At 72.8% G+C, this 48,830-nt stretch carries 42 protein-coding genes and 1 tRNA gene; 30 read left to right on the forward strand and 13 right to left on the reverse strand.

The annotated features are described in order from the left end of the window. A partial coding sequence (locus tag IE321_RS24245) for a helix-turn-helix domain-containing protein (RefSeq protein ID WP_190224507.1) occupies positions 1-313 on the forward strand: 313 nt, incomplete at its 5' end. Positions 314-322: 9 nt separating this feature from the next. On the opposite strand, the gene IE321_RS24250 is transcribed toward IE321_RS24245, so the two are convergent. Then, entirely contained in the window at positions 323-928 is a 606-nt protein-coding gene (locus IE321_RS24250; RefSeq protein ID WP_190224508.1) for a hypothetical protein, read from the reverse strand. 165 nt (positions 929-1,093) lie between these two features. Here IE321_RS24250 and IE321_RS24255 point away from each other — a divergent pair, with 165 nt between their 5' ends. The 4 genes from IE321_RS24255 (at position 1,094) to IE321_RS24270 (ending at position 5,218) form a co-directional block, all read left to right on the forward strand. Further along, complete coding sequence (locus IE321_RS24255) at positions 1,094-2,182, forward strand: helix-turn-helix domain-containing protein (protein WP_190224509.1); 1,089 nt, start codon at positions 1,094-1,096, stop codon at positions 2,180-2,182. Between the two features lie 71 nt (positions 2,183-2,253). Next, entirely contained in the window at positions 2,254-3,411 is a 1,158-nt protein-coding gene (locus IE321_RS24260; RefSeq protein WP_043224217.1) for an acyl-CoA dehydrogenase family protein, read from the forward strand. Then, complete coding sequence (locus IE321_RS24265; protein ID WP_190224510.1) at positions 3,412-4,281, forward strand: acyl-CoA thioesterase; 870 nt, start codon at positions 3,412-3,414, stop codon at positions 4,279-4,281. It begins immediately after the preceding gene. Positions 4,282-4,303: 22 nt separating this feature from the next. After that, a complete protein-coding gene (locus IE321_RS24270) occupies positions 4,304-5,218 on the forward strand; it encodes a cation diffusion facilitator family transporter (RefSeq protein ID WP_043224261.1) in 915 nt (304 codons plus the stop codon). Positions 5,219-5,222: 4 nt separating this feature from the next. On the opposite strand, the gene IE321_RS24275 is transcribed toward IE321_RS24270, so the two are convergent. Continuing rightward, positions 5,223-6,005 (reverse strand): phosphatase, encoded by a 783-nt coding sequence (locus IE321_RS24275; protein WP_190224511.1) that lies wholly within the window; start codon positions 6,003-6,005, stop codon positions 5,223-5,225. A 51-nt stretch (positions 6,006-6,056) separates the two neighbouring features. Beyond that, positions 6,057-6,647, reverse strand: a complete 591-nt coding sequence (locus IE321_RS24280; protein WP_043224262.1) for an SACE_7040 family transcriptional regulator — start codon at positions 6,645-6,647, stop codon at positions 6,057-6,059. An 87-nt stretch (positions 6,648-6,734) separates the two neighbouring features. Here IE321_RS24280 and IE321_RS24285 point away from each other — a divergent pair, with 87 nt between their 5' ends. The 12 genes from IE321_RS24285 (at position 6,735) to glmS (ending at position 22,127) form a co-directional block, all read left to right on the forward strand. Further along, positions 6,735-8,342 carry a carboxyl transferase domain-containing protein gene (locus IE321_RS24285; RefSeq protein ID WP_190224512.1) on the forward strand — a complete coding sequence of 536 codons (1,608 nt, stop codon included), beginning with the start codon at positions 6,735-6,737 and terminating at the stop codon, positions 8,340-8,342. A 20-nt stretch (positions 8,343-8,362) separates the two neighbouring features. Next, complete coding sequence (locus tag IE321_RS24290) at positions 8,363-10,288, forward strand: acetyl/propionyl/methylcrotonyl-CoA carboxylase subunit alpha (RefSeq protein ID WP_190224528.1); 1,926 nt, start codon at positions 8,363-8,365, stop codon at positions 10,286-10,288. Then, a complete protein-coding gene (locus IE321_RS24295) occupies positions 10,285-11,217 on the forward strand; it encodes a hydroxymethylglutaryl-CoA lyase (RefSeq protein ID WP_043224221.1) in 933 nt (310 codons plus the stop codon). The genes IE321_RS24290 and IE321_RS24295 overlap by 4 nt, the downstream gene beginning before the upstream one ends. 8 nt (positions 11,218-11,225) lie before the next feature. Beyond that, complete coding sequence (locus tag IE321_RS24300) at positions 11,226-12,386, forward strand: acyl-CoA dehydrogenase family protein (protein WP_043224222.1); 1,161 nt, start codon at positions 11,226-11,228, stop codon at positions 12,384-12,386. A 184-nt stretch (positions 12,387-12,570) separates the two neighbouring features. Beyond that, positions 12,571-13,620, forward strand: a complete 1,050-nt coding sequence (locus IE321_RS24305; RefSeq protein WP_043224223.1) for an ABC transporter substrate-binding protein — start codon at positions 12,571-12,573, stop codon at positions 13,618-13,620. A 4-nt stretch (positions 13,621-13,624) separates the two neighbouring features. After that, a complete protein-coding gene (locus IE321_RS24310) occupies positions 13,625-14,494 on the forward strand; it encodes a siderophore-interacting protein (RefSeq protein ID WP_043224224.1) in 870 nt (289 codons plus the stop codon). Positions 14,495-14,639: 145 nt separating this feature from the next. Further along, a complete protein-coding gene (locus IE321_RS24315; RefSeq protein ID WP_043224225.1) occupies positions 14,640-16,079 on the forward strand; it encodes a pyridoxal phosphate-dependent decarboxylase family protein in 1,440 nt (479 codons plus the stop codon). Continuing rightward, complete coding sequence (locus tag IE321_RS24320; protein WP_190224513.1) at positions 16,066-17,349, forward strand: lysine N(6)-hydroxylase/L-ornithine N(5)-oxygenase family protein; 1,284 nt, start codon at positions 16,066-16,068, stop codon at positions 17,347-17,349. The genes IE321_RS24315 and IE321_RS24320 overlap by 14 nt, the downstream gene beginning before the upstream one ends. Next, positions 17,346-17,894, forward strand: a complete 549-nt coding sequence (locus IE321_RS24325) for a GNAT family N-acetyltransferase (protein WP_190224514.1) — start codon at positions 17,346-17,348, stop codon at positions 17,892-17,894. Before IE321_RS24320 ends, IE321_RS24325 begins: the two co-directional genes overlap by 4 nt. After that, entirely contained in the window at positions 17,891-19,678 is a 1,788-nt protein-coding gene (locus IE321_RS24330) for an IucA/IucC family protein (RefSeq protein WP_308076630.1), read from the forward strand. Before IE321_RS24325 ends, IE321_RS24330 begins: the two co-directional genes overlap by 4 nt. A 299-nt stretch (positions 19,679-19,977) precedes the next feature. After that, entirely contained in the window at positions 19,978-20,253 is a 276-nt protein-coding gene (locus tag IE321_RS24335; RefSeq protein WP_043224229.1) for a hypothetical protein, read from the forward strand. A gap of 56 nt (positions 20,254-20,309) precedes the next feature. Next, positions 20,310-22,127 (forward strand): glutamine--fructose-6-phosphate transaminase (isomerizing), encoded by a 1,818-nt coding sequence (gene glmS, locus IE321_RS24340; protein ID WP_043224230.1) that lies wholly within the window; start codon positions 20,310-20,312, stop codon positions 22,125-22,127. Positions 22,128-22,318: 191 nt separating this feature from the next. On the opposite strand, the gene IE321_RS24345 is transcribed toward glmS, so the two are convergent. Beyond that, positions 22,319-22,885 (reverse strand): GPR1/FUN34/YaaH family transporter, encoded by a 567-nt coding sequence (locus IE321_RS24345; protein WP_190224515.1) that lies wholly within the window; start codon positions 22,883-22,885, stop codon positions 22,319-22,321. A gap of 187 nt (positions 22,886-23,072) precedes the next feature. Further along, positions 23,073-23,594 (reverse strand): universal stress protein, encoded by a 522-nt coding sequence (locus IE321_RS24350; protein WP_043224232.1) that lies wholly within the window; start codon positions 23,592-23,594, stop codon positions 23,073-23,075. Between the two features lie 367 nt (positions 23,595-23,961). Here IE321_RS24350 and IE321_RS43225 point away from each other — a divergent pair, with 367 nt between their 5' ends. The 4 genes from IE321_RS43225 (at position 23,962) to IE321_RS24370 (ending at position 26,867) form a co-directional block, all read left to right on the forward strand. After that, the gene (locus IE321_RS43225; RefSeq protein ID WP_373316639.1) at positions 23,962-24,348 is read left to right on the forward strand and encodes a hypothetical protein; all 387 of its coding nucleotides are present in this window, start codon (positions 23,962-23,964) and stop codon (positions 24,346-24,348) included. Positions 24,349-24,755: 407 nt separating this feature from the next. After that, positions 24,756-25,925 carry a helix-turn-helix domain-containing protein gene (locus IE321_RS24360; protein WP_043224233.1) on the forward strand — a complete coding sequence of 390 codons (1,170 nt, stop codon included), beginning with the start codon at positions 24,756-24,758 and terminating at the stop codon, positions 25,923-25,925. Positions 25,926-26,069: 144 nt separating this feature from the next. Next, positions 26,070-26,672: an oligoribonuclease gene (gene orn / locus IE321_RS24365; protein ID WP_043224235.1), complete on the forward strand. Its 603-nt coding sequence runs from the start codon at positions 26,070-26,072 to the stop codon at positions 26,670-26,672. Positions 26,673-26,791: 119 nt separating this feature from the next. Continuing rightward, positions 26,792-26,867: transfer RNA gene (locus IE321_RS24370), tRNA-His, on the forward strand. A 55-nt stretch (positions 26,868-26,922) separates the two neighbouring features. On the opposite strand, the gene IE321_RS24375 is transcribed toward IE321_RS24370, so the two are convergent. Both IE321_RS24375 and IE321_RS24380 read right to left on the reverse strand, forming a co-directional pair. After that, positions 26,923-28,260: a glycoside hydrolase family 10 protein gene (locus IE321_RS24375; protein WP_190224516.1), complete on the reverse strand. Its 1,338-nt coding sequence runs from the start codon at positions 28,258-28,260 to the stop codon at positions 26,923-26,925. Then, entirely contained in the window at positions 28,245-30,917 is a 2,673-nt protein-coding gene (locus IE321_RS24380) for a cellulose binding domain-containing protein (RefSeq protein ID WP_190224517.1), read from the reverse strand. The genes IE321_RS24375 and IE321_RS24380 overlap by 16 nt, the downstream gene beginning before the upstream one ends. A 192-nt stretch (positions 30,918-31,109) precedes the next feature. Between IE321_RS24380 and IE321_RS24385 the strand changes: the two genes are divergently transcribed. The 6 genes from IE321_RS24385 to IE321_RS24410 all read left to right on the forward strand — a co-directional run bounded on the left by IE321_RS24385 (position 31,110) and on the right by IE321_RS24410 (position 39,484). Beyond that, a complete protein-coding gene (locus tag IE321_RS24385) occupies positions 31,110-32,471 on the forward strand; it encodes an ABC transporter substrate-binding protein (RefSeq protein WP_190224518.1) in 1,362 nt (453 codons plus the stop codon). 15 nt (positions 32,472-32,486) lie between these two features. Then, positions 32,487-33,446, forward strand: coding sequence for a carbohydrate ABC transporter permease (locus IE321_RS24390; protein ID WP_190224519.1), 960 nt, complete (start codon positions 32,487-32,489; stop codon positions 33,444-33,446). After that, entirely contained in the window at positions 33,371-34,288 is a 918-nt protein-coding gene (locus IE321_RS24395) for a carbohydrate ABC transporter permease (RefSeq protein ID WP_370531553.1), read from the forward strand. The genes IE321_RS24390 and IE321_RS24395 overlap by 76 nt, the downstream gene beginning before the upstream one ends. 124 nt (positions 34,289-34,412) lie before the next feature. Further along, positions 34,413-36,095: an aspartate-alanine antiporter gene (gene aspT / locus IE321_RS24400; RefSeq protein WP_190224520.1), complete on the forward strand. Its 1,683-nt coding sequence runs from the start codon at positions 34,413-34,415 to the stop codon at positions 36,093-36,095. Positions 36,096-36,112: 17 nt separating this feature from the next. Beyond that, a complete protein-coding gene (gene aspT, locus IE321_RS24405) occupies positions 36,113-37,816 on the forward strand; it encodes an aspartate-alanine antiporter (protein WP_190224521.1) in 1,704 nt (567 codons plus the stop codon). 18 nt (positions 37,817-37,834) lie between these two features. Next, positions 37,835-39,484, forward strand: coding sequence for a bifunctional aspartate transaminase/aspartate 4-decarboxylase (locus IE321_RS24410; RefSeq protein WP_190224522.1), 1,650 nt, complete (start codon positions 37,835-37,837; stop codon positions 39,482-39,484). A gap of 95 nt (positions 39,485-39,579) precedes the next feature. Here IE321_RS24410 and IE321_RS24415 read toward each other — a convergent pair whose 3' ends face one another. From IE321_RS24415 to IE321_RS24425, 3 genes are all read right to left on the reverse strand, one after another. Further along, a complete protein-coding gene (locus IE321_RS24415; RefSeq protein WP_190224523.1) occupies positions 39,580-41,109 on the reverse strand; it encodes a cellulose binding domain-containing protein in 1,530 nt (509 codons plus the stop codon). 138 nt (positions 41,110-41,247) lie between these two features. Next, on the reverse strand, positions 41,248-42,639 hold the full coding sequence (locus IE321_RS24420; RefSeq protein ID WP_190224524.1) for a HAMP domain-containing sensor histidine kinase: 1,392 nt from the start codon (positions 42,637-42,639) through the stop codon (positions 41,248-41,250). Then, on the reverse strand, positions 42,636-43,337 hold the full coding sequence (locus IE321_RS24425; protein ID WP_043229869.1) for a response regulator transcription factor: 702 nt from the start codon (positions 43,335-43,337) through the stop codon (positions 42,636-42,638). Before IE321_RS24425 ends, IE321_RS24420 begins: the two co-directional genes overlap by 4 nt. Before the next feature lie 108 nt (positions 43,338-43,445). Between IE321_RS24425 and IE321_RS24430 the strand changes: the two genes are divergently transcribed. Continuing rightward, positions 43,446-44,018 (forward strand): hypothetical protein, encoded by a 573-nt coding sequence (locus tag IE321_RS24430; protein ID WP_190224525.1) that lies wholly within the window; start codon positions 43,446-43,448, stop codon positions 44,016-44,018. Positions 44,019-44,027: 9 nt separating this feature from the next. Here IE321_RS24430 and IE321_RS24435 read toward each other — a convergent pair whose 3' ends face one another. After that, entirely contained in the window at positions 44,028-44,888 is an 861-nt protein-coding gene (locus tag IE321_RS24435) for a spermidine synthase (protein ID WP_043229873.1), read from the reverse strand. Positions 44,889-44,921: 33 nt separating this feature from the next. Beyond that, the gene (locus tag IE321_RS24440; protein WP_190224526.1) at positions 44,922-45,407 is read right to left on the reverse strand and encodes a hypothetical protein; all 486 of its coding nucleotides are present in this window, start codon (positions 45,405-45,407) and stop codon (positions 44,922-44,924) included. Between the two features lie 225 nt (positions 45,408-45,632). Between IE321_RS24440 and IE321_RS24445 the strand changes: the two genes are divergently transcribed. Next, positions 45,633-46,919: an NsdA family TPR-like regulatory protein gene (locus tag IE321_RS24445; protein ID WP_190224527.1), complete on the forward strand. Its 1,287-nt coding sequence runs from the start codon at positions 45,633-45,635 to the stop codon at positions 46,917-46,919. A 13-nt stretch (positions 46,920-46,932) separates the two neighbouring features. Here IE321_RS24445 and IE321_RS24450 read toward each other — a convergent pair whose 3' ends face one another. After that, complete coding sequence (locus tag IE321_RS24450) at positions 46,933-47,529, reverse strand: histidine phosphatase family protein (RefSeq protein ID WP_043229877.1); 597 nt, start codon at positions 47,527-47,529, stop codon at positions 46,933-46,935. A 187-nt stretch (positions 47,530-47,716) separates the two neighbouring features. Between IE321_RS24450 and IE321_RS24455 the strand changes: the two genes are divergently transcribed. Next, positions 47,717-48,830: hypothetical protein (locus tag IE321_RS24455; RefSeq protein WP_373316640.1), on the forward strand; the 1,114-nt coding region annotated here is incomplete at its 3' end.

Genomic DNA, 48,830 nt, shown 5'->3' on the forward strand with positions numbered 1-48,830 from the left:
GGCGCGGGCCCTGCGGCGGGCGGAGGCGACCCGGACGCCGCTGGTGCGCCACCGGGCGAACGGCCTCGCCGGGCTCGTCGACCCGGCCGAGGCCGCCGCCCACGCGCGCGTGCTGCTCGCCCCCCTCAGCGAGCCGCAGGCCGAGACCCTGCGCACGTGGCTCTCCCTGCACGGCAGCTGGGACCGCACCGCCGCCGCGCTGGGCGTCCACCGCAACACGGTCCGCCAGCGGATCGCCCGCTGCGCGCTCCTCCTGGACCGCGACCTGGACGACGCGGACGTGCGGATGGAGCTGTGGTTCGCGCTGCGGTAGCGCCCGGGCTCAGTAGAGCTTGTTCACCGCCGTCTTCGTGGTCGTCTTGAAGCCGGTGAGCGGGGCGTCCGCGAGGTCGCCCATCTGGCCCCAGCGGACGAGGGTGACGGTGCGGCCGTCGCGGCCGACGGAGAAGAGGTGGATGTCGGTGTTCCCGACCTGCGGGTCGGCGGTGTCGAGGCTGTAGACCCAGGCGCCCTCCTCGACGGCGAGCTTGCCGTGGTAGGCGCTGACGGCGTGCAGGCCCGGGTTCTGCCGCTCCAGGAGGGGGCCGCAGCCGGCGAGGGACTTGCGGAGGGTGTCGACCAGCTTCACGGCGTCGGCCTCGGTGCGGGCGACGGTGGTGACCTGGACGCCGTTGGTGTCGAGCTCGGTGCTGAACTCGCGGTAGCGGGTGTTCTGCGCCGGGATCTTGTACGGGGCGCAGAGGACGCCGCCGTTCTCGGGCACGCCGGGGAAGACCTGGGTGGCGGTCCAGGGCGTCGAGGACGGCGGCATCTGGGAGGCGGCGAGGAAGGCGGGCTGGGCGGCGGCCTGCGCCGGGGCGGCGGCGAGGGCGGCGAGGCCCAGGGCGGCAGCGGCGGCGGTGGCGAGTGCGGTACGGAGCCTGTTCATGGCGGTGGATCCCCCGTGGGTCGTTCGGTCAGGTGCTGACACCAGATTCGGCCCGCCGGCGGGCGTCGGCAACGGTGACGCGCCCACCACCCGTCCCGGAACCATTCCACCCCCCGTGACGTGGGAGAACGTGAAGGTGTGGGACGCCGAGGGCAGGGGGACGGAATGCCGAAGGACGCCGCCGTCGAGGAGTTCGCGCGGCTCGTGCGGGAGGTGAAGGCGCGGGACGGGCGGAGTTACGAGGCGCTCGGCCGCCGTCTGAACGTCAGCGCGTCCACGCTCCACCGCTACTGCTCGGGCGCGACCGTCCCGGAGGACTTCGGCGTCGTCGACCGCCTGGCGGTGCTGTGCGGCGCGGACGGGGAGCGGCGACGGGCCCTGGAGGAGTCCTGGACCCGCGCGGACCGCGCCCGGCGCCCCCCGGTGCCGGAGCCGGAGCCCGCGCCGGAGCCTGAGCCGACCCCGGTCCCGGAGCAGGGCCTCCCGTCCGGGAGGGGGCGGCGGCGGTGGGGGCGGGTGGGCCTGATCGGCGGGGCGATGGCGGTCGTCGGGGCGGTGACGCTCGGAGTCGTACTCCTTCCCGGGAAGGCGCGGGAGCCGGCCGCCCCGCCGCCTCCGCCGCTGACCTGGACCGTCGCCTCGCACCTCTGGGCGAACGGGTGCGGGCACACCTACCTCGCGGAGCGGACGCCCGCTCCCCCGCCGGAGCCGGCCGACGCGCGGCGGTGGGCGGCGGCCGCGGGGGCGGTGCACGGCGGGGAGACGCTGGTGCGGGTGTCGGTGCAGGGCAGGGGGGCGGCGGCGGTGGTGCTCCAGGGGCTGCACGTGCGGGTGGTGGAGCGGGGCACGCCGCCGGCGTGGTCGGCGTACCGGATGGACGACGGGTGCGGCGGGGCGGTGACGCCGCGCCGCTTCGAGGTGGACCTGGACCGGCCGAGGCCGGTGGCGCGGGCGCTGGACGGGTACGACGCCTCCGGGGAGGAGGGCAGGACACTGCCGGCGGTCTCCTTCCCGTACGCGGTGACGGCGGCCGATCCGGAGGAGCTGCTGGTCTCGGCCCGCACGGCGCGCTGCGACTGCCGCTGGTTCCTGGAGCTGGAGTGGAGCGCGGAGGGGCGGAGCGGGACGGTGCGGATCGGGGACGAGGACGGATCACCCTTCCGGACGAGCGGGACGGAGGGCCGGCCCGCTTACGGGTACGACTCCCCGGGACGGGCCTGGATCACATCCTCGGAGTCTGGACAGAGCGGTTGACCGCTGGGTAACTTCGACCATGACAGGCTGAGCAAGCGCTTAGACAACTGGCAGCGATGAGGAGGCGGCTCGTGCGCCGTACCGTATTCAACGAGGACCACGAGGCGTTCCGGGAGACCATCCGGGCCTTCATCGAGGCCGAGGTCGTGCCCGTCTACGACGAGTGGTTCGCGGCCGGCCAGGCGCCCCGCGACTTCTACTACAAGCTCGGCGAGCTGGGCATCTTCGGCATCAACGTGCCGGAGGAGTTCGGCGGCGCCGGTCTCGACACCCACAAGTTCGAGGCCGTCCTCTACGAGGAGACCTCCCGCGCCGGCGTGCAGTTCGGCGGCTCCGGCGTGCACGTGCTGCTCGCCCTGCCGTACATCAAGATGCTCGCCACCGACGACCAGAAGAAGCGCTACCTGCCGAAGTTCGTCTCCGGCGAGGAGATGTGGGCCCTCGCGATGACCGAGCCGGGCACCGGCTCCGACGTCGCGGGCATGAAGACCACCGCCAAGCTCTCCGAGGACGGCACCCACTACGTCCTCAACGGCGCCAAGACCTTCATCACCGGCGGCGTCCACGCCGACCGCGTGATCGTCTGCGCCCGCACCTCCGCGCCGTCCGAGGACGACCGCCGCTTCGGCATCTCGCTCTTCGCCGTCGACACCAAGTCCGAGGGCTACTCCATCGGCCGCAAGCTCGACAAGCTCGGCCTGAAGACCTCCGACACCGCCGAGCTGGCCTTCGTCGACGTCAAGGTCCCGGTCGAGGACCTGCTCGGCGAGGAGGGCAAGGGCTTCTCCTACCTCGGCCACAACCTCGCCTCCGAGCGCTGGGGCATCGCCTTCGGCGCCTACGCCCAGGCCAAGGCCGCCGTCCGCTTCGCCCAGCAGTACGTGCAGGAGCGCACCGTCTTCGGCAAGCCGGTCGCCCACTTCCAGAACACCAAGTTCGAGCTGGCCGCCTGCCAGGCCGAGGTCGACGCCGCCGAGGCCGTCGCCGACCGCGCCCTGGAGGCCCTGGACGCCCACGAGCTGACCCCGGCCGAGGCCGCCTCCGCCAAGCTCTTCTGCACCGAGGTCGCCCACCGCGTCATCGACCGCTGCCTCCAGCTGCACGGCGGCTACGGCTACATGAACGAGTACCCGATCGCCCGCCTGTACGCGGACAACCGCGTCAACCGCATCTACGGCGGCACCAGCGAGATCATGAAGTCGATCATCGCGAAGAGCATGGGCCTGTAAGTGCCCGAAGCACCTTCCGCACTGGATGACCTGCTCGCCCTGCTCGACCTGGAGCGGATCGAGCAGGACATCTTCCGGGGACAGTCCCGGTCCGCGATCGTCCCCCGCGTCTTCGGCGGCCAGGTGGCCGCCCAGGCGCTGGTGGCGGCGGGCCGGACCGTCCCCGCGGACCGTCTCGCCCACTCCCTGCACGCGTACTTTCTGGTGCCGGGCGACCCGGGCGCGCCGATCGTCTACGAGGTCGACCGGATCCGGGACGGCCGCTCCTTCACCACCCGCCGGGTCGTCGCGATCCAGCACGGGCAGCCGATCTTCCACCTCTCCGCGTCCTTCCAGACGCACGAGGAGGGGCTCGACCACCAGGACCCGATGCCGGCGGCGCCCGACCCGGAATCGCTGCCGACCGCCGAGGAGATGCTCCCCCGGCACCTGCCGGAGAATGTCGCCCGCCGGCTCGTCGAGGCCCGCGCGGCCGTCGACCTGCGGTACGCCGAGACCCCGCCCTGGGGCTCCGTCGGGCAGCCGCGCCCGGCGCGCTCCCAGGTGTGGTTCCGCACCAACGGCAAGCTCTCCGACGACCCCCTGCTGCACGTCGTGCTCGCCACCTACGTCTCCGACATGACGCTGCTCGACTCGGTGCTGCTCGCCCACGGGCGGGGCGGCTGGGCCGTCGGCGACGTGGTCGGCGCCTCGCTCGACCACGCCATGTGGTTCCACCGGCCCTTCCGGGCCGACGAGTGGCTGCTCTACGACCAGGAGTCGCCGTCCTCCTCCGGCGGACGCGGTCTCGGCCGGGCCGGGATCTGGACGCGGGACGGCCGGCTGGCGATCTCCGTCATCCAGGAGGGTGTCGTTCGCGTCCCGCGCTGACGACCGGACATACCGTCCGATCATGTCTGAAAACGCGGAGAGCACCGTCACCGTGATCGTGGCGGCGGGCGCGAACCTCGGGATCGCGGTCGCCAAGGCCGTCGCGGGTGTCATCAGCGGGTCGAGCGCGATGCTGTCGGAGGCCGCCCACTCGGTCGCCGACACGGTCACCGAGGTCATGCTGCTCACCGCGCTCAAGCGGAGCGAGAAGCCCGCCGACGAGGACCACCCGGTCGGGTACGCGGGCGAGCGGTACGTGTGGGCGATGCTCGCCGCCGTCGCCACCTTCGTCGGCGGCGCCGTCTTCTCGATCTACGACGGCATCCACACCCTCACCCACGGCGAGGAGCTCGGCGACCCGCTCGTCTCCTACATCGTGCTCGGGATCTCCTTCGTCCTGGAGGCGTTCTCCCTGCGGACCGGCGTCAAGCAGGTCCAGGCGGAGGCCGAGCGGATGCGGGCGCCGTTCGCCCAGTACCTGCGGCTCACCCCCGACACCACCGTCAAGGCGGTCGTCATGGAGGACTCCGCCGCCCTCGCCGGCCTGATGCTCGCCGCCGGCGGCCTCCTCGGCGCCCAGATCACCGGTTCCGGCGTCTGGGACGGCGTCGCCTCGATCCTCATCGGCTGCCTGCTCGTGTACGTGGCCTGGGTCCTCGGCCGGGCCAACGCCCAGCTCCTCATCGGCCGCCCGCTGCCGCGCCCGATGCGCGCGGAGGTGCGGGAGGAGCTGCTCGGCGTCGCGCACGTGGTGGACGTCCTGGACCTGATCACCCTGATCCAGGGCCCCGGCGAGGTCCTGATCGCCGCGAAGGTCGACTTCCGGGACGTGGTGACGGCCGCCGAGGTGGAGCGGGCCTGCGAGCAGGCGGAGGCGCGGCTGCGGGCCCGCTTCCCCTCGGTGCGGCGGGTCTACCTGGACCCGACGCCGGGCTGAGGTGTCAGCCGAGCAGCCCGGCGGCGTTCAGCAGGTACGCGGTCATCGGCTCGTAGAAGCGCGGGTCCACGACGTGGTCGTCGAGCGGCACGGTCACCTTCATCGTGCCCTCCGCCTCGGCGCAGAAGAGCGCGGGGTCGTTGCAGTCCGCGTAGCCGACGGAGTCGATGCCGCGCTGGGCGGCGCGGCCGGCCCAGCCGTGGTCGGCGACGACGAGGTCCGGCGCGGCCTCGCCGAGGAGGGCGAGGCCGTCGAGGATCGCGTTCATCGGCTCCGGGGAGTGGGTGTGCCAGAGGCTGGCGCCCCGCTCGAAGACGGCGACGTCCGCGAACTGCACGACGTACCCCTCGTCGGCGACCAGCCCGCCGGGGATCCGCACGATGTCGCAGCCCTGCGCGCGCAGCGCGGCGGCGACCCGGCTGTGCGCGTCGATCAGCGCGCCCGGGTGCCCGGTCGCGAAGAGCACCCGCTGGCGGCCCGCGGCGGCCTCCTTGAGGCGGGCCGCCATCCGGTCCAGGGCGTCGACGGTCAGCTCGGGGTCGATGGTGTCCTGGCCGGCTCGGTGGGCGGGGTCGTCGACGACCCCGCAGCGCTCGGCCATGACGGCCAGCACGTCCTGCTCGTCCGTCCACCGGTCGCCGAGCTCCAGACCGAGCCAGTAGTGCCGGTCGCCGTTGGCGAGCTTCCGGTAGTGGTCGAGGTTGTTCTCGCGGGGCGTGGCCACGTCCCCCGCAATGCGGCTGCGGAGGAGGTGCTCGACGAGGGCGTCACGGCTGAGTATCGGCATGCGCCTCATTCTGCCGCCCCGGGGCGGCCGCCGGGGCGGCGTCCCGCCGGGTCAGCGGGCCAGCGAGGCCAGCGCCCCGTGGGCCAGGTTCCGCAGCAGGTGTTCGAGCGCGGGGCGGGCCAGCGGGGTGCGCAGGTGGGGGGTGGAGTTGAGGAGGCCGAAGACGGCGTGGACGGCGGCCCGCGCCTCGGGTTCGTCCGCCGCGGGGTGCAGGGCGCGGACGGCCTCCACCCACAGTTCGACGTACTGCCGCTGGAGCTGGCGGACCCGCTTGCGGTCCTCGTCCTTGAGCCGGTCGAGCTCGCGGTCGTGGAGGGTGATCAGCGGGCGGTCGTCGAGGGCGAAGTCGATGTGGCCGTCGACGAGGGCGCCGAGCAGGGCCGCCGGGTCGCCGTCCGACTCGGCGACGCGCAGCCGGCCGCCCGCGAGCAGCCGCTCGCTGATGCCGACGAGCAGTTCCGCGAGCATCGCGTCCTTGCCGGGGAAGTGGCGGTAGAGGCCGGGACCGCTGATGCCGACGGCGGCCCCTATCTCGTCGACGCCCACGCCGTGGAACCCGCGCTCGGCGAAGAGGCGGGCGGCCTCCTTGAGGATCTGCTCGCGGCGGGTCGGCGCGTCCATCCGCGTCGGGCTCGTGGTCATGCCCTCCATCCTAGACAACGCGGTTAGCGCTCGTTAACCTGAGCGCCGTACGTTAACGCTCATTAACCGGACAAGGGAGATCGGTCGATGCAGCAGGCACCTGTGCTGTCGAGTGCGGCGGATCCCGCATCGGCGGCCTGGCGGGCCAACGAGGCGGCGCACCAGGAGCTCTCCGAGGCCCTGCGCGCCAAGCTGGCCGCGACCGCGCTCGGGGGCGGTGAGAAGTCCCGCGCCCGGCACACCGCGCGCGGGAAGCTGCTGCCGCGCGACCGGGTGGACACCCTCCTCGACCCCGGCTCGCCGTTCCTGGAGCTGGCGCCGCTGGCGGCGAACGGGATGTACGGCGACCAGGCGCCGGCCGCCGGCGTGATCGCGGGCATCGGCCGGGTCAGCGGCCGCGAGTGCGTGATCGTCGCCAACGACGCCACGGTCAAGGGCGGCACCTACTACCCGATGACCGTGAAGAAGCACCTGCGGGCGCAGGAGGTGGCGCTCGACAACCGGCTGCCCTGCCTCTACCTCGTCGACTCCGGCGGCGCCTTCCTGCCGATGCAGGACGAGGTCTTCCCGGACCGCGAGCACTTCGGCCGCATCTTCTACAACCAGGCCCGCATGTCCGGCGCCGGCATCCCGCAGATCGCCGCCGTCATGGGCTCCTGCACGGCCGGCGGCGCGTACGTCCCGGCGATGAGCGACGAGGCCGTGATCGTCCGGAACCAGGGCACCATCTTCCTCGGCGGCCCGCCGCTGGTGAAGGCCGCCACCGGCGAGGTCGTCACGGCGGAGGAGCTGGGCGGCGGCGAGGTCCACTCCCGGATCTCCGGCGTCACCGACCACCTCGCGGAGGACGACGCGCACGCCCTGCGGATCGTCCGGAACATCGTGGCGACCCTCCCCGAGCGGGGCCCGCTGCCGTGGAAGGTCGAGCCCGCCGAGGAGCCGAAGGTCGACCCGTACGGCCTGTACGGCGCCGTCCCGGTCGACTCCCGCACCCCGTACGACGTGCGCGAGGTGATCGCCCGGGTCGTGGACGGCTCCCGCTTCCAGGAGTTCAAGTCCGAGTACGGCCAGACCCTGGTCACCGGCTTCGCCCGGATCCACGGCCACCCGGTCGGCATCGTCGCCAACAACGGCATCCTGTTCGCCGAGTCCGCCCAGAAGGGCGCGCACTTCATCGAGCTGTGCGACCAGCGCGGCATCCCGCTGGTCTTCCTCCAGAACATCACCGGCTTCATGGTCGGCAAGGCGTACGAGCACGGCGGCATCGCCAAGCACGGCGCCAAGATGGTGACGGCGGTCGCCACCACGCGGGTGCCGAAGCTGACGGTGGTCGTCGGCGGCTCCTTCGGCGCGGGCAACTACTCGATGTGCGGCCGGGCCTACTCCCCCCGCTTCCTGTGGATGTGGCCGAACGCCAAGATCTCCGTCATGGGCGGCGAGCAGGCCGCGTCGGTCCTCGCCACGGTCAAGCGCGACCAGCTCGGGGACGTCTGGAGCGCCGAGGAGGAGGAGTCCTTCAAGGCGCCGATCCGCGAGCAGTACGAGAGCCAGGGCAGCGCCTACTACGCGACCGCCCGCCTCTGGGACGACGGCGTGATCGACCCGCTGGAGACCCGCCAGGTGCTGGGTCTCGCGCTGACCGCCTGTGCCAACGCGCCCCTGGGTGACCCCCAGTTCGGCGTCTTCCGGATGTGAGGACCCTGACGATGCAGCAGATGTTCGACACCGTCCTCGTCGCCAACCGGGGCGAGATCGCGGTCCGCGTCATCCGCACCCTGCGGGCGCTCGGCGTCCGCTCGGTCGCGGTGTACAGCGACGCCGACGCCGACGCCCGGCACGTGCGGGAGGCGGACACGGCGGTACGGATCGGGCCCGCGCCGGCCTCCGAGTCGTACCTCTCCGTCCCGGCCCTCCTGGAGGCGGCCCGCCGCACCGGCGCGCAGGCCGTCCACCCCGGCTACGGCTTCCTCGCGGAGAACGCGGCCTTCGCCCGCGCCTGCGCCGAGGCCGGACTCGTCTTCATCGGCCCGTCCGCCGAGGCCATCGCGCTGATGGGCGACAAGATCCGGGCCAAGGACACGGTGAGGGCGGCCGGCGTGCCGGTCGTGCCCGGCGCCGCCGACCCGGAGATCGCCGAGGCCGCCCGCGAGCTGGGCGCGCCCGTCCTGCTGAAGCCCAGCGCGGGCGGCGGCGGCAAGGGCATGCGCCTGGTGCGGGACCTGACGGTCCTGGAGGAGGAGATCGCGGCGGCCCGCCGCGAGGCGCGGGCGTCCTTCGGGGACGACACGCTGCTGGTGGAGCGGTGGATCGACCGGCCCCGGCACATCGAGATCCAGGTCCTGGCCGACAGCCACGGGAACGTGGTGCACCTCGGCGAGCGCGAGTGCTCGCTCCAGCGCCGCCACCAGAAGATCATCGAGGAGGCGCCCAGCGTGCTCCTCGACGAGGCGACCCGCGCCGCGATGGGCGCGGCGGCCGTCGAGGCCGCCCGGTCCTGCGGCTACGTGGGCGCGGGCACGGTCGAGTTCATCGTGCCGGGCGGCGACCCGTCCCAGTACTACTTCATGGAGATGAACACCCGCCTCCAGGTCGAGCACCCGGTGACCGAGCTGATCACGGGCCTGGACCTGGTGGAGTGGCAGCTGCGGGTCGCGGCCGGAGAGCCGCTCTCCTTCGGCCAGGACGACGTCCGCCTCGACGGCTGGGCGGTCGAGGCCCGGATCTGCGCCGAGGACCCCTCCCGCGGCTTCCTGCCGTCCGGCGGCACGGTCCTGGCGCTGCGCGAGCCCTCGGGCGACGGCGTGCGCACCGACTCCGGCCTCCTGGAGGGCACCGAGGTCTCCTCGCTGTACGACCCGATGCTGTCGAAGGTCATCGTCCACGCGAAGGACCGCCCCACCGCGCTGCGCAAGCTCCGGGCCGCCCTCGCGGACCTGGTCACCCTCGGCGTCCCCACCAACGCGGGCTTCCTGCGCCGCCTCCTCGCCCACCCGGACGTGGTGTCGGGCGCGATGGACACCGGCCTGGTGGAGCGGGACGCGGAGAGCCTGGTCCCCCAGGGCGTGCCGGACGAGGTGTACGCGGCGGCCGCGGCCGTACGGAGGGCGGAGCTGGCGCCGGAGCCGCGCGGCGGCTGGACGGACCCCTTCGACGTGCCGAGCGGCTGGCGCCTCGGCGGCACCCCGAAGCCCCTCGCCCTCCCGCTGCGCGTCGCGGGGCTCGAACCCGTCACCGTCGAGGCCCCGGGCGGCGCCCGGGTCACCGGCACCGGGGTCACCGTCACCGTCGACGGCGTCACCCACGCCTTCCACCGGGCCGGCGCCTGGCTCGGCCGGGACGGCGACTCCTGGCACGTCATGGACCACGACCCGGTGGCCGCCGCCCTGTCCGGCGCCCGGCACGGCGGGGCGGACACGCTCGCCGCGCCGATGCCCGGCACCGTCACCGTGGTGAAGGTCGCGGTCGGGGACGAGGTGGAGGCCGGGCAGAGCCTGCTCGTGGTGGAGGCGATGAAGATGGAGCACGTCATCTCCGCCCCGCACGCCGGCACCGTCACCGAACTGGACGTCACGCCCGGCACGACCGTCGCCATGGACCAGGTCCTGGCGGTCGTCACCCCCCGCGAGGAGGCCCCGGAATGACCGGCCTGCCCATGACCGTCCCCGACCCCGCGCTCCCCGCCCGGGTCCGGATCCACGAGGTGGGGCCCCGGGACGGGCTGCAGAACGAGAAGACGGCCGTCCCGACCGCGGTGAAGGCGGAGTTCATCCGCCGGCTCGCCGCCGCCGGGCTCTCCACCGTCGAGGCCACCAGCTTCGTGCACCCGAAGTGGGTGCCCCAGCTGGCCGACGCGGAGGAGCTGTTCCCGCTCCTCCACGGCCTCCCCGTCCGCCTCCCCGTCCTCGTGCCCAACGAGCGGGGGCTGGACCGGGCGCTCGCGCTCGGCGCCCGCGAGGTCGCCGTCTTCGCCTCCGCCACCGAGTCCTTCGCCAGGGCCAACCTCAACCGGACGGTCGACGAGGCGCTCGCCATGTTCGAGCCGGTCGTCATCCGGGCCATAGAGGCGGGCCTCAAGGTCCGCGGCTATCTGTCGATGTGCTTCGGCGACCCGTGGGAGGGCGCCGTCCCCGTCGGGCAGGTCGTCCGCGTCACCAAGGCGCTCGCCGACATGGGCTGCGACGAGCTGAGCCTCGGCGACACCATCGGCGTCGCCACCCCGGGGCACGTCCAGCGGCTCCTGACAGAGCTGGACGGGGCCGGCGTGCCCGTCTCCCGGCTCGCCGTGCACTTCCACGACACCTACGGGCAGGCGCTCTCCAACACGCTGGCCGCGCTGCGGCACGGCGTGACCACCGTGGACGCCTCCGCGGGCGGCCTCGGCGGCTGCCCCTACGCCAAGTCCGCCACCGGCAACCTCGCCACCGAGGACCTGGTGTGGATGCTCGACGGCCTCGGCATCGAGACCGGGGTCGACCTGGCCGCCCTCACCGCCACGAGCGTGTGGATGGCCGAACAGCTGGGCCGCCCGAGCCCGTCCCGTACCGTCCGCGCCCTCTCCCACAAGGAGTGACGAAAGACATGTCCCTCGACCACCGGCTCTCCGCAGAGCACGAGGAACTCCGCCGCACCGTCGAGGCGTTCGCGCACGACGTCGTCGCGCCGAAGATCGGCGACTACTACGAGCGGCACGAGTTCCCGTACGAGATCGTCGCCGAGATGGGCCGCATGGGCCTCTTCGGCCTGCCGTTCCCCGAGGAGTACGGCGGCATGGGCGGCGACTACCTCGCCCTCGGCATCGCCCTGGAGGAGCTGGCCCGCGTCGACTCCTCCGTCGCCATCACCCTGGAGGCGGGCGTCTCCCTCGGCGCCATGCCGCTCCACCTCTTCGGCACCGAGGAGCAGAAGCGCCAGTGGCTGCCGAAGCTCTGCGCGGGCGAGATGCTCGGCGCCTTCGGCCTGACCGAGCCGGGCGCCGGCTCGGACGCCGGCGGCACCCGCACGACGGCGGTCCGCGACGGCGACCAGTGGGTCATCAACGGCTCGAAGTGCTTCATCACCAACTCCGGCACGGACATCACCGGCCTGGTGACGGTCACCGCGGTCACCGGCCGCAAGCCCGACGGACGCCCGCTGATCTCCTCGATCATCGTCCCCTCCGGCACCCCCGGCTTCACCGTCGCCGCCCCCTACTCCAAGGTCGGCTGGAACGCCTCGGACACCCGGGAGCTCTCCTTCGACGACGTCCGCGTCCCGGTGGAGAACCTCCTCGGCGAGGAGGGCCGCGGCTACGCCCAGTTCCTCCGCATCCTCGACGAGGGCCGCGTCGCCATCGCCGCCCTGGCCACGGGCCTCGCCCAGGGCTGTGTCGACGAGTCGGTGAAGTACGCGAAGGAACGCCACGCCTTCGGCCGCGCGATCGGCGACAACCAGGCCATCCAGTTCAAGCTCGCCGACATGGAGACGCGCGCCCACATGGCCCGCATCGGCTGGCGCGACGCGGCCTCCCGCCTGGTCCTGGGCGAGCCGTTCAAGAAGGAGGCGGCGATCGCCAAGCTGTACTCCTCCACGGTCGCCGTCGACAACGCCCGCGAGGCCACCCAGATCCACGGCGGCTACGGCTTCATGAACGAGTACCCGGTGGCCCGCATGTGGCGCGACTCCAAGATCCTGGAGATCGGCGAGGGCACCAGCGAGGTCCAGCGCATGCTGATCGCCCGCGAACTGGGCTTCGCCTCCTGACCGTTCGCGTCCCGCGCGCCCGCCGCCCCGCACGGGGCGGCGGGCGCCGTCGTACCGGGACACGGGCGGTGACCGCAATGTGACGCAGTCCTCGGGGACCCGGACCTGTTGATCGCTGTGAGGTTAGGCTAACCTACCCTCGACTTGCCCAGGCCGACCCCGGCACGTACGAAAGCGACTCGCCATGCCCAGCAACGCCCGAGCCACCTCCCTCACCCGCCGCGGCATCCTCGCCGCGGGCGGCGCCCTCGGGCTCGGCGCCGTGCTCGCCGCCTGCGGCGACGGCGACAAGGGGAAGGACGCGAGCCCCTCCGCTTCCGCCAAGTCCGGTTCCTGGGAGTTCAAGGACGACCGCGGCCAGACCGTGAAGGCCAAGGCGACGCCGAAGAACATCGTCGCCTTCACCGGCACGGCCGCCGCCCTCAAGGACTTCGGCGTCGAGGTCACCGGCGTCTTCGGCCCGACCTACGTCGAGGACCCGAAGACCAAGGAGAAGAAGCCGGACGTCCAGGCGGGCGACCTCGACATCACCAAGGTCAAGGTCATCGGCAACGTCTGGGGCGAGTTCAACATCGAGGAGTACCTCAAGCTCCAGCCCGAGGTCCTCATCACCGACATGTGGGAGAAGGACGCCCTCTGGTACGTGCCGGAGGAGCAGAAGGCCAAGATCGCGAAGATCGCCCCGAGCGTCGCCCTGTGGGCCGCCGGCAAGTCCATGCCGTCCGTCCTCCAGCGCCACGCCGACCTGGCCGCCTCCCTCGGCGCCGACGTGAACAGCGAGCAGGTCAAGAAGGACAAGGCCCGCTTCGAGGCCGCCGCCGAGCGCCTGCGCAAGGTCGCCCAGGGCAAGAAGGACATCAAGGTCCTCATCGGCTCCGGCGCCCCGGACACCTTCTACGTCTCCACCCCGGTCCGCCCGACCGACACGCTCTTCTTCCAGGAGCTGGGCCTCAACATCGTCACCCCGAAGAAGCTGGACCCGTCCGGCTGGTTCGAGCTCCTCAGCTGGGAGAACGTCGACGCCTACGCGGCCGACGTCATCCTCCTCGACAACCGCACCGGCACCCTCCAGCCGGAGCAGCTCAAGGCCAAGCCGACCTGGGCCGCGCTGCCCGCCGTCAAGGCCGGCCAGGTCTTCCCGCGCGTGACCGAGCCCGTCTACTCCTACGCCAAGTGCGCCCCGCTCCTGGAGGACCTGGCCACCGCCCTGGAGAACGCGAAGAAGGTGTCCTGACCCGATGACGAACGCCGAGACCGCCCCGTTCCAGTTCTTCTCCCTCCAGGTCGACCGGACGCGGCGGCTCGGTCCGTCGCTGGTCCGCGTCACCTTCACCGGAGAGGACCTCAAGGGCTTCGCCGCCGGCGGGCGCGACCAGTCCCTCTCGCTCTTCCTGCCGCACCCCGGCCAGGAGGCGCCCGTCCTGCCGCCGCTGGACGACCCGGACATGTACGCCATCCTGGGCGCCTGGCGGGCCATGCCCGACGACGTGCGGGCCGTGATGCGCTCGTACACCGTCCGCGAGCAGCGCACCGAACCCCAGGAGGTCGACATCGACTTCGCCGTCCACGAGGACGGCGGGCCGGCCTGCCGCTGGGCGCAGCACGCGAAGCCCGGCGACCGGGTGGTCGTGCTCGGTCCGGCGGTCGCCGACAACACCGGGGTCCGCTTCCGGCTGCCGGAGGGCGCCGACTCGGTGCTGATCTGGGCGGACGAGACGGCGCTGCCCGCCGCCTCCGCGATCCTGGAGTGGCTGCCGGCCGAGACCCGGGCCCGGGTCTTCCTCGAAGTGCCGTACTCCGGCGACCGGACGGAGCTGTCGACGGAGGCGGACGCCACCGTCACCTGGCTCGTGCGGGAGGAGGGCGCGCCCTCCGGCCTGGAGGCGATCGCGGGCGCGGAGCTGCCCGGGGAGTCGCCGTACGTGTGGATCGCGGGCGAGTCCGGCGCGGTGAAGGCGCTGCGGCGGCACTTCGTGCGCGAGCGCGGTCTCGACCGGCGCCGGGTGACCTTCGTGGGCTACTGGCGCAAGGGGCTGTCCGAGGACGCCCTGCGCGAGGTGCCGGACGAGACGACGCAGGACGCGGAGCGGGACGCTCCGCAGAAGTAGCCGACGCAATTCGGCCATTCAGCACACGGCCCCCCAATCTTCACCGATCGGGGGGCCGTTGTCGTACAAAATTAGGTTAGGCTAACCTTACTTAAGCACCCACGGTTGCGTATTCCGCGTCCCTCGTCCCGGAAGGGCCCCCCACATGCGTTCGCACCTGCTCAACGACACGACGGCGGAGAGCTACCGACGCTCCGTCACCGAAGGAGTCGAGCGGGTGGCGAGGAAACTCGCCACGACGCGCGGCCCGTTCACCGGCGTCACGCCCGCCGAACTGGCGCCCGTGATCGACGCCGTGGACCTCGACCGCCCCCTCGGTGACGCCTCCGCCGCCCTCGACGAGCTGGAGGACGTCTACCTCCGCGACGCGGTCTACTTCCACCACCCGCGCTACCTCGGCCACCTCAACTGCCCGGTCGTCATCCCGGCCGTCCTCGGCGAGGCCGTCCTCTCGGCCGTCAACTCCTCCCTGGACACCTGGGACCAGTCCGCCGGCGGCACCCTCATCGAGCGCAAGCTCATCGACTGGACCGCCGCCCGCATCGGCCTCGGCCCGCTCGCCGACGGCATCTTCACCAGCGGCGGCACCCAGTCCAACCTCCAGGCGCTGCTGCTCGCCCGCGAGGAGGCCGGCACCGCCGACCTGTCGAAGCTCCGGATCTTCTCCTCCGAGTGCAGCCACTTCTCCGTCCAGAAGTCGGCCACCCTGCTCGGCCTCGGCCGCGAGTCGGTCATCTCGATCCCGGTCGACCGGAACAAGCGGATGCAGTCCGTCGTCCTCGCCGCCGAGCTGGAGACCTGCCGCGCCGAGGGCCTCGTCCCGATGGCCATCGTCGCCACCGCCGGCACCACCGACTTCGGCTCGATCGACCCGCTGCCCGAGATCGCCGCCCTCGCCGAGGAGTACGGCGCCTGGATGCACGTCGACGCCGCCTACGGCTGCGGACTGCTCGCCTCGCTCAAGCGCCGCCACCTCCTCGACGGCATCGAGCGCGCCGACTCGGTCACCGTCGACTACCACAAGTCCTTCTTCCAGCCGGTGAGTTCCTCCGCCGTGCTGGTCCGCGACCGGGCCGCCCTGCGCCACGCCACCTACCACGCCGACTACCTCAACCCCCGGCGCACCGTGGCCGAGCAGATCCCCAACCAGGTGGACAAGTCGCTCCAGACCACCCGCCGCTTCGACGCCCTCAAACTGTGGATGACCCTGCGCGTGATGGGCGCGGACGGCGTCGGCGAGCTCTTCGACGAGGTCTGCGACCTGGCCGCCGCCGGCCACGACCTGCTCGCCGCCGACCCCCGCTACGACGTGGTCGTGGAGCCGCAGCTGTCCACCCTCGTCTACCGCTACGTCCCCGAGGCCGTCACCTCGCCCGCCGAGATCGACCGCGCCAACCTCTACGCCCGCAAGGCGCTCTTCGCCTCGGGCGAGGCCGTGGTCGCCGGCACCAAGGTCGACGGCCGCCAGTACCTCAAGTTCACCTTGCTCAACCCCGAGACCACGGTGTCCGACATCGCCGCCGTCCTCGATCTGATCGCCGGCCACGCCGAGCAGTACCTGGGAGAGAACCTTGTCCACGCCTGAGAACGCCGGGATCCACGACTTCATCGGCATCGGGCTCGGTCCCTTCAACCTGGGCCTCGCCTGCCTGACCGAACCGATCGCCGAACTGAACGGCCTCTTCCTGGAGTCCAAGCCGGACTTCGAGTGGCACTCGGGGATGTTCCTCGAAGGCGCCCACCTCCAGACGCCGTTCATGTCGGACCTGGTCACCCTCGCCGACCCCACCTCGCCGTACTCCTTCCTCAACTACCTGAAGGAGAAGGGCCGGCTGTACTCGTTCTACATCCGCGAGAACTTCTACCCGCTGCGCGCCGAGTACGACGACTACTGCCGCTGGGCGGCGAACAAGGTCACCTCGATCCGCTTCTCCACCACCGTCTCCTCCGTCGCCCACGACGAGGCCGGCCAGGTGTACGTCGTCACCACCGAGGCCGGAGAAACGTTCCGGGCCCGCCGGATCGTCCTCGGCACCGGCACCCCGCCGTACCTCCCCGACTCCTGCCGGGAGCTGGGCGGCGACCTGATCCACAACTCGCGCTACGTGCCGAACAAGGAAGCCCTCCAGCGCAAGAAGTCGATCACGATCGTCGGCAGCGGCCAGTCCGCCGCCGAGATCTACCACGACCTCCTGTCGGAGATCGACGTCCACGGCTACAAGCTCAACTGGGTGACCCGCTCCCCGCGCTTCTTCCCGCTGGAGTACACCAAGCTCACCCTGGAGATGACCTCCCCCGAGTACGTGGACTACTTCCACGCGCTCCCCGAGGAGACCCGCTACCGCCTGGAGAGCCAGCAGAAGGGCCTCTTCAAGGGCATCAACGGCGACCTCATCGACGGCATCTTCGACCTGCTCTACCAGAAGAACTTCGCCGGCCCCGTCCCCACCCGGCTCCTCACCAACTCCGCGCTGCACACCGCCTCGTACGACGAGACCAGCGGCACGTACACCCTCGGCTTCCGCCAGGAGGAGCAGGAGAAGGAGTACGAGATCGAGACCGAGGGCCTGGTCCTCGCCACCGGCTACAAGTACGCCGTCCCCGCCTTCCTGGAGCCGCTCCGCGACCGGCTGCGCTTCGACGGACAGGGCCGCTTCGACGTCTCCCGCAACTACGCCGTCGACACGACCGGGCGCGAGGTCTTCCTCCAGAACGCCGGCGTCCACACCCACTCGATCACCTCGCCCGACCTGGGCATGGGGGCGTATCGCAACGCCTACATCATCGGGGAGATGCTGGGGTCCGAGTACTACCCCGTCGAGAAGACCATCGCGTTCCAGGAGTTCGCCGTATGACCGCCCCCGCCACCCCCGCCGTCGAGATCCGCCCCCTCGACCCCCTCAAGGACGCGGAGCTGATCCACCCGTGGGTCACCCACCCCAAGGCCGCCTTCTGGATGATGCAGGACGCGAAGCTCCAGGACGTCGAGCGCGCCTACATGGAGATCGCCGCCCACCCGCACCACGACGCCTTCCTCGGCCTCGTCGACGGTGAGCCCGCCTTCCTCATGGAGCGGTACGACCCCTCCCGGGTCGAGCTGGTCGGGCTCTACGAGCCGCAGCCGGGCGACGTCGGCATGCACTTCCTCGTCGCCCCCACCGACACCCCAGTGCACGGCTTCACCCGCCTGGTGATCACCGCCGTGATGCGCGAGCTGTTCGCCGACCCGGCGACCGCCCGCGTGGTCGTCGAGCCCGACGTCCGCAACACCGCCGTCCACGCCCTCAACGAGGCCGTCGGCTTCGTGCCCGACCGGGCCGTCCGGAAGCCGGAGAAGGAAGCCCTGCTGAGCTTCTGCACCCGCGCCCAGTTCGAGACCGCTGTCGGAGCCGCGATATGAGCCGCCTGGACGTCACCGACCCGGTCGCGCACCTCACCCCCGAGCGCTGGGCGGACGCCAACCGCGCGCTGGTCCGCAAGGGCCTCGCCGAGTTCGCCCACGAGCGGCTGCTGAACCCGCAGGAGCTGGGCGAGTCCCGCTACCGCGTGCTCAGCGACGACGGCGCCACCGAGTACCGCTTCACCGCCGACCGCTTCGCCCTCGACCACTGGCAGGTCTACCCCGAGTCGATCAGCCGGCACCGGGGCGACGAGCAGCTGCCGCTGGACGCCCTCCAGTTCGTCACCGAACTGCGCGGCGCGCTGGGCCTGAGCGACGAGATCCTCCCCGTCTACCTGGAGGAGATCTCCTCCACCCTGGCCGGCACCGCCTACAAGGCGACCAAGCCGCCGGTGTCCGCCGCCGAGCTGGCCCGCGCGGACTTCCAGGCCATCGAGACCGGGATGACCGAGGGCCACCCCTGCTTCGTCGCCAACAACGGCCGCCTCGGCTTCGGCGTCGACGAGTACCGCGCCTACGCCCCCGAGACGGCGAGCCCCATCCACCTGGTGTGGCTGGCCGCCCGCCGCGACCGGGCCGCCTTCACGGCCGGCGCGGGCATCGAGTACGAGACCTTCATCCGCGCCGAGCTGGGCGACGCGGCCGTCGACCGCTTCGCCGGGATCCTCACCGCGCGCGGCCTCGACCCGGCCGACTACCTCCTCATGCCGGCCCACCCGTGGCAGTGGTGGAACAAGCTGTCGGTGACCTTCGCCGCCGAGGTGGCCCAGCAGCGCCTGGTGTACCTCGGCGAGGGCGAGGACGCCTACCTGGCGCAGCAGTCGATCCGTACCTTCTTCAACACCGCCGACCCGGCCAAGCACTACGTGAAGACCGCCCTGTCGGTCCTCAACATGGGCTTCATGCGCGGCCTCTCGGCGGCCTACATGGAGGCCACGCCGGCCATCAACGACTGGCTGGCGCAGCTGATCGAGTCGGACTCCGTCCTCGGGGCGGCCCGCTTCTCGATCATCCGGGAGCGGGCGGCGGCCGGCTACCGGCACCTGGAGTACGAGGCCGCGACGGACCGCTACTCGCCCTACCGCAAGATGCTGGCCGCGCTGTGGCGCGAGTCGCCGGTGGACCGGCTGGCGGACGGCGAGCGGCTCGCGACGATGGCGTCCCTGCTCCACGTCGACCACGCGGGCGCGTCCTTCGCGGGCGCGCTGGTCAAGGAGTCCGGCCTGGAGCCGGAGGCGTGGCTGCGGAAGTACCTCGACGCGTACCTGCTGCCGGTGCTGCACTGCTTCTACGCCTACGACCTGGTCTACATGCCGCACGGCGAGAACGTGATCCTGGTCCTGGACGAGCGCGGCGCGGTCGACCGGGCGGTCTTCAAGGACATCGCCGAGGAGATCTGCGTCATGGACCCGGACGCGGTCCTGCCGCCGGCGGTGGAGCGGATCCGCGCCGACGTCCCCGAGGACATGAAGCTCCTCTCGGTCTTCACGGACGTCTTCGACTGCTTCTTCCGCTTCCTGGGCGCGACCCTGGCGGCGGAGGGCGTCGTCGGCGAGGACGTCTTCTGGCGGACGGTCGCGGAGTGCGTGAAGGGCTACCAGGAGTCCAAGCCGGAGCTGGCGGACCGCTTCGCGCAGTACGACATGTTCGCGGAGACCTTCGCGCTGTCCGCGCTCAACCGCCTCCAGCTGCGCAACAACCGGCAGATGGTCGACCTGGCGGACCCCTCGGGCGCCCTCCAGCTCGTCGGCGACCTGGTGAACCCGATCGCGCGGTTCGCCTGACGGCCCCGGCGCCCTCCCGGCGCCCCTGACCGGTGTGAGCCCCCGGCGGAGTACGGTCCTCCGCCGGGGGCTCACGCCTGTGCCGGCCCGTGGGGGCGGGGGACCTGCCGCCCCGCCGCGGAGCTCGTAGCCCTCGTCGCCGAGGGCGTGCGGCGGTCTGGTCACCCTGCGTACCGTCACGCCCACCTGGGGTTAAGGTCTGGACCAATAACCCCCTCCAGGTCGATGATCATGCGACTCCTGCCCGATTTCGGGCAGGATTCTTGCGGGAAGCCGGGGGTACCCCTCAGTATTCATGGGTGCTCGAACGCCGCCCGACTCACGACGACCTCATCGACCACCTGGTCCGGAGCACCGCGCTCCAGCGTGGTGAGGCCGCCCGGGTGGTGCTCGACGTGCTGGCGTACTTCGACGAGACGACCGAGGAGTTCGTCCGCCGCCGCCACCGCGAACTGCAGTCCGGCGGAGCGGTGAACGCGGAGATCTTCGAACGGATCTCGGCCGAACTGCCGCACCGGGCCGTCGCACCGCCGGAGCTCTCGCTCCGGCAGCTGCGCCGGATCGTCTACGGCTAGTCCGGCCTCCTCGTCCAGGCCGAGCACCACCATCACCAACCGGAGGGGTTTCCTTTATGTGCGGAATTGTCGGTTACATCGGTAAGCGCGACGTGGCGCCGCTGCTCCTGGAGGGCCTGGCCCGCCTGGAGTACCGCGGTTACGACTCCGCCGGCATGGTCATCAACAGCCCGAAGAGCGCGGCGCTGAAGATGGTCAAGGCCAAGGGCCGGGTCCGCGACCTGGAAGCCCGCGTCCCCAAGCGCTTCTCCGGCACCACCGGCATCGCGCACACCCGCTGGGCCACCCACGGCGCGCCGAGCGACCACAACTCGCACCCGCACCTGGACCCCGAGAACAAGGTCGCGGTCGTCCACAACGGCATCGTCGACAACGCCCAGGAGCTCCGCGCCAAGCTGGAGGCCGACGGCGTCGTCTTCGCCTCCGAGACGGACACCGAGGTCATCACCCACCTCATCGCCCGCTCCCAGGCCGAGTCCCTGGAGGACAAGGTCCGCGACGCGCTCAAGGTCATCGAGGGCACCTACGGCATCGCCGTGATGCACTCCGACTTCAACGACCGCATCGTCGTCGCCCGCAACGGCTCGCCGGTCATCCTCGGCATCGGCGAGAAGGAGATGCTGGTCGCCTCCGACGTGGCCGCGCTCATCGCCCACACCCGCCAGGTCGTCACGCTCGACGACGGCGAGATGGCCACCCTCAAGGCCGACGACTTCCGCACCTACACGGTCGCGGGCGCCTCCACCACGGCGACCCCCGAGACCGTCGAGTGGGAGGCCGCCTCCTACGACATGGGCGGCCACGACACGTACATGCACAAGGAGATCTCCGAGCAGCCCGACGCGGTCGACCGCGTGCTGCGCGGCCGGATCGACGACCGCTTCTCCACCGTGCACCTCGGCGGCCTCAACCTCGACCCGCGCGAGGCCCGCACCATCCGCCGCATCAAGATCCTCGGCTGCGGCACCTCGTACCACGCCGGCATGATCGGCGCCTCCCTCATCGAGGGCATGGCCCGCATCCCGGCCGACGCCGAGCCGGCCTCCGAGTTCCGCTACCGCAACCCGGTCGTCGACCCCGACACGCTCTACATCGCCGTCTCCCAGTCCGGCGAGACCTACGACGTGCTCGCCGCCGTCCAGGAGCTCAAGCGCAAGGGCGCCCGCGTCCTCGGCGTGGTCAACGTGGTCGGCTCCGCCATCGCCCGCGAGGCCGACGGCGGCGTCTACGTCCACGCCGGCCCCGAGGTCTGCGTCGTCTCCACCAAGTGCTTCACCAACACGGTCACCGCCTTCGCGCTGCTCGCCCTGCACCTGGGCCGCATCCGCGACCTGTCCGTCACCGACGGCAAGCGGATCATCGAGGGCCTGCGCAAGCTGCCCGAGCAGATCAGCGAGATCCTCAAGTCCGAGGACGAGATCAAGAAGATCGCCGCGGAGTACGCGGGCGCCCAGTCGATGATGTTCATCGGCCGCGTCCGGGGCTACCCGGTCGCCCTGGAGGCCTCCCTCAAGCTGAAGGAGATCTCCTACATCCACGCCGAGGCGTACCCGGCCTCCGAGCTGAAGCACGGCCCGCTCGCCCTCATCGAGCCCGCCCTGCCGACGGTCGCGATCGTCCCCGACGACGACCTGCTGGAGAAGAACCGCGCCGCCCTGGAGGAGATCAAGGCCCGTTCCGGCCGCATCCTCGCGGTCGCGCACCAGCCGCAGGCCAAGGCCGACCACACCATCGTGGTCCCGAAGAACGAGGACGAGCTCGACCCGATCCTCATGGGCATCCCGCTCCAGCTCTTCGCGTACCACACCGCCCTCGCCATGGGCCGCGACATCGACAAGCCGCGCAACCTGGCCAAGTCCGTCACGGTCGAGTAGTCGCCCGGCGGGACCTGTCACCCGCCGAGCACGCCACGGCCCCGGGCCTGTCCCCCGGAGCCGTACGCCGGGCCTGTCCCCCGGCGGAGCCGACCGGACACGAGGAACGGCCCCCCGCGCTTCCCAGGAGCGCGAGGGGCCGTTCTGCCGTGCTTCCCCGGGGTCCGGCCCGCCGGCCGGCCCCTGCGGACCTACGCGGCCGCCGCCGTGCTGCCGCCGCGCGCGCGGCCCAGCGCCGTCGGCCAGCCCGCCACTGCCGCCGTGGCGCCGTACCAGGCGGCGAGACCCGCGAGCGCGGCCACCCAGCCGCCCGCCTTGCCGAGGCCCTCGTTGCCCGCCAGCGCGGCGATGCCCGAGAGCAGCAGCGCGACGAACAGCAGGCCGTACACGCCCTGCCCGAAGACCCCGCCGCCCGAGGCGGCCAGCGTCAGCGTGAGCGCCAGCAGCGCCCACAGGAGCAGGAAGAGACCGGCCGCGTCCGCCGAGCCCCCGCCGCCCACTCCGGTCCCCCAGGTGAACCAGAAGGCGCCGAGCGCCGCGAAGGCCGTGCCGTCGCCGGTGCTGCCCGCGCGCAGGGCGAGCAGGCCGACCAGGAAGAGCGCCACGCCACCGACCCAGGTGGCGAGGCCCGCGGCATCGGCTGCCGCGACGTTGTCGATCACACCGGTGCCGCCCAGGCCGAAGGCCAGGAGGGTCAGTCCGAGTGCGAGGTTTCCGAGAGTGGAGGTGTCGTTCCCCGACGCGACGTCCTTGTGCACGTGGGGCTCCCTTCGAACGAGCGGTGATGCCGCGTGAGCTGCTGTGTTCCGGTGCTCTTTAACTACCCTTCACAAGCGCACAAATCACCTGAGGCGGGCAGAAATTATCGCCGCGGAAAGGGAGTTGAGGGAGGGTCAGACGATACGGACAGGATCCGGCGATCCGGCGATCCGATGGTGCCGGGGGCTACGGGATGACGATCACGGGCCGCTGCGCGCGCCGCGCGAGCCGGCCGGCCACCGAGCCGAAGATCCGCCCGACGATCCCGTGCGTCGAGCCGACCACGATCGCGTCGGCCGAGTACTCGCGGCCGACCTCCTCCAGCTCGTGACAGATGTCCCCGCCGCGCTCCACCAGGATCCACGGCACCTCGGAGAGGTGCTCCGCGCAGGCCAGCTCCAGACCCAGCACCTCGGTGCGGTGGTCCGGGACGTCGACGAAGACCGGCGGCTCGCAGCCCGCCCACACGGTGGTGGGGAGCCGGTTCGCCACGTGCACGATGATCAGGCCGGAGCCGGAGCGCCGGGCCATGCCGATGGCGTACGCCAGGGCGCGCTCACTGGACGTGGAGCCGTCGAAGCCGACGACCACCCCGTGCCGGAAGGCCGGGTCGCAGGCGTGGCGTGGCTGTTCCACCGCGAGGGGGTCGACCGTGGAGTCGGCGACGCGCTTGCGGTCCGCGGGTTCGGGGTATTCGTGACCGGCCATCGGTGTCTCGGCTAGGAAAGTCCTCGTGGGAAGGGACGGTGGAGGGGGGCGGAACAACGGGTGGCGGCGGAGCTGTGTCCGGGAATCATCTTCCCAATCCCATACCCCCAAGGGTACGGCGACACTCCTCTCCTGCCCAGAGCCCGCCGTGCCACACCCGGCGTGCGCACCGCCCGTGCGCGGCTCGGCGCACGCGGTGTCCTGACGGAGGATGCACGAAGGATTCACCATCTGGCAATGCCGGATGTGCCCTACAGGCGTCCCCTCCCCACCACCCCGAGGGCCGAACGGGCGTCGCTCAGAGTGACCGGAACGTTCCGTTCCTCGTTCCCCACAGGTCCGGATCACCGCCGCAGGGAGACCGCCCGTGCCCGCACCGTCCGCCCCCGCCTCCGCCGCGTCCGCCACCCCCGTCCGCTCCCGCCGCCGCGCCCGGGTCCCCGGCCCCTCGGCGCCCGCGGCCCCGGGGGCGGGCGGGCAGCCGGCCCGGCCGGGAGGGCGCGCGGACGCGGAGCCGGGGGCGGCCGGCGGGGCGCTCGGGGACCCGGCCGGCGACGTGGTCCGCTGGGCGGTGTTCTGCTGCGCCCTCGTCCCGCTGGTGCTGCTCGCCTTCGGGACCTCGCTGGGCGGGGCCGGCGGGACCGCCCTCGGGCTCGCCTCCGTGACGGCCGCGTGCCGGCTGCTGCTGCGCCGCGCGGAACGGGGGCTGCGCGCCGAGGGCGCCGCGGGCCCCGGAAGCCGTCACCGGGGCTGAACCGACGCCGGAGGACCCCCGTCGAGTTGACAGGTTCGCACAGCCGATCCCATATGTTTTCAGCCAACTTGAAGTTCCCGGCGCGTCCTTGCCGAAACGGTACGCCAGCCCCTCCCCGATCACCCGGGAAAGCCCCGCCCCAAGGGGCCGCACCCTACGCGTACGGCCACTTCGTCCCCGTCGGGGCCCTCGGGGAGGCCCTCCCGCCGGACACCCGTCGATCGATTGCTTCACGCCAAGTGGCCTTGTCGACAATGTGCCGGATCGAGAACTTGTCACGCCGGCGGCACGGAACACAGTAGATTCGATCATGGGTACCGAAGACTGGGGTCTCGTGCAAAACCGAGGGGAAACGTGGCACAGCGACACGACCAGGGAGACGCGAACACCGAGGGGGGCTTAGCGTCATGAGCCAGGACTCCGCCGCACCGGAGGTCGCACGGAAGCTGTCCGGGCGCCGCCGTCGCGAAGTCGTCGCGGTGCTGCTGTTCAGCGGCGGCCCCATCTTCGAGAGCTCCATCCCGCTCTCCGTGTTCGGCATCGACCGGCAGGACGCCGGCGTGCCGCGCTACCGGCTGCTCGTCTGCGCCGGTGAGGAGGGCCCCCTGCGGACCACGGGCGGGCTCGAACTCACCGCGCCGTACGGCCTGGAGGCGATCGGACGCGCGGGGACGGTCGTCGTCCCCGCCTGGCGCTCGATCACCTCGCCGCCGCCGCCGGAAGCGCTCGAAGCGCTCCGCAGGGCGCACGAGGAGGGGGCCAGGATCGTCGGCCTGTGCACCGGGGCGTTCGTCCTCGCCGCGGCCGGCCTGCTCGACGGCCGCCCGGCGACCACGCACTGGATGTACGCGCCGACGCTCGCCAAGCGCTACCCGTCGGTCCACGTGGACCCGCGGGAGCTCTTCGTCGACGACGGGGACGTGCTGACCTCCGCCGGCACCGCGGCCGGAATCGATCTGTGTCTGCACATCGTGCGGACCGACCACGGCACCGAGGCCGCGGGCGCGCTGGCGCGCCGGCTGGTCGTCCCGCCGCGGCGCAGCGGCGGTCAGGAGCGCTACCTCGACAGGTCTTTACCCGAGGAGATCGGCTCCGACCCGCTCGCCGAGGTCGTGGCCTGGGCGCTGGAGCACCTCCACGAGCAGTTCGACGTGGAGACCCTGGCGGCCCGCGCGTACATGTCACGGCGGACCTTCGACCGCCGCTTCCGCTCGCTGACCGGCTCCGCGCCGCTCCAGTGGCTGATCACCCAGCGGGTGCTCCAGGCGCAGCGGCTCCTGGAGACCTCGGACTACTCGGTGGACGAGGTCGCGGGCCGCTGCGGCTTCCGCTCGCCGGTGGCGCTGCGCGGCCACTTCCGGCGGCAGCTCGGCTCCTCGCCGGCGGCCTACCGGGCGGCGTACCGGGCCAGGCGTCCCCAGGGCGAGCCCGTCACGGCCGTCCTGGACCCGGTGGTGCCCGCGCAGGTGGGGGCGGGAATCCGTCGCCCCGGCGGCCCCCTGGACCCGGGCAAGCCCCCGGGCGACGCCTACTCGCCGGGCCGGGCCGCCCTGCCCGGCCAGCGCAGCGCCCCCTAGGGGCGCCGAGACCGGCGCCGCCACAAGCGGCGCGCCGCGGTGACCGACGGGCGCCCGGGGCCACCACCCCCGGGCGCCCGTCGGCGTGTCCGGTGGGCGCCCGCGGGCGCCTCTTCCCCGCTCTTCCCGCCTAAGGTAGGACGCATGAACGATCGCATGGTGTGGATCGACTGCGAGATGACCGGGCTCTCGCTGACGGACGACGCACTCATCGAGGTGGCCGCACTGGTCACCGACTCGGAACTGAACGTGCTCGGCGACGGGGTGGACATCGTGATCCGCCCGCCGGAGCGCGCCCTGGAGACCATGCCGGAGATCGTGCGGCAGATGCACACGGCCTCGGGGCTGCTCGACGCGCTGCCCGGCGGGACCACGCTGGCCGACGCGGAGGCGCAGGTCCTGGCGTACATCCGGGAGCACGTGAAGGAGCCCGGCAAGGCGCCGCTGTGCGGGAACTCGGTCTCCACGGACCGCGGCTTCCTCGCCCGGGACATGCCCGCCCTCGAAGGGCACCTGCACTACCGGATCGTCGACGTGTCCTCGGTCAAGGAGCTGGCGCGCCGCTGGTACCCGAGGGCGTACTTCAACAGTCCGGAGAAGAACGGCAACCACCGGGCGCTCGCCGACATCCGCGAGTCCATCGCCGAGCTGCGCTACTACCGCGAGGCGGTCTTCGTCCCGCAGCCCGGTCCCGACTCGGAGACCGCGCGGGAGATCGCGGCCCGGCACGTCGTCCCGGCGGAGTAACCGCCTCCGGAGAGGGCCGCTCGCGCACCCGGGGAAAACGTGTGCGCGAGCACCCCTCGGAACCCTGTAGACTTCTTCTCGGCCGGTCAGGGAAACCTTCGGGAAAACCGCCGGGCATGGTGGGTATAGCTCAGCTGGCAGAGCACCTGGTTGTGGTCCAGGATGTCGCGGGTTCAAGTCCCGTTACTCACCCCAAGGGCCGAGGCCCCGGTTCGGAAGAACCGGGGCCTCGGTCGTTCTCGCGTTCCCCCTAGGTACAGGTGAGGACGGCCGGGGGCGGGTTGGCGCCGGTCCAGGAGGCGTTGAAACCGAAGGTGGCGGAGCCACCGGCCGGGACCGTGCCGTTGTAGGAGAGGTTCGCCGCCGTCACGGCGGTGCCGGTCTGGGTGACCGTGGCGTTCCACGCCTGGGTGACCCGCTGGCCCGCCGGGTACTCCCACACCACCTTCCAGCCGGTGAGCGGTGCCGTGCCGGTGTTGCGGACGGTGACCTGGCCGGTGAAGCCGCCGCCCCACTGGCTCTGCACCGTGTACGCGGCGGTGCAGCCCGCCGGGCCGGGCGGGGTGACCGGGGCGAGGGCCTCGGCGATCCCGGCGTACGCGGGCTTCGGGTTCAGGTTCTCGTCGTACGGGGTGGCCGCGCCCTGGCCCGGGAAGAAGTCCGGGATCCAGGAGTCGGAGTCGGTGAAGCCCCAGACGGTGAGGCCGGCGCAGCGGGTGACGGCCAGGCAGGCCCGGGTCACGGCCGCGTAGTCCGCCTTCTGCTGAGCGAGCTTCGCGTCGGTGGCGGGCAGGGTCATGCGGATGTCCAGCTCGGTGATCGCCACGTCGACGCCGAGGTCGGCGAAGCGGCGGAGGTTGGCCTCCAGGGTGGAGGGGACCTGCCCGAGGATCAGGTGGGCCTGGAAGCCGACCCCGTCGACCGGCACGCCCTGCGCGAGGAGCCGTTCGACCAGGGCGTACATGCCGTCGCTCTTCGCGCCGAGGCCGTCGGTGGAGTAGTCGTTGAGATAGAGCTCCGCGGCCGGGTCGGCGGCCCGGGCGGCCCGGAAGGCGTCCCCGATGTAGGACTCGCCGAGGGTGGCGCCGAAGACGGACTGCCGGAGGGTGCCGTCCTCGTTCAGCGGCTCGTTGACGACGTCCCAGTGGTCGATCCGGCCCTTGTAGCGGCTCACCTCGGTGGTGACGTGGTCGGTCATGACCGTGCGGAGGGCGTCCGGGGTCCAGGTGCCGTTCGACACCCAGGAGGGCAGCTGGCTGTGCCAGACCAGGGTGTGGCCGCGGACCCGCTGGCCGTGGGCCTCGGCGAAGTCGACGACCCGGTCGGCGCCGGTCCAGGAGAACTGGCCCCGGACGGGCTCGACGGAGCCCCACTTCATCTCGTTGCCGGGGGTGACGGAGTCGAACTGGGCGGCGGCGGTGTCGGCGTAGGCGCCGGTGAGCTTCCCGCCGGTGACGGCGGTGCCGAGGTAGATCCCCCGGGCGTCGGCGAGGTCCCGCAGCGGGGCGTCGGCGGCCGAGGCGGGCCCGGCGAGGCCGAGGGCGGCGGCGGCGAGGAGCGCCGCGCCGGCGGTCAGGCGGCGGAACACGTGGCACCTCCGAGGGTGAAGACGGCGGGTACGGGATTGGAGCCGGTCCAGCTGCCGGTGAAGCCGAAGGAGGCGGAGCCGCCGGCGGCGACGGCGCCGTTCCAGCCGGCGTTCTTCGCGGTGACGGCGGAGCCGGTCCCGGCCGGGGTGGCGTTCCACATCTGGCCCACGGTCTGGCCTGCGGGGAAGGTCCAGCCGAGGGTCCAGCCGGTCCAGGCGGTGGCGGAGGTGTTGGTGAGGGTGACGTCGGCCTGGAAGCCGCCCTGCCACTGGTTGGTGATCCTGTAGGCGACCTTGCAGGCGCCGGCCGGCGGGGTGCCGGGGTCGGTGCCGCCGTCGCCGCCGCCGGTCTCGCTCGTGTCGCCGTAGATGATGCCGCGCCCGTTGGTGGCGACGTACACCCGGCCGTAGACGCGCGGGTCGCCGGTGATGGTGGCGCCGGTCCAGCCCCACTGGTGGGCGTCGTCGTTGACCCGGACCCAGGTGGCGCCGGCGTCCGTGGAGCGGAAGATGCCGCGGACGCCACCGATCTTCGCGCTGGAGTAGAGCGCCGGGTAGGAGGCGTTCGGGGCGGCCTTGCCGAAGCCGACGGCGTCGGCCTGGTCGACGCCGGAGACCTTCGTGAAGGTGGCGCCGCCGTCGGTGGAGTGCCACAGGCCGTACGCGGCGTCGGGGGCGCCGCCCGCGAGCCAGATGTCGCCCTTCCTCCCGGGGACGGCCTTGAAGCGGACGTTGCCCTTGGCGGGCAGGCCGGTGGCCTTGGCGGTGAAGGTGAGGCCGCCGTCGGCGGAGGCGTAGAAGGTGCCGCCGTGGAAGCCGTAGAAGGTCTTCGGGTCGACCCGGTCGGACTCGACCGTGGCGCCGGCCGGGATGCCGGCGGACGGGGTCCAGGAGGTGCCGTAGCCGGTGGCGGCGTGGACCCCGGCGGTGCCCTCGGGGCTCCAGACGAAGCGGCCGCCGTCGGCCGCGGCGGCGACCGTGCCGCCGCCGGTGACGCCCGCGGGCTCCTGTCCGGCGAACCAGTGCGCGCCGTTGTCGGTGGAGAAGGCGACCCGGGGTCCGCCGTCGAGGTGGCCGGAGCGGACGAGGACGTCCGGCTTCGTCTCGGCGTAGTCGAGGCTGGTCGTCGAGGTGAAGTTCGGGGCGGTGAACATCATCGGCGGGACCGCGCCGAGGTCGGTGTGGCGGAAGCCGCCGACGTCGCCGAGGGCGCTGATCAGCGGGGCGCCGGAGGGCGGCGAGACCAGGTCGAGGACGGCGGTCTCCTCCAGGCCCTTCACCATCGGCCGGATGGTGAAGTTCGTGTTCGTGTCCCAGCGGGTGAGTTCGGTGGTGCCGTAGACGGTGGCGCCGGTGCCGTACAGCATGCGGTCCGAGTCGAAGGGGTCGATCTCCAGGGCCTCGGTCATCCAGCCGAGCTTGGGGGCCTGCTCGGGCGGGGCGGGGTCGCCGCCCCAGGTCAGCCACGGCACCGAGGAGACGTCCATGGTGTAGCGGTTGGAGCGGGTGGGGTACGCGGAGTAGTCCCAGGCCCTGGTCCAGGTGGCGCCGGAGTCGGTGGTGCGGAAGAGCTGGGTGTCGGGCCACCAGGAGCTGTAGGCGGAGACCATGACGGTGCCGGGGTGCTGCCGGTCGACGGTGAGGCCGCTGAAGCCGTGGTAGGTGTCGGCCTCGGCGACCGGGGTGATGTCCTTCCACTCGCCGGTGGCGGTGGCGTACCGGTAGACCTTGCCCTTGCCGCCGTCGTACGGGCCCGCGGTGTCGCTGTAGGCGAGGTAGAGGTAGCCGTTCCCGGCGTCGAGGACGCCCTTGTGGGCGAGGTAGCCGGTGGGCTGGCCGGCCAGGCGGGTCCAGGTGGCGCCCGCGTCGGTGGAGCGGTAGACGGCGTTCTCCTTGTCGCCGACGCCGACGTAGATCGTCTTCGTGGCGGTGGCGCCGGCGCCGGTGGACTCGTCGAAGGTGACCCAGACGATGCCCTGCTCGTCGGAGTTGTAGCCGCTGGTGTCGCTGGGGTCCTGCTGGTAACCGCCGGGGTTGGTGAAGGAGGTGACCTTCGCCCAGGTGGCGCCGGAGTCGGTGGAGCGCCACAGGCCGTTGCCGCTGGGGGCGCCGAGGTAGAGGATCCGGTTGTCGTGCGGGTCGACGGCGAGGCGTTCGCCCATGCCGCGGCCCGGCATGTTGCCGCCGAGCTTGAAGGGGAGGTCGGCGCGCTGCCAGGTGGCGCCCCGGTCGGCGGAGCGCAGGACGGCGCCCGTGCCGGGGTCCCAGTCGTTGGTGTAGGTGCCGACGGCGGCGTAGACCCGGTCCGGGTCGGCGGTGTCGGAGGCGAGGGAGACGACGCCGGTGTGGCCCCAGTCGTCCCAGCCGATGTGGTCGAGGAGCGGGACCCAGGCGGAGCCGGTCTGGTCCCAGCGGTAGGCGCCGCCGATGTCGGTGCGGGCGTAGAGGAGGTTCTTCTCGGTCCGGTTGAAGACCAGGCCGGGGACGAAGCCGCCACCGTCGACGCGGACGTTCTTCCAGCTGTACGAGGCCGCCGCGGCCTGGGTGCGGGCCGGGGCGGCGTCCGGTTCGGCGGCGCCGGCCGGGAGGGCGCCCGCGAGGAGCCCGCCCGTGAGGGCCAGCCCCGCGAGCCCGGCGAGGAGTCGTGGTCTGCGCATGGGTATCCCGTCGGGAAGTGAAGTATGGGAGCGCTCCCACTATCCGAGTCCTGTCAGAACACGGTCAATACACGGGACCCGTCGAAGACGTTCGACGACGCCCCCCGGCCGCTGGGCCGAACGGGTGGCCCGGGCCCGGGCCCCGGCGCCGCCCCGCCGGACGCCCCGGCGCCGCCGCCTACGGTCGGGGCCATGGGGCGGAGGAACGGACCACGACGGCGGACCGGCGCGCGCCCGCGCGCCCGCGCCCTGCCGCTCGCCGGAGCGCTGCTGCTCGTCGCGGCGCTGCTCGGCGGGTGCGCCACCGACCCGCCGGTGCCGGCGACCCCGGGCGGCGGCTCGGAGGTGGACGGGTCCGGCCGGCCGGTCACGCTCACCGTCGGCGTCTACGGCACCTTCGGACTCAAGGAGGCCGGGCTGTACGACACGTACATGCGGCTCCACCCGGACGTGGCGATCCGGCAGACCTCGCTGGCCCGCGCCGACGTCTACTACCCGCAGCTGCTCACCCACCTCACCGCCGGCGCCGGCCTCGCCGACATCCAGGCCGTCGAGGTCGGGAACATCGCCGAGGTCGTCGACACCCAGGCGGGCCGGCTCGTCGACCTGGCCCACGCGCCCGGGGTGGAGGAGAGCGCCTTCCTGCCCTGGAAGTGGGCGCAGGCGCGGACGGACGACGGGCGGGTCCTGGGTCTCGGCACCGACATCGGGCCGCTGGCCGTCTGCTACCGCAAGGACCACTTCGCCGCCGCCGGGCTGCCGACCGACCGGGAGGAGGTGGGGCGGCTGTGGGCCGGGGACTGGCGGAAGTACCTGGAGACGGGGCGGCGGTTCGCCGGGCGGGCGCCGGAGGGGGTGGCGTTCACCGACTCCGCGTCCGGGGTGATGGCCGCCGTGATCTCGGGCGCGAACCCGCGCTACTACGACGCCGAGGGCCGCCTCGTGGTGGCGACCAACCCGGCCGTGCGGGCCGCCTGGGACCTCGGCGCGGAGTTCGCCCGGTACGGACTGACCGCCCGGCTCCAGCAGTTCACCCCCGACTGGGACCAGGGCTTCGCGCAGGGCCGCTTCGCCTCGATCGCCTGCCCGGCGTGGATGCTCGGCTACATCCAGGACAAGGGCGGCCCGGACGGCGAGGGCAGGTGGGACATCGCCGCGGCGCCCCGGCCCGGCAACTGGGGCGGCTCCTTCCTCGTCGTCCCGGCCGCCGGGACGCACGTCGCGGAGGCGGCCGAGCTGGCGGCCTGGCTGACCGCGCCGGAGCAGCAGGCGGTCCTCTTCGAGCGGCGCGGCAGCTTCCCGAGCGCCGAGGCCGCCTTCGGCCTGCCGCAGGTGCGGAACGCCCGGCACCCGTACTTCGGGGACGCGCCGGTCGGCCGGATCTACTCGGCGGCCGCCATGGGGGTGCCGGTGGCGCCGGTCGGGCCGAAGGACGGGCTGGTGAACACGATCCTCTCCGACACCGGGATGCTCCAGGTCGACCAGACGGGGCGGTCGCCGGACTCGGCGTGGCGGGCGGCGATGAAGGCGATCGACAACGCGCTGGACCGGTGAGCGGGGTGGCTGGGGATGGCTGAGGACGTGGTGGAGCGGGCGCTCGCGCCCGCGGTTCCGGCGGGCGGGGCGCGCCGGGACCGGCTCGGCCGGCTGCGGTCGCGCGCGGCGCCGTACGCGCTGGTGGCGCCGTTCTTCCTGCTGTTCGGGGCGTTCGGGCTGTTCCCGCTGGTGGCGACGGCGTGGACCTCGCTGTTCCGGGTGGAGCTGACGGCGCCGGAGGCCCGGGAGTGGGTGGGTGCGCACAACTACGCGCGGCTGCTCACCGACGAGTTCTTCTGGAACGCGCTGGCGAACACGGTGCTGATCGGGCTGCTCGCCACCGTCCCGCAGCTGCTGATCGCGCTGGGCGCGGCGCACCTGCTGGACGCGCGGCTGCGCGGGCGGCTCTTCTTCCGGGTGGCGGCCCTGGCCCCGTACGCGACGTCGGTGGCGGCGGCGACGCTGGTCTTCGCGCTCTTCTACGGGCGCGACCAGGGGATGGTGAACTGGGCGATCGGTCTCATCGGGCTCGATCCGGTGGACTGGCAGAACGGTCCGTGGGCGTCGAAGTTCGCGGTGGCGTCGATCGTGATCTGGCGGTGGACGGGGTACAACGCGCTGATCTACCTGGCGGCGATGCAGACGATCCCGCCGGAGCTGTACGAGGCGGCGGCGCTGGACGGGGCCTCGCGGGGGCGGCGGTTCTGGCACGTGACGCTGCCGGGGCTGCGGCCGGCGCTGGCCTTCACCGGGATCGTGTCGACGATCGGGGCGGTGCAGCTCTTCGGCGAGCCGTTGCTGTTCAGCAGCGGGGCGGGCGCCTCGGGCGGCGCGGACCACCAGTACCAGACGCTGGGGCTGTACCTGTACGAGCAGGGCTGGGTCAACCTCCACCTGGGGCGGGCGGCGGCGATCGCCTGGGCGATGCTGCTGCTCCTGGTGGTGGTGTTCGGGCTGGTGCGGCTCGGTCGCGGGAAGGGCGTGCGGCGGTGACGGGGCGGCCGGGAGCGGAGTCGTACGAGCGGGCCGGGTGGGGGACGTACCTGCTGCTCGCGCTGTTCACGGCGGTGTCGGTCTTCCCGCTGCTGTGGACGGCGGTGGCCGCCTCGCGGACGAGCGGACGGCTCGCCCAGTCGCCGCCGCCGTTCTGGTTCGGCCGGAACCTGCCGAGGAACGTGTCGGTGGCCTGGGGCGAGGGCGGGATGGGCGAGGCGCTGGCCAACACGGCGGTGGTCGCGGGGTCGGTGGCGCTCGGCACGGTGGCCTTCTCGACGCTGGCCGGTTTCGCCTTCGCCCGGCTGCGGTTCCGCTTCCGGGCGCCGCTGCTGCTCCTGGTGGGGGCGACGATGCTGGTGCCGCCGCAGCTCGGGGTCGTCCCGCTCTACCTGCTGATCGCCCGGCTCGGCTGGACCGACCAGCTCCAGGCGGTGGTGCTGCCCTCGCTGGTGTCCGCCTTCGGGGTGTTCTACATGCGCCAGCACCTGCTGGGGGCGCTGCCGCCGGAGCTTCTGGAGGCGGCGCGGATGGACGGGGCGGGGACGCTGCGGGTGGTGTGGCACCTGGTGCTGCCGGCGGCGCGGCCGGCGATGGCGGTGCTGGGGATGCTGTCGTTCGTGGCGGCGTGGAACGACTTCTTCTGGCCGGTGCTCGCACTGACCCAGACGGGCAACCCGACGGTCCAGGTGGCGCTGACCGGTCTTGGCCGGGGCTATGTGCCGGACACCTCGGTGGTGATGGCGGGGGCGCTGCTCGGGACGCTGCCGCTGCTGGTGGTGCTCGCGCTGTTCGGGCGGCAGATCGTGGGAGGGGTGATGCGGGGGGCGGTGAAGGGGTGACGGGGTCACTGCGGGCGTTCACCCGGACGGGCGTGGCAGTGATCCACTACGGGATCCCCGCTGTTAGCTTCCCCTTATGTCCGCTATAAACAGTTTGACCCCCATGTGGGTGGGGTGAGGCTGGATGGGAGTCCTGCGCGACCATCCCGAACTCGCCCTCTTCCTCTGCCTCGCCGCGGGATACCTCCTCGGCAAGCTCCGCGTCGGACCCATCACGCTCGGCGGCATCTGCGGCACGCTCATCGTCTCGCTGCTCATGGGCGCCTGGGCCGAGGTCACCGTCTCCGACGACGTCAAGACGATCTTCTTCGCGCTCTTCATCTTCTCGCTCGGCTACCTCGCCGGGCCCCAGTTCTTCGCCAACCTCAACAGGAAGAGCCTGCGCTACTTCACCCTCTGCCTCATCGAGGTCGTCTGCGTCGTCGGCATCGCCCTCGGGCTCGCCGAGGCGTTCGACCTGGACGTCGGCACCGCCGCGGGCATCCTGGCCGGCGCTGCCACCGAGTCCGCGGTGGTCGGCACCGCCACCGAGGCCATCGGCAAGCTCTCCGACCTGACCCAGGAGCAGATCACCCAGTACCAGGGCCACGTGGCCACCGCCTACACGGTCTGCTACCTCTTCGGCCTCATCACCATCGTGATCTACACCAGCCAGATCATGCCGATGATGATGCGGATCAACCTCCGCGACGCCTCCCGCGAGCTGTGGGAGAAGATGCGCGGCTCCGGCGGCGCCCTGGAGTCCGACGAGCGCGAGGCGCTGCCCGGCATGGTCGGCCGCACCTTCCTCGTCACCCTCGCCGACGGCGCGAAGGTCCAGGACCTGGAGCGGCAGTTCGGCAACCGGGTGACCGTCGAGGCGGTGAAGCGGGGCAGCGAGATCCTCACCCCTCCCCCGCCCGACTTCGAGCTGACCCTCTCCGACCTCGTCCTCGCGGTCGGCCGGCGGGCCAACATCATCGAGGCGGGCCGGCTCATCGGCCCCGAGACCCCGGCGGTGCCGGGCCTCGACACCCCGCTCGCCACCCAGCAGGTCTCCCTCACCGACAGGTCGGCGGCCGGCAAGTCCCTGGACCAGCTGACCACCGAGCACCCGGAGATCGCCTCCGGCGGCGTCTACGTGACGGACGTGCTCCGCAACGAGTCGCACCTGCCCGCCACCCCCGAGACCGTCGTCCAGCGCGGTGACGTGCTCACCCTGGTGGGCGCCCGCGCCTCGCTCGGCCGGCTCGCCTCCAAGGTCGGCGCCATCGTCAAGAACGACTCCACCGACTTCATCTACCTCGGCCTGGGCATCGCCTGCGGCTCGCTCCTCGGCCAGGTCGTCGTCGAGTTCGGCGACGTCCCGATGTCGCTGGGCACCGGCGGCGGCTGCCTCATCTCCGGACTGCTCTTCGGCTGGTTCCGCTCCCGGACCCAGACCTTCGGCGCCTTCCCTCCGCAGGCCGCGACCACCATCAAGGACATGGGCCTGGCCATCTTCATCGCCTGCACCGGCCTGGTCTCCGGCCCGCAGGCGGGCCCGCTGCTCAAGGAGTACGGGGCGCTGCTGCCGTTCGCGGGCATCGCCATGGTCCTCGTCCCGGCCACGGTCTCGCTGGTCGTCGGCCGCAAGCTGCTGAAGATCGAGAAACCGCTGCTGATCGGCGCCATCGCGGGCCAGCAGTGCTCGACCCCGGCGATCACCTCCGTCACCCAGGTCGCGCAGAGCTCGGTCCCGATGCTCGGCTACACGATCACCTACACCCTCTCCAACTTCCTGCTCCCGCTGACCGGACCGCTGCTGGTCGGCATCCTCGGAGCCTGAGAGGCGACGCCGCACCCATGATCGACTTCCTCAACCGGAACATCTTCCAGCCCCATCCCGAACTGCTGGTCTTCATCACCGTCGCCCTCGGCTTCCTCTTCGGGAAGCTGCGCTACCGGGCGATCGCGCTCGGCGCCGTCACCGGCTGCCTGGTCGCGGGACTGCTGCTCGGCGCCCAGTTCAAGATCACCATCGACGCGACGGTGAAGAACCTGTTCTTCACCCTCTTCCTCTTCGCCCTCGGCTACAAGGTCGGCCCCCAGTTCTTCCGGGGCCTCAAGAAGGACGGCCTGCCGCAGGTCGCCAACGCGATCATCGTCTGCGTCACCGGCCTGCTGGTCTCCTGGGGCTTCGCCGTGATGCTGGGGTACGGCCCCGGCCTCTCCGCCGGCCTGCTCGGCGGCGCGCTCACCCAGTCCGCCGTCATCGGCGTCGCCCAGGACGCCATCGGCAACCTCCCGGGCCTGTCCGCCGACCAGATGAAGACCGAGGAGAACCTGGTCGCCATCGGGTACGCGGTCACCTACCCGCTCGGCACCATCCTCTGCGCCATCCTCCTCGCCAACGTCCTCCCCCGGCTCTACAAGCGGGACCTGGCCACCGAGTCCGCGCAGCTCGCCAAGGAGCTGGACGCCCCCGGCGACAACCCCGACCTCGCCGAGGGCTACTACGAGGTCGTGCTGCGCGCGTACACGATCCGGCGCCCCGACCTCGTCGGCCGCACGATCGACGACTTCGAGAACCAGCAGAAGGCGCTCGGCCACCGCATCTACCTCACCCGGGTGCGGCGCGACGGCACGGTCCTCGACCACGACCAGGCCACCGTGCTCCGCGAGGGGGACGTCGTCGCCGTCTCCGCGCTGCGCGGCTCCCTCGTCGACTTCGACGCCCGCACCCACATCGGACCCGAGACCGACGACGTCGAACTCCTCGGCTACGAGACCGAGTCCCTGCACGTCGTCGCCTCGAACAAGGAGCAGCTCGGCAAGACCGTCGCCGACCTGCGCCGCGAGCCCTTCATGGTCGGCGTCTACATCGACAAGATCTACCGCTCCGGCTCCGAGTTCCCCTACCGGCTCTCCACGAAGCTGGAGCGCGGCGACACGGTGGTCCTGACCGGCCCGAAGCGGCTCGTGGACCCTGCGGGCAAGGCGATCGGCAAGCCCGTGCCGACCTCCTTCGCGACCGACATGCTCTGGGTCGGCCTCGGCGTCTTCCTCGGCGGCTGCATCGGCATCCCGGCGCTCACCGTCTCCGGCGTGCCGATCTCACTGTCGACCTCCGGCGGCGCGCTGATCATGGGCCTGGTCTTCGGCTGGATCCGCGGCAAGTACCCGACGTACGGCAACGTGCCGCCGGGCGCCCAGTGGTTCATGGACACCTTCGGGCTGTGCGCCTTCGTCGCCGTCGTCGGCATCAACGCCGGGCCGAGCTTCACCAGCGGCCTGTCCACGGCCGGCTGGGGGCTGCTGCTGTGGGGCGCGGTCGCCACCCTGATCCCGCTGATCGTCGGCTTCCTCGTCGGCCACTACGTGCAGAAGATCCGCTTCCCGATCCTGATGGGCGTGCTCGCCGGCGGCCAGACCACGACCGCGGCGATCGGCGCGATCAACGAACAGTCCAAGTCCCAGATCCCCACGCTCGGTTACACGATCCCCTACGCGGTGGGCAACGTGCTGCTGACCATCTGGGGCGCCGTGATCGTCATCCTCAACCACTGACCGACCGAAGGACACGCCATGCCCAAGACCACGTTCACCCGCGAGGAGATCAAGTCCTTCGCCCAGCTGTCGCCGTTCGAGCTGAAGGACAAGTTCATCACCCTGGCCCGGGCGGTCCAGGCCGACCAGCCGGGCCAGAAGGGCAAGTCGTCGGTCCAGATGCTCAACGCGGGCCGCGGCAACCCGAACTGGATCGCCACCAGCCCCCGCGAGGCGTTCCACGCCCTCGGCTACTTCGCGCTCGCCGAGTCCCGCCGGGTGTGGACCGCCGACGACCTCGGCGGGATGCCCGAGCTCCAGGGCTCCGGCGCCCGCTTCGACACCTTCGTGCGGCAGCACCCCGACCTGCCCGGCATCGAACTGCTCCAGAAGTCGGTCGCGTACGCCGTCGAGCGCTTCGGCTTCGACAAGGACGCCTTCGTCCACGAGCTGACCGACAGCTCCATCGGCGACAACTACCCGGTGCCGGACCGAATCCTCACCCACGCCGAGCAGGTCGTCCGCGGCTACGTCGACGACGAGATGTTCGACCGTCGGCCGCCCGCCGGGAACGTCTCCTACTTCGCCACCGAGGGCGGCACCGCCGCCATGTGCTACGTCTTCGACTCCCTGATGAAGAACGGGATCCTGAAGAAGGGCGACCGGATCGCCCTGATGGTGCCGGTCTTCACGCCGTACATCGAGATCCCCGAGCTCGACACCTACGAGTTCGACGTCGTGCACGTCAACGCCTCGCTCTTCGCCGAGACCGGCGTCCGCGAGTGGCGCTACCCGGAGGAGGAGGTGGCCAAGCTGGAGGACCCGTCGGTCAAGCTGCTCTGCCTGGTCAACCCCTCCAACCCGCCGTCCCTGGCACTGAGCCAGCGGGTCGCGAACCAGCTCAAGCAGATCGTCGCCGAGAAGAACCCGAACCTGGTGATCGTCACCGACGACGTCTACGGCACCTTCGTGCCCGGCTTCCGCTCGGTCGCCGCCGACCTCCCGCAGAACACCCTGCTCGTGTACTCGTACTCGAAGCACTACGGCGCCACCGGCTGGCGGCTCGGCGTCATCGGCCTCAACGACGACAACGTCATCGACCGGATGATCGCGGAGCTGCCCGCGGCCGAGAAGGAGCGCCTGGACAAGCGGTACGGGACGCTCACCCTGGAGCCCGGGAAGATCAAGTTCATCGACCGGCTGGTCGCGGACTCCCGGCAGGTCGCCCTCAACCACACGGCCGGGCTCTCGCTGCCGCAGCAGGTCGTGATGACGCTGTTCTCGCTCTTCGACATGCTCCCCGAGGGGCAGGCGTACAAGGAGCGGCTGCGGGCCATCGTGGGCCAACGGCTCGACCTGCTCCTCGAAGGCGCCCAGATGAAGATCGCCGAGGACGACAAGCGGGCCGGCTACTACATCGAGCTGGACCTCCTCGCCGAGGCCGAACGGGTCCACGGCAGGGACTTCGCCGACTTCCTGGAGAAGAACTACGAGCCCGTCGACCCGCTGTTCCGGCTCGCCGAGCAGACCGGGGTCGTCCTTCTCAACGGCGGCGGCTTCGACGGCCCCGAGTGGTCGGTCCGGGTCTCGCTCGCCAACCTGGACGACCTCGACTACCTGAAGATCGGCCACCACCTGCGGGGCATCTTCGACGACTACGCCCAGGAGTGGCGGGCCTCCCGCGTCTGAGCCGCCGCGCGGCACACAGGGGCGTGCCCCGGCCGAGGGTGGGGTGTCTTCGGCCGGGGCACGCGCTGTGGGGGGCGAGGAGTGGCTGAGGGGGCCTACCGGTAGGCGGCGAACGCCTTCGTGAAGGCCAGCGGCTGCTGGAGGATCGAGGAGCAGGTGGCGTCGGCGCGGTTCACGGCGCCGTCCGGGCACTGCTTGTCGCGGGTCGAGGACCACATCGACAGCCAGCCCAGCCCCTTCGACTTCGCGAAGTCGACCAGCTGGGTGGCGTCGTCGACCTTGAAGACCTCGGTGGTGACGTCGTTCACGCCGATCATGGGGGTGACGGCGACGGCCTTCCAGGCGGCCGCGTCGGAGAGGCCGAGCACGCCCTTGAGCTGGGCCTGGGTCGCGGTCGCCGCCTGGATCGCGTACGTGCCCATGTCGGCGCTGTAGGCGGGACCGTAGTCCATCGCCATGATGTTGACCGCGTCGATCCGGACGCCGTTCCTCTTCGCGTCGGCGAGCAGGCTCACCCCCGGCTGGGTGAGGCCCTCGGGCATCACCGGCAGGGTGAAGGAGACGTTCAGGCCGGGGTGGGACTTCTGGAGCTGGGCGATCGCCTGGGAGCGGCGGGTGTTGGCGGCCGTGTCGGGGAGGGCGGCGCCCTCCACGTCGAAGTCGACCTTGGTCAGCCGGTACTGGTCGACCACCTTGCCGTACGCCTTCGCCAGGTCGGCGGCGCTCGCGCAGTTCAGCGCCAGCTCGTGGCCGGCGGCCCCGCCGAAGGAGACCCGCACGTCGCCGCCCTTGGCGCGCAGGGCGCCGATCTGGGCGGCGACCCGGTCGGACGCGAGGTCGGTGACCCCGCCCCAGAGCGGGGCGCAGGAGCCGCCGGAGGTGATGAAGGCGAGGTTGAACTCCTTCACGCCGGTGGCGTCGGCGGTGGCGAGCAGGTCGTACGCGGGGTAGAGCGAGGTGTCGACGTAGGGGGCGTACCGGGCGGCGGTGGCGGGGGTCCCGGTGGGGGTGGGCGTCGGGGTCGGGGTCGGGGTGGGCTTCGGGGGTGTGGTGGCGGTCGCCGTGGCCGTGGGGGTCGGCTTCGGGGGCGTGGTGGCGGTCGCCGTGGGCTTCGGGCTCGCGGTGGCGGTGGACGTCGCCGTCGCGGTGGGCTGCTCGGTGGGGCGGCCGCTGGGGGTGGGGGCGGGACCGCCGGCCGAGCAGGCGGCCTTGTCGATGAGGCAGCCGGCCGGGTCCCCGGCCTGTCCGGCCGCCGAGGTCACGAAACCGACGGTGACGGACTGGCCGGGGGCGAGCTGCCGGTTCCAGCTCGCGGGCTTCACGGTGACGTGCCGGCCCGAGACGGTGTGGTCGCCGTTCCACAGGGAGCCGAGCGTGGTCCCCGCGGGCAGGTCGAACTCCAGCGTCCAGTCGGACCGGGCGGCGGAGGTCTCGTTGGTGATCACGTACTGGCCGGTGTAGCCGCCGGTCCAGGAGGAGGTCCGGGTGTAGGCGGCTCCGACGCCGGTCGCCTGGGCGGTCCCGGTGAGCAGGAAGACCGTGCCGCCGGTGATCGCCGCGGCGACGACCGCGCCGACCGCCTTCGTACGGCCGCTCGTCCTGCGCCGGTGCCCGTTGCTGCCCATGCGTGCTGCCTCCGTGGTGCGGGGGGTGTGAGGGTGCGGAAGCACGCTAGCGCCAGGGATTCGGACAAATGCCTTATGACGGAAGGAGGTTGGGATCCTTAGGCTCCGCTTAAGGAAGCCATCACCACCGGCAAAGGTTCAGCGCCGGGACGCCTTGCGGCGGCGGGCCGGACGGTGCGATCGGCGGCCCTCGGAGCCGCCGGGACGGTGCCCGCCGAGCCCGATCCAGATGCGTACCTCGGTGCCGCCGAGGACCGAGCGGCCGATCCGCACGTCGCCGCCGGTGGTCTCGGCCATCCGGCGCGCGATGTCGAGGCCGAGCCCGGTGGAGCCCGCCCGGGTGCCGCTGTTGCCGCGGGTGAGCGCGGCGTCCGGGTCGGCGATGCCGGGTCCCGCGTCCGAGACCAGGACGATGACGGCGTCGTCGCCGTTGTGGACGTCGACGGAGAAGGCGGTGCCCTCCGGCGTGTGCCGGAAGACGTTGCCGAGCAGCGCGTCGAGGGCGGCGACGAGTTCGGGGCGCGCCACCGGGATGCGCACCGGCCGCTCGACCCCGGCGAGGCGGACGAGGCGCCCCTCGTCCTCGGCGAGCGCGGACCAGAACTCCATCCGCTCGCGCACCACTTCGGCGACGTCGCAGCCCGCGCCGGGACCGGTCGGCGGGGTGGTCTGCGGCTTGGCCTCGCGGGCCGTGCGGATGATGGTGTCGACCTCGCGCTCCAGCTGCTCGACGGCGGCCCGGGTCTGGTCGGCGGCGGGCCCCGAGCCGAGCGAGGCGGCGTTGAGGCGGAGCACGGTGAGCGGGGTGCGCAGCCGGTGCGAGAGGTCGGCGGCCAGCTCCCGTTCGTTGGCGAGGAGCTGGACGACCTGGTCGGCCATCGAGTTGAAGGCGACGGCCGCCGACTTGAGTTCGGGCGGACCCTCCTCCGCGACCCGGACGCCGAGCCGGCCCTCGCCCAGCTCGTGGGCGGCGCCGGCGAGCCGCTGCGCGGGGCGGACCATGCGGACGCCGAGCCGGTCGGCGACGGCGAGGGAGCCGACGATCAGGGCGACGCCGACCCCGGCGAGGACCAGCCAGGCGGTGGCGACGCCGTTGGTGACCTCTCCCTCGGGGACGAAGAGTTCGACGACGGCGACCTGGCCGGAGCTGATCGCGGTCGGCTGGAGCAGGGCGTAGCCGCCGGGGACCTCGGCGATGGACGCCCGGCCGAGGGTGCGGGTGGCCGCCAGCTCGTCGGCGCCGGCCCGGCGGGTGCCGATCTCCAGGGCCTGCCCGTCGGGCACGGCGGGCGGGACGTGCACGGCGAGCCGGCCGGCGGCGCCGTCCTCGGTGGTGGCGACGGCCTTCTCCAGCTCCGTCCGGTCGGTGGTGATCGCGAGGACCGGGGCGAGCCCGGCGCCGCGCCGCTCGGCGTTGGAGAAGGCCCGGTCGCGGGCCATCTCCTTGACGACGAGGCCGAGCGGCACGGCGAAGGCGATGACGACCATGGCGGTGACGGCCAGCGACACCTTGACCAGCGCCCACCTCACGGCCGGTGCTCCCGGGGCGGTTCCAGCTTCACGCCGACGCCGCGCAGGGTGTGGAGGTAGCGGGGCCGGGCGGCGGTCTCGCCCAGCTTCCGGCGCAGCCACGACAGGTGGACGTCGATGGTCTGGTCGTCGCCGTACGCCTGCTGCCAGACCTCGGCGAGCAGTTCCTTGCGCGGGACGACCACCCCGGGCCGGCCGGCCAGGAAGGCGAGGAGGTCGAACTCCCGGCGGGTCAGGTCGAGCGGGACGCCGTCCAGTTCGGCCTGGCGGCGCAGCGGGTCGATGGCGAGGCCGCCGACCCGGATCTCCGTGGTCGGCGCGGGCTCCCCGGACACCGACCGGGCCCGGCGCAGCACGGCGGCCATCCGGGCGGTGAGGTGTTCGACGGAGAAGGGTTTGACGAGGTAGTCGTCGGCGCCGGCGTGCAGCAGCCGGACGATCTCCGCCTCGTCGTCCCGGGCGGTCGCGATGATCACCGGTACGTCGGTGATGCCGCGCAGCATCTTCAGCGCCTCGGACCCGTCCAGATCGGGCAGACCGAGGTCCAGGACGACCACGTCGAAGCGGAAATGGGCGACCTCGCGCAGCGCCTCCAGGGCCGTGCCGACGCTCCGTACCGTGTAGGAGGCTTCCGTCAGCTGCCGGATGAGGGCGGAGCGCACGAACTGGTCGTCCTCGACCACGAGCACACTTGCCATGGCCCGCACCGTACGCCATTCGGGGGATCCCCCGGTCACGTCGGGGGGCCGTCGGTCACGGCGCACCTCCCGGTACGCGCCGGCCGGGCGTGGTGCACTATGTGCGGGATGCGAAGAGGACTCGTTCACGCCCTGGCCTGGTCGCTCGCCACCGGCGCGGCGGTCACGCTCTCCTGGTGGGGAGTGCACACGGTGCTGTCCGGCACGGTCTACGACCCGCCGCGCGCCCTGCCGCTCCCGGCCGGTTCGCCGGCGGACCTGGTGCCGGCCGAGACCACCATCGGCGACCCCGTGACGTCCTCGACCCGCCGCCCGTCGACCACGCCGCCGGCCGCCGCTCCCCCGTCGCCGTCGTCGTCCGCGCCGAAGGCGGCCGCCCCGCCGTCCAGCCGGCCGGCCGCCCCGACCACCGCCACCCCGGCCCCGACCACCACCGCGCCGGCGCCGGGCGGCTCCTCGGTACGGAGCTACCCGTCGGACGGCGGCCGGGTGACCTTCGACCTGGGCGAGACCTCCGCCGAGCTGGTCTCGGCGAGCCCGGCCTCCGGGTGGCAGATGCAGGTGTGGAAGCAGCCGACCTGGATCCGGGTCACCTTCACCCGCGACGGCCGCGAGGTGTCCGTCTTCTGTCTGTGGCACGACTCGGCGCCCCGGGTGCAGATCGAGGAACGGGCGGTCTGACCCGGCCGGTCAGCGGAAGGCGGACGGCGGGGGCGCGGGCGATTCCTTCGCGGTCGCGTCGGTGACCCTGCCGGCGCCGCCGGTGAAGTCGGCCAGCGAGCGCCCGTGTTCGACCCGGCCGGGGTGGGGGTCGGTGGCGACCCGGCGGGTCAGGTCGGCGACGGGCAGCTCGCGGCCGGAGGCGACCAGGACCGCGTTGCCGAAGCGGCGGCCGCGCAGCACGGTCGGATCGGCGATCAGGGCCAGCTCGGGGAAGACGGCGGCGGCGGTGGCGATCTGGCCGCGGAGATGGGCGAGCGGCGGGCCGTCGGCGAGGTTGGCGGCGTACGTGCCGCCGGGCCGCAGCGCGCGCCGGACCTCGTCCAGGAACTCGGTGCTGGTGAGGTGCGCGGGGGTGCGGGCGCCGCGGAAGACGTCCGCGATGATCAGGTCGGCCCAGCCGTCCGGGACCTTGGCGAGGCCGGCGCGGGCGTCGACGGCGCGGACCCGGATCCGGGCGCCGGGGTCGAGCGGCAGCTCGCGGCGGACGAGGCGGACCAGGGGTTCGTCGATCTCGACGACCTGCTGGGTGGAGCGGGGCCGGGTCGCGGCGACGTACCGGGCCAGGGTGAGGGCGCCGCCGCCGAGGTGCACGGCCTGGAGGGGGCGGCCGGGCGGGGCGGCGAGGTCGGCGACGTGGCCGAGCCGCCGCTGGTACTCGAAGGTGAGCGCGGTGGGGTCGTCGAGGTCCACGTGGGACTGCGGGGCGCCGTCGAGGAGCAGCGTCCAGGCACGGGGGCGGTCGCGGTCGGGTATCAGTTCGGCGAGCCCGCCGTCGACGGTCTCGGAGACGACGTCCGCCGCCCGCTCGCGCTGCTTGTTCCTGGCCATCCGTCCATTATCGGCGGGACCGGGAGGGTGTGGTCAGTGACAGCCGTCGGCCGCCTCGATGAGGCGGGCCGCCTCGCCGAGGGCGCGGCGCAGCACGGCGGGGTCGGTGACGGGGTCGGTGTCGCCGGGGGGCAGCAGCCAGCCGGCCGGGCGGGGGGCGTCGCCGGCCGGCTCGGGCAGTTCGGGGAGCTCGGGGAGGCGCAGTCCGCGGCCGGAGGTGCGGGTGCAGGCGCTGCCGGGGAGGTCCCAGGCGGCGGCGGTGCCGGGCGGGACGAGGAAGCCGAGGGTGTCGCAGGCGCCGTCGTGGAGGACGGGGCCGACGGCGGGGACGCCCCGGCGGCGGAGGATGTCGACGGCCTCCAGTCCCTGCCGGGCGGGCACGGTCACCAGGTCACAGGGCTCGTCGGCCCCGGCGCGGCCCGGGGTGCCGGTGGTCCCGGCGGCCGGCACGGTCGTCGCGGTCGTCGGCGTCGGCACGGTCGTCACGGTCGTCTCGAAAGGCGCGGCGTTCTCGGACATGGACCCCTCCTCGCTTCCCAGAGGAGACACGTTCCGTCTCTCCCATACGGTTCAACGCCCGTGCGCGTCAACGGCTACGGCGGCACGCCGCCGCAAAGGATGGCAGTTCATGGCAGATCGCAGGCGAGATATCCGATTTGTAGCCAAACTCAGCGTAGGCATCCGGTCACAGCAGGTACGTTCATGCCGCCGGAACACCCGGCAGCACCAGGAGAGGGCTCGGCCATGTCCCTGTCACGGGCAGTTCCCAATCTCGCCTTCCGGCGGCTCCGCGGACAGCACTCCCCGGCGGAGTTCGCCGCCGTGGTCCGCCGGGCGGCACGGGAGATCGGCGAACAGGTCGCGTGCGACGCCCGCTACATCGGGCGCGTGGAGGCGGGCGAGATCCGCTGCCCGAACTACGCGTACGAGCGGGTCTTCCTGCACATGTTCCCCGGGCTGACCCTTGCCGACCTGGGTTTCTCTGCGCGGGAGGCGGTACGCGGCCGACGGCAGGCCGCCCCGGCCGGGGCCTCGGGGCCCCCCGCCCTCCCGACCCGGAACGATGAGGAGAGCGACGTGCTGCGTCGCGCATTCATGACGAGCGGAACCGCCACCCTGGCGGCCGCCTCCTGGGGAATCGGCTCCACCGCCGCCGCGATCCCCAGCCCCCGCGGCCCCCACCGCATCGGCGAGGCCGAGGTCATCGCCGTCGAGGACGCCGTGCGGGAGATCCGCCTGCTCGACGACCGGCACGGCGCCGACGGGCTCTACAGGGTCGCCGCCCAGCCGCTGCGGACCGCCTACGCCCTGCTCGACCGGGGCACCGCGGCCCGCCGCGCCACCGAGGACCGGCTGCTCGCCGGCGCCGGCGAACTGTCCCTCTCCGTCGGCTGGCTCGCCCACGACTCCGGCCGCCACGAGGACGCCCGCTCGCACTACGCCGAGGCCCTCGCCACCGCCCGGGTCTCCGGGAACGCGGCCCTGGAGGCGCACGCCTTCTGCAACACGTCCTTCCTCGCCCGCGACACCGGCCGCTACCGCGAGGCCGCCCGCGCCGCCCAGGCCGGACTGCGGGCCGCCGAACCGCTCGGCTCCCCCCGGCTGCTCGCCCTGCTCTCCCTGCGCGAGGCCGCCGCCTGGGCCGGACTCGGCGACCGCTCCTCCGCCGAGGAGTGCCTCGGCCGCGCCCACGAACACTTCGGCCACGGCCACGCCGACCAGGACCCCGAGTGGATGTCCTTCTTCGGCGAGCCCGAACTGGAGGCCCTGGAGGCGCACTGCTGGGCCGCGCTCGGCGACTGGACCCGCGCCGCCCGCCACTCCTACCGGGCCACCGTCCTCCAGCACCCCCGCTTCGCCCGCAACCTCGCCCTCTACCGCGCCCAGCTCGCCGGCAACCTCGCCCGGGCCGGCCGCCGCGACGAGGCCGAGGCCGAGGCGCGGCGGGTGGAGGACTCGCTCGACGGGATCGCGTCGGCCCGCATCCGGGGGCTGCTGACCGAGACGCGGCTGATCCTGACGGGGGCCTGAGCGCGGACCCGGCTCAGCCCTCCAGGTGCCCCGTGTCGTTCCACCGCTCGATCGCCGGCGCCCCGTAGGCCCAGCCCAGGACCGACAGGCTCGTCGGGTCGAGGCGGATGCGGGCGGCGAACGAGACGTGCTCGCCGAGCCAACGGGCGCCGATGGAGCGGAGGATGTGCCCGTGGGCGAAGACCAGCACGTCACGGTCGGCCGAGCGGGCCCACTCCACCACCTCGTCGGCGCGCGCCGACAGCTGCTCCAGCGACTCGCCCTCCGGGACGGCGTCGCGCCAGATCAGCCAGCCGGGGCGCAGCTCCTGGATCTGGGCCGGGGTGAGGCCCTCGTAGGCGCCGTAGTCCCACTCCATCAGGGCGTCCCAGGGCTCGGCGCGGGCGCCGAAGCCGGCCAGGTCGCAGGTCTCGCTCGCGCGCGCCAGCGGGCTGGTGCGCACCTCGACGCCGGGCAGCCCCTGCCAGGGGCCCCGGTGCAGGCGCTCGCCGAGCAGCTCGGCGCCACGACGGCCCTCGTCGAGCAGCGGGATGTCGGTCCTGCCGGTGTGCCGTCCGAGGAGCGACCACTCGGTCTGGCCGTGTCGGGCGAGCAGGATGCGCGGTGCCATGGGCGGGGCTCTCCAGAGATTGCGCGGGTACGGGGGAACGGGGTCCTTCCGCCGGACGCCCCCTCCGCCGGGTGCCCCGCCGGAGGGTCCCCTCCCATCATCGCGCAGGTGTCCCCGGCGCGAACTCCCGGTGTCCCCCGGCCGGAACGCGCCCGCGCTGTCAGTGGCGGATGGGAGACTTCCGCGGGTGAGCGCATCCCTGGACGACGGCGGGTCACGGCCGCCGCAGACGACGGACCCCGTGCCGACCCCGGCGAGCCGCCGCAGGACGCGGGAGAGACTCGCCGAGCTGCGCGGCCCGGCCGTCCCGCCGCGCCCGCTGGACGCCGGGGCGCTGGCCGCGCTGGCGGCGAACCCGGGGTGCAGGCGCCGCGCGCTGCTGGACGGCGCCGGGGTGGACAAGGGGGCGCTGGCCTCGCGGCTCGGTTCGCCGGCGCCGTTCGGCCAGTCGCAGTTCGCGATCGTGCGGGGCAACAGCTTCGAGGCGAAGGTGAAGGCGGACGGCGGGCGCGAGCTGCTGCGGCTCCTCGGCGTCGAGGACCCCGGGACCGTCGCCATACCCGATCTGTCGGCGTCCGGGCCCGAGGGGCGGACCGCGCGGACGGCGCTCGCGCTGCGCGAGGCGACCGCGGGCGACGGGTGGACGCTGCTCGACCATCCGCTGCTGACCCTGGAGGTGGCGGGCTCGCCCGTGCACCTGGAGCCGGACGCCGTGGTGGTGGACCCGACCGGGCGGTGGACGGTCGTGGAGATCAAGTCCTTCCCGATGGTGGACGGCGCGGCGGACGCGGCGAAGGTGGGCGCGGCGGCCCGGCAGGCGGCCGTGTACGTGCTGGCGCTGGAGCGGGTGGCGGCGCTCACCGAGGGCGCCGAGGTCGGCCACACGGTGCTGCTGGTCTGCCCGAAGGACTTCTCGAACCTGCCGACCGCCTCCGCGGTGGACGTGCGCCGGCAGCGGGCGGTCACCCGGCGGCAGCTGGAGCGGCTGACCCGGATCGAGGAGATCGCCGAGGCCCTGCCGGAGGGGCTGAGCTTCGACCTGGAGGGCCGCTCGGCCGAGGAGCTGTCGGCGGCCGTGGAGGCGGTGCCCCACGCGTACGCGCCGGACTGCCTGACCGCCTGCGAGCTCGGCTTCCACTGCCGGTCGCGGGCCCGGGAGGCGGACGCGGTGCAGACCCTGGGCCGGGCGGTCCGGGGCGAGCTGGGCGGGCTGACCACCATCGCCGAGCTGCTGGCCGCCGCGCGCGGCGAGGACGCCCCGGGCTCCGGCGACGCCGACGGCCCGGAGGGCGGCGCCCTGG

The sequence above is a fragment of the Streptomyces hydrogenans genome (genome assembly GCF_014656075.1).
In the GTDB taxonomy this organism is placed as follows: Bacteria; Actinomycetota; Actinomycetes; order Streptomycetales; family Streptomycetaceae; genus Streptomyces; species Streptomyces hydrogenans.

Coding starts and splice junctions, on each gene's coding strand:
- IE321_RS24250 (WP_190224508.1), bottom strand. CDS start 928: ATGAACAGGCTCCGTACCGCACTCGCCACCGCCGCCGCTGCCGCCCTG.
- IE321_RS24255 (WP_190224509.1), top strand. CDS start 1,094: ATGCCGAAGGACGCCGCCGTCGAGGAGTTCGCGCGGCTCGTGCGGGAG.
- IE321_RS24270 (WP_043224261.1), top strand. CDS start 4,304: ATGTCTGAAAACGCGGAGAGCACCGTCACCGTGATCGTGGCGGCGGGC.
- IE321_RS24275 (WP_190224511.1), bottom strand. CDS start 6,005: ATGCCGATACTCAGCCGTGACGCCCTCGTCGAGCACCTCCTCCGCAGC.
- IE321_RS24280 (WP_043224262.1), bottom strand. CDS start 6,647: ATGACCACGAGCCCGACGCGGATGGACGCGCCGACCCGCCGCGAGCAG.
- IE321_RS24285 (WP_190224512.1), top strand. CDS start 6,735: ATGCAGCAGGCACCTGTGCTGTCGAGTGCGGCGGATCCCGCATCGGCG.
- IE321_RS24290 (WP_190224528.1), top strand. CDS start 8,363: ATGTTCGACACCGTCCTCGTCGCCAACCGGGGCGAGATCGCGGTCCGC.
- IE321_RS24295 (WP_043224221.1), top strand. CDS start 10,285: ATGACCGGCCTGCCCATGACCGTCCCCGACCCCGCGCTCCCCGCCCGG.
- IE321_RS24300 (WP_043224222.1), top strand. CDS start 11,226: ATGTCCCTCGACCACCGGCTCTCCGCAGAGCACGAGGAACTCCGCCGC.
- IE321_RS24305 (WP_043224223.1), top strand. CDS start 12,571: ATGCCCAGCAACGCCCGAGCCACCTCCCTCACCCGCCGCGGCATCCTC.
- IE321_RS24310 (WP_043224224.1), top strand. CDS start 13,625: ATGACGAACGCCGAGACCGCCCCGTTCCAGTTCTTCTCCCTCCAGGTC.
- IE321_RS24315 (WP_043224225.1), top strand. CDS start 14,640: ATGCGTTCGCACCTGCTCAACGACACGACGGCGGAGAGCTACCGACGC.
- IE321_RS24325 (WP_190224514.1), top strand. CDS start 17,346: ATGACCGCCCCCGCCACCCCCGCCGTCGAGATCCGCCCCCTCGACCCC.
- IE321_RS24330 (WP_308076630.1), top strand. CDS start 17,891: ATGAGCCGCCTGGACGTCACCGACCCGGTCGCGCACCTCACCCCCGAG.
- glmS (WP_043224230.1), top strand. CDS start 20,310: ATGTGCGGAATTGTCGGTTACATCGGTAAGCGCGACGTGGCGCCGCTG.
- IE321_RS24350 (WP_043224232.1), bottom strand. CDS start 23,594: ATGGCCGGTCACGAATACCCCGAACCCGCGGACCGCAAGCGCGTCGCC.
- IE321_RS24360 (WP_043224233.1), top strand. CDS start 24,756: ATGAGCCAGGACTCCGCCGCACCGGAGGTCGCACGGAAGCTGTCCGGG.
- orn (WP_043224235.1), top strand. CDS start 26,070: ATGAACGATCGCATGGTGTGGATCGACTGCGAGATGACCGGGCTCTCG.
- IE321_RS24380 (WP_190224517.1), bottom strand. CDS start 30,917: ATGCGCAGACCACGACTCCTCGCCGGGCTCGCGGGGCTGGCCCTCACG.
- IE321_RS24385 (WP_190224518.1), top strand. CDS start 31,110: ATGGGGCGGAGGAACGGACCACGACGGCGGACCGGCGCGCGCCCGCGC.
- IE321_RS24390 (WP_190224519.1), top strand. CDS start 32,487: ATGGCTGAGGACGTGGTGGAGCGGGCGCTCGCGCCCGCGGTTCCGGCG.
- aspT (WP_190224520.1), top strand. CDS start 34,413: ATGGGAGTCCTGCGCGACCATCCCGAACTCGCCCTCTTCCTCTGCCTC.
- aspT (WP_190224521.1), top strand. CDS start 36,113: ATGATCGACTTCCTCAACCGGAACATCTTCCAGCCCCATCCCGAACTG.
- IE321_RS24410 (WP_190224522.1), top strand. CDS start 37,835: ATGCCCAAGACCACGTTCACCCGCGAGGAGATCAAGTCCTTCGCCCAG.
- IE321_RS24415 (WP_190224523.1), bottom strand. CDS start 41,109: ATGGGCAGCAACGGGCACCGGCGCAGGACGAGCGGCCGTACGAAGGCG.
- IE321_RS24425 (WP_043229869.1), bottom strand. CDS start 43,337: ATGGCAAGTGTGCTCGTGGTCGAGGACGACCAGTTCGTGCGCTCCGCC.
- IE321_RS24430 (WP_190224525.1), top strand. CDS start 43,446: ATGCGAAGAGGACTCGTTCACGCCCTGGCCTGGTCGCTCGCCACCGGC.
- IE321_RS24435 (WP_043229873.1), bottom strand. CDS start 44,888: ATGGCCAGGAACAAGCAGCGCGAGCGGGCGGCGGACGTCGTCTCCGAG.
- IE321_RS24440 (WP_190224526.1), bottom strand. CDS start 45,407: ATGTCCGAGAACGCCGCGCCTTTCGAGACGACCGTGACGACCGTGCCG.
- IE321_RS24445 (WP_190224527.1), top strand. CDS start 45,633: ATGTCCCTGTCACGGGCAGTTCCCAATCTCGCCTTCCGGCGGCTCCGC.
- IE321_RS24450 (WP_043229877.1), bottom strand. CDS start 47,529: ATGGCACCGCGCATCCTGCTCGCCCGACACGGCCAGACCGAGTGGTCG.